Here is a 55,299-nt window from a genome sequence, read left to right as displayed (position 1 = left end):
GCCGGTGAGCTGATTGGCCTGCAAATGGGCCTCTCTTTCGCCACGTTTGTCGATCCCACCAGCCACTTAAACATGCCGGTGCTGGCGCGCATCCTCGATATGCTGGCGCTGCTGTTGTTCCTCACGTTCAACGGACATTTGTGGTTGATCTCGATGCTGGTCGATACTTTCCACACCTTGCCGATTGGCGGTAATCCGGTAAACAGCAATGCGTACCTGGCGCTGACGCGTGCGGCGGGCATGATTTTCCTCAATGGGTTGATGCTGGCGTTACCGGTTATTACCTTGCTGCTGACCATTAACCTTTCCCTGGGTTTACTGAACCGCATGGCACCGCAATTGTCGGTGTTCGTGATTGGTTTTCCCGTTACGCTAAGCGTTGGGATTTTACTGATGGCGGCAATGATGCCGTTAATCGCCCCTTATTGTGAGCGATTATTCAGTGAGATTTTCAACCTGTTAGCTGATATTGTTAGCGAACTTCCACAGAATAGTAATCCCTGACTTTAGTAATGCCTTTCTGAGGATATTCCTAAAGTTAAATTTGCAAAACATCCCCCACCATATATCTGGCGCGGCTTATTTGTTTTTAGCCTTCTCACAGAACGCAACATTTACTTTACTTTAAGATGATTCCTGGCAAATTATACCTAACTTTACGGGATAGTGGGTTCGCCTGAAGTTTCGCGTCGTACTTCAGTAATATAAGTTTTTCCTGTATGGCTTCTGAAGCTTCTGGCGGGTGGTGAATTATCGTTACGCATTGAGTGAGGGTATGCCATGTCAACGATTATTATGGATTTATGCAGTTATACCCGGTTGGGATTAACAGGGTATCTGACAAGCCGGGGGGTTAAAAAGCGAGATATCAACGACATCCAGACAGTTGATGAACTCGAATCAGCTTGCGCCACACTCCAGCCAACCGTGGTGTTTATTAATGAGGACTGCTTTATTCATGACCCAAGCAGCAGTCAACACATTAAGCAAGTCATTAATCAGCATCCCCGTACACTTTTTATTGTGTTTATGGCTATCGCCAATATCCACTTTGACGAATATCTTTTGGTTCGCAAAAACTTATTGATTAGTTCTAAATCAATCAAGCCTGAGTCGCTGGATAATATTCTGGGAGATTGTCTCAACAAAGAGAAAAAAAGCGTTGGGACCATTAACTTACCAACACTTTCACTAAGTCGTACCGAGTCAAGCATGTTGAAAATGTGGATGTCCGGGCAGGATACGATTCAAATCTCCGATCAGATGAATATTAAAGCGAAAACGGTATCATCACATAAGGGTAATATTAAAAGAAAAATTAAAACACATAATAAGCAGGTTATATATCATGTAGTGCGGCTAACAGATAATGTTACCACTGGTATATTTGTTAATATGCGTTGAAGGTATTTTTTCTATTCACCCTCCAGGCGGAGGGCGAAATATTAATCTGCACGTTCTACAAATACGCCGTCCGGGTGGTCTTTTTCATTAAAGAACCAAATCCCGAGCGGGTAATCTTCCAGTGAGACCAGGTACATCGTACCTTCATTAAACGCTTCGACAGCCAATACCACCCCCGGACGGCGTGGACCCCCGTCCGTTTTGACCGTAACCCGATCGTTAACCTTCATAAGTACCCTCCTCTCGCATTTACGCCAGTGTAGAACAAAACCGTTGCCCTGACAGCGTGCCTGCGTTTAGCTGGCGATTTTTTCTACCGACTATACTTAACACTGCATTTATGAAGGAGGTGACGGCGTGAAAACAGTCAAAGAGTATAGCGAGACCGCAAAGCGGGACGTGCATATCGATGTCGATGCCCTGCTGGCTGCGATTAACGAAATCAGCGAGAGTGAAGTGCATCGCGTCGATGACGAAGATGGCCAGCGCGTGAGCGTGGATGGTCGGGAATATCATACCTGGCGGGAACTGGCGGAAGCATTTGAACTGGACGTGCATGACTTCAGTATTACGGAGGCGAATCGCTGAAGAAAACATCCCGGCCGCCGAAACGGCCGGGACAAACTTGCTCTCGCAAGAAGCACTTAAAATTCGTACACCAGGGAATCTGATGTGGGAATAACTCTATAGATAAAACATACTTAAGACAAGAAATATCTATAAATCAATGAATTAGCACATACAACTGTATTCTACTGCATACAATGCGCGACAAAAGTCTCCCGACTCATACTGCCAAAGGAGCTCACTATGCCGAGCCTGGACGACCCATTACTGATCTTTACGGACATAGAAGGAACACTGCTGGATAGCCACACGGGTGAATGGCAACCCGCTGCCGAGTGGCTTGCGCGCCTGCGCCAGCGGCAGATACCGGTGATCCTCTGTAGCAGCAAAACGGCGGCAGAAATGGTAGCTGTGCAAAACCTGTTGCAACTGCAAGGCCTGCCCTTCATCGCCGAAAACGGCGCGGTGATTCAGTTAGATGAGCACTGGCAAGATCACGACGACTACCCAAGGATTATTACCGGTTCCCCCCATGCCGAAATCGCCCGCGTGCTGACCCAATTACGCCTGAGCAATGGCTGGAAATTCACCACTTTTACAGAGCTGGATGAACATGTGCTGGCAGAGTTAACGGGTCTTACGCCTGCGCAGGCTAGTCTCGCTAAGTTGCAGGAAGCCTCTGAAACGCTGATCTGGCGCGACAGCGATGAGCGCATGAACGCCTTTGATGATGCGCTGGCGCAACTGGGCTTGCGTGTTGTTCAGGGGGCACGATTCTGGCATGTGCTGGATGAGCGCGACGGAAAAGATCAGGCCGTAAACTGGCTGACGCGGCAATATCGCCATTACCAGGGTAAACGCGCCGTCACGGTCGGGCTGGGTGATGGACCAAACGATGCGCCGCTACTTGATAACGTTGATTACGCCGTGGTGGTAAAAGGTCTTAATCGCGAGGGGATAAGGTTGCGCCAGGATAGCCCGCCACGGGTTTATCATACGCAACAAGAGGGAGCGGCGGGCTGGCGCGAAGGCCTCGATCACCTGTTTGGGATCACATCTACTGAACAGACTTGATTGCGACCACTGTTTTTTGCCAGGTATAAGCGGCTATCGGCAATGGATTGCAGGTATTCAAAATCGTAATTGCCGCTTTCCTGCGCAGCGCTGACGCCGAGCGAGACAGTAATGCGCAACGTCGTACGCTTGTGGATCAGGATCTCTTTACTTTCAATGCGCGAACGGATGTGTTCGGCAACCTGTACCGCCTGCTCAAGCGTGCTGTCCGGCAATAAAATACAGAACTCTTCGCCGCCGACGCGACCAGCGACATCCTGCTCTCTGATGGAACTGCTGATAAGCCCGGCGGCGTGGGATAACACCAAATCACCGGCCTGATGACCGAACTGGTCGTTGACGCCCTTAAAATGGTCAATATCAAGCTGAATGATCGCAAAGGGTCGCCCCTGTACCCGCGCCTCTTCTGATAACACTTTCGCCTGCTCAAAGAACGATCCCCGATTATAGAGACGCGTCAGCGGGTCAAACCACGCCTGCCATTGCAGCGTGTGTTGCATGCTATACAAATTGGTCACCATTCTGCGGATCACTACCCAGGAAAAGAGCAGCATGCCGGTAAACAGCACCCACAGCAGCGAGAGCGCAATGCTGATACGCCCGAAATCCCCGGAGAGTCCTTCTCGCAATGAGTGAACACGCAGCAAGACGCCACCAAAATGTTTAAGCTTTTGCCAGCTCACATAACGGGTACCCAGATGCAGGCCACCGACGGTATCGTGCGCCATGTCGGCTTGTAGCTTAGCGATCTCATCCTGATTAAACTCGCCGCTGGCATTCTGTTGTGGTTGCGTACTGATAAGCAGGCGAAAATGATTATCGTAAAGCTGATATTCCCCACCATCTTGCTGGAGTTGTTCATCAATCAGCAACGGCTTAATTGCATTCAGCGGAAAGCTCATTACCAGCACGCCGTACCAGTAATGCTGGTAATCGAGCGGCACGCTGGCGGCGACAAAACTGTTATTTTCCGGGTTGGTTAAAAGCGTGAACCAGCGAACGCCACGCGCACGATTTTCCTGTTGCTGTTGGCCGCTAAACCATGGGCGTGTTAATAAGCGGTAATAGGTAGAAATAATGTCCTGCTCGCGATCCACAGCGCGTGTGGAGAGAAAAAAACCGGCGCGCGAGAAATAATAAGCCTGACGCGGCAACATGGCGGCCTCAGAGGAGAGGCGAAACAGATAGCCAAGCTCCATCGCCGCCATGAGTTCGTCGTGTAAACGTTCCTCGTCGCGACGCAGTAGCCCACTCTGTTCAACTAAAGAATCAGAAACGCCGTAAATAGGCAGCGTCCGGATGTTATCCAGGCCAATCTGCCAGTACGGTAAGGCGCGTTTACGATCAAACTCGCCCTGCACGGAATTTAATGCCTCAAATCCCAACGGCTTTTGCAGTGCGGCCTGCATACCATTTCGGAAAAAAAGTAACCGGTCTACGCCGACCTGAATCTGCATATCCAGAGCATTACTGACGTTTTCCAGTGCGCTACGCTGGCTGGCGACATAAGCCCCCTGCAGCACAATGACTTCGCGCCACGTCAGGAGCGTTGAACACACCATCACGATCACAAAGCAAAGGTTTACCACCTGAGCCGGAACAAAATAGCGCTGCAGTTGTTTAAACGACCTGGGCTGTTTTACGACACGGTTCTGCCGCACACGGGCTCCCTGAGATGTCTGTGAATGCTCTTTCGCCCCGCTCGCGTGTAATCCGGCAATAAAAACGCCCAGCAATGCCGGGCGTTTTTGTGGTTACGCTTCTTCGTGGATCCGCCGCCTGTTGCCAGGCATTAGCTCATCTTCACGAAAGGCTTCCCGTTTGACGCCGTAGCCGTCATACCAGCGGCACTCAACCATACCGCTGGCATAACCGGTAACAATCATGAGCGGACCACCCTTTTTACTCTGCACTTCATCGCTGACCAAAAAGACCATTCTTGCCTCCGGTATCAGGGCGAAACTTTTTCACCTTAGACGAAGTTGCTTAAATTTGCGTAATCCTTGCCGCGAGATTTTATTTTTCATTGCCACGTAAACGTTCCACACCTTTCATCACCGCGACCACCACCGCACCAATCACAAAGCCCAGCACCAGGTTGGCCACCATCGGTACCAGTACTTGCAGCACTGCAGGCTGGCTGGCGGCGAATTGCTCGATAGCATGATGTAACGGCGCAATGCCGTGAACCACAATCCCGCCACCGACAAGAAACATTGCCAGCGTACCGACAACAGACAGGATCTTCATGAGCCAGGGCGCGGTGAATAGCAATCCTTTCCCCAGCCCCTGTGCCAGAACACCCGGTTTCTCTACCAGCCAGTAGCCCATATCATCGAGCTTAACAATGATGCCCACCAGCCCATAAACACCAATGGTAACCAGCACCGCGATGCCCGACAGGATCAGCACCTGGTTCAGCAAAGGCGCGTCGGCAACGATGCCAAGCGTGATGGCGACAATCTCGGCAGAGAGAATAAAATCGGTGCGCACCGCGCCTTTGATTTTATCTTTCTCGAACTGCTGCGGATCTTGCGCTGCCAGCGCCTCCAGACGCTGCTGGCGCGCCTCCGGGCTCTCTTTATGTTTACGCGCCTCAAACGTGTGCAGCACTTTCTCCACACCTTCAAAGCATAAAAACGCGCCGCCAAGCATCAACAGCGGTGTAATAGCCCACGGGATAAAGGCGCTAATCAGTAACGCCAGCGGCACGAGAATCACCTTATTCAGCAATGATCCACGCGCGACGCTCCACACCACCGGCAATTCGCGGTTGGCGCGCACGCCGGTGACCTGCTGCGCGTTAAGCGAAAGATCGTCGCCCAGCACACCGGCAGTCTTTTTTGCCGCCAGTTTGCCCATCACTGAAATATCATCCAGCAACGTCGCAATATCATCGAGTAATGTTAATAAACTACTTCCTGCCAAAATATCTTCCTTTTGAATTTATGATGTCACGCTTCTCAGTATGATGGAAAAAGTCGGGGACGAAAATCGCCTCTTATAGTCAACAAAAATTTAACACTTCTTACGCAATTAACCACTCGCCAGGCCGATAGTTTTAACGTTTACTATAAGCCTCTTATCTTTTGCCGTGGTGGGTTATGCGTTTCAGGCAAGTTTTACCGCTTATTGGCGCGCTTTTCGCGCTCTATATTATTTGGGGTTCCACGTACTTTGTTATTCGCATTGGCGTTGAAAGCTGGCCGCCGTTTATGCTGGCCGGTACACGCTTTTTATCTGCGGGCGTCATTCTGACCAGCGTCTTATTGCTGACCGGCCATAAATTGCCGCCACTTCGTCCGATGCTTAATGCCGCGCTGATTGGCGTGCTGCTACTGGCGGTGGGCAATGGGTTTGTGACCGTCGCCGAACACCAAAATGTGCCATCAGGAATTGCCGCTGTTGTTGTGGCGACCGTTCCGCTATTTACCTTGTGTTTCAGCCACTTTTTCGGCATTAAGACACGAAAACTTGAGTGGTTTGGCATTGCCATTGGCCTGGTAGGCATTGTTTTGCTTAATAGTGGCGGGAATTTAAGCGGTAATCCGTGGGGTGCCGTGTTGATTCTGGTCGGTTCGCTAAGCTGGGCATTTGGCTCGGTATACGGTTCGCGCATTGAACTGCCGAGCGGCATGATGGCGGGCGCAATCGAAATGCTGGCCGCAGGCATTGTGTTGTTAGCAGCTTCAGCATTAAGCGGCGAGCGCCTGAGCGCAGTACCGCCACTTTCCGGTTTCTTCGCCGTCGGTTATCTGGCGCTATTTGGCTCCATTATCGCTATCAACGCCTATATGTACCTGATCCGCAACGTCTCGCCTGCCGTTGCCACCAGCTATGCGTATGTCAATCCGGTTGTCGCCGTGCTGCTCGGCACAACTTTTGCCGGGGAACATCTCTCGTCTGTGGAATGGCTGGCGTTGGGCATCATTATTATGGCGGTGGTGCTGGTGACGTTGGGTAAATATCTCCTTCCGGCGCGCCCGGTAGTTACGCCTTGCGAGGCAGAGAAGTAACCGCCATCGCATGAATGCCCTGAGTGTCGATCTGCGCAGTCTGTTGCCCTTCGCAGATCCACTCTTCCAGCCGTTCACATAGCGCCGCATCGCCGAGTTTTAACCGCCCCCGCAGCGCACACTCCCAGACCACCAGCACTCGCCAGCCCTGCTCCAGCAACAATGCCGTATCGCGCGCATCACGTTCAACGTTTTTGCCAATCTTCTCCAGCCAGAAATCCGTGCGCGTGGCAGGCACTTTGAAAAGATAACAGGTGTGGTGATGCCAGAAACAACCGTGGGTAAAGATAACGCAGCGATAATCGTCGAGCACAAAATCAGGCCGCCCCGGCAAGGCGGCATCCTGGACACGAAAATCGAGCTCCAGTGAAGCAAGACTCGCGGCAAGCCGCTTTTCAATCGCCGTATCCTTTGTGCCGATGGCGCGCATATTTTTACTGCGCGTTGCTTTATCATGCACATCCGCCATCACGCGTCTCCGTCAGGTCAGATGAAAACCAAAGCGGCGCAGCACCTCTTCATCAACGCGCTGGTGATCACCTTGCAGTTCGGCGCTGAGTTTTGCCATAAAGTGCACCAAAAAATCCGCGTTGTGTTCGGCGAGTTTACGCCCTTGTTCAGTCTGCATGGTGGCGGGTAATTTCAGCAGCTTGCAACGAAAATGATCGAGGGCGAAGGCTTTATCATCCAGTTCACGTTCGGCGGCAAATGGATCTTCGCCATCGAATAAGGCTGCGCCCATCGAGCCGGAAACGGCAAAGACGCGCGCCAGGCCAATCGCTCCAAGCGATTCCAGCCGATCGGCATCCTGAACAATTTTCGCCTCCAGCGTTTGCGGCGCAATGTCGGCGCTGAAGCTGTGCGCTTCAATGGCATGGCGCACGCCAGCCACGGCGTTTTGCGGGAAATCAGGAAACTCGCTTTCGAGAATAGCCGCCGTTTTTTCTGCCGCCATGACTGAAGACTGGTGACGCTGCGGGTGATTTTTGGCAAAGCTCACGATGTCATGGAAATAACAGGCGGTCAGCACCACCAGCGCATCAACCTGTTGGCCTTGCATTAGCGTTTGTGCTGTTTTCCAGACCCGGCGAAAGTGTGAGACGTCATGCGCGGCGTCGCCGTGATTAAAATGCTGAGAAATCCATTGGTCAAAACGGTGCTGCCAGTCGATTACATTCATTCTTGTTCCCGTTAATGAAAGCCCTTACCTGCTGTTTCAGGCATCCGGATCCTGCGGACGTGTGTACCAGGCAATAGCACCCAGTATCGCACCCACGACGGCTAAAACCAGCACGCCAAAAAACGAGTTCAGCCAGTTCCCGGTAGCGGTTCCCACCGTGCCAGTATTAAACCCGGCTGGCAAATTCGTCTGGCTGACTGGCCAGATATCGTTAAGCACAGACCAGATAAAATAGACGCAGAAAATCCAGAACACCCAGAGTGCCAGTTTGCCACCGAGGCTACGCACCGCTTTATCGTCCATAATGATTTTTTCCGCATGGGTTAAGGGATGAAAGAAATGAAATTGTCCCGACATAAATGTGACATCTCTCTCATCATATCTTCAGTTGATGAATTTTAAAGATATATCAGCGAGACTGATGAGTCCCCTCACCCACAACGGCCGCAGACCGCGAATGAGTGTGCCATGTGTAAATGACAAACAGACGTAACGGGATAAAATTAATAAGAAAAAGTGTAATTAATGCACTTAGAGTGACATTTTCAGACCGCGCGGAAACGCTGCAAATATTAATGATAAAAGCGGCATTCATTTCTATCAATTATGTTAAGAAAAGGTTATAAAATGTGCAAATGCAAGAGTGGAAAAACAACTGTGACGGGAGTCGTTGAAAGCGAAGCGCGTAACTGTTTGAATAATGGCGGAGAGAGGGGGATTTGAACCCCCGGTTGAGTTGCCCCAACTACGGTTTTCGAGACCGTCCCGTTCAGCCGCTCCGGCATCTCTCCGTTCAGATGGTTGCCATGATGCCAGGTAATTTGGCATTTTAACAGACCCTGTCCCGTTAATTTGGTTCAAGTGGCGAGTTTGCGAGCAAAACGATGATTAAGTGGCCCTGGAAGACAAGGGAATCTGCCGAAGGCGCAGAATACCCCTGGGAAGAAGCGTTAAATGCCCCTGTGTTAGCAAATTTGTCGCCGGAGGAACAGGAGAAACTTGTTCATCTGGCTGACCGCTTTTTGCAGCAAAAACGCCTGGTTCCGTTGCAAGGATTCGATCTGGATGCGCTGAAAAGCGCGCGTATCGGCTTACTGTTTTGCCTGCCGGTGCTGGAGCTTGGCCTTGAATGGCTGGATGGCTTCCACGAAGTGCTGATCTACCCGGCGCCGTTTGTTGTCGATGACGAGTGGGAAGACGACATTGGTCTGGTGCACAATCAGCGCGTGGTTCAGTCCGGACAGAGCTGGCAACAAGGCCCCATCATCCTGAACTGGCTGGATATTCAGGATTCGTTCGACGCTTCCGGCTTCAATCTCATTATTCATGAAGTGGCGCATAAACTGGATACGCGCAACGGCGATCGCGCCAGCGGCATTCCACTGATTCCGCTGCGTGAAGTGGCAGGCTGGGAACACGATCTGCGCGCTGCAATGGACAACATTCAGGATGAGATCGATCTGGTTGGCGAAAGCGCGGCCAGCATTGACGCCTACGCGGCAACCGATCCGGCAGAGTGTTTCGCCGTGCTTTCCGAGTATTTCTTTAGCGCGCCAGAGCTGTTTGCTCCCCGCTTCCCGGCGCTGTGGCAGCGCTTCTGCCATTTCTATGGCCAGGATCCCCTAAGCCGTCTGCGCGGGCAGGCGGACCGCGATAACGAAAGTGCCCGGCAGGTACATTAAAACGCCCCTGTGTTTTAATTCGCCAATTGAATCAGTGCGTTAAATTTAGTGTTGACACTCAAGTACGGGGCCAGTAGTATGCGCCCCGTTCACACGATTCCTCTGTAGTTCAGTCGGTAGAACGGCGGACTGTTAATCCGTATGTCACTGGTTCGAGTCCAGTCAGAGGAGCCAAATTTATGTTTTCATGCATCTTCACGAATCTTTATACGATTTAGATTCAACGAGTTAGTGTGAAAAGTCTTCCCGATGCATTTTTAGTTTTCCCTCCGCATCGGGAGAATTTGGTGGTCAGATTTGGGGTCATGTTGGTTCGATGACGGAGTGACCCCCAAATGTCTCTTAACGACACAAAAATCCGCAGCTTAAAGCCATCCGCTAAACCTTTCAAAGTTTCCGATTCTCATGGCCTGTACCTTTTAGTCAATCCAGCCGGTTCACGTCTCTGGTATCTCAAATATCGTATCAATGGTAAAGAATCCCGCCTCGGCCTAGGTGCCTATCCCGACGTATCTTTGGCTGATGCCCGTCAACAACGTGACGGTATCCGTAAACTCCTCGCGCAAAATATCAATCCAGCACAACAGCGCTCCGCTGAAAGAGCCACTTCCACACCAGAAAAAACTTTCAAGTATGTGGCACTGGACTGGCATAAAAGCAACCGAACTTGGTCAGAGAACCACGCAACCCGCCTGCTTGCCAGCATGAACAACCATATCTTCCCGATAATTGGACACCTGCCGGTCACAGAACTGAAAACCCGCCATTTTATCGACCTGCTGAAAGGGATTGAGAAAAAAGGTCTGCTGGAAGTCGCAGCACGTACCCGGCAGCATATGTGCAACATCATGCGTCATGCCGTACATCAGGAGTTGATAGAGCACAATCCGGCAGCAAATCTGGACGGTATCATCGCCCCTCCCGTTAAACGCCACTACCCTGCCCTTCCGCTGGAGCGACTGCCGGAGCTTTTGATTCGTATTGAGGACTACCAGCAAGGACGAGAGTTAACCCGCCTGGCAGTATCACTTACTCTGCACCTGTTCATCCGTTCCAGCGAACTGCGTTTCGCCCGTTGGTCTGAGATCGATTTCAAAAATAGAATCTGGACCATTCCTGCCACTCGCGAGGCCATTCCCGGTGTCCGCTACTCCGGGCGTGGTGCAAAAATGCGCACTCCACATATCGTTCCACTCTCCCGTCAGTCCATTGCTATTCTGAAACAGATACGGGAAATATCCGGGCATCAGGTACTGGTATTCCCCGGCGATCATAATCCGTATAAACCGATGTGCGAAAACACGGTCAATAAGGCGCTACGCCTGATGGGTTATGACACAAAAGATGAAATCTGCGGCCACGGGTTTCGGGCAATGGCCTGTAGTGCCCTGATGGAGTCTGGCCTGTGGGCACAGGATGCGGTTGAACGGCAGATGAGTCACCAGGAACGCAATAGCGTTCGAGCAGCCTACATCCATAAAGCAGAATATCTCGATGCCCGTAAAGCGATGATGCAGTGGTGGTCGGATTATCTGGATATGTGCCGGAAAGCGTATGCCCCACCTTATATTTGTGGGAAGGAAATCAGTTGCACAATGGGATAACCACTCTGACAAAATAAACCACAAAAATAACCGTATCAGTCTGTACTGGTACGGCATTTTTCTAGTTTCAGTTCGGATAAATTGTTAAGCCGTTTATGAGCATCGTCAGCCAGACTGTCCAGCGTGAATCGAAAGTGTGAAGTCCGCTTCTCATACAGAACTATCCACGGAAACGTATTAGGCCTGTTATGAGCGAGGAGCAGACCTTGGCACATATGATTAATATTCATATGATTAATATTCATAGCAACTAATTTAAAAGATAACTACCGACGCTGTAGCTATTCAGCGGTTTCAATAGCTTGACTTGTCCACTACATTTACAATGTGTCATCACGACTTGAGCTCAACAGTTTAATCAGTCATCTTAAGGAATCGTCTCAACTGTTTATTTTTGATAGTACGGGTACAACACTTTTTTACTGTAAGACTTAATACACACACTTCAAAAGGATTGGCTATGCGTTTGAGTAAAGTTCGAGTGCAAAACTATCGGAGCATCATTGATACCGGTGAGTTTGATGTTGAAAGGCTTAAAACAATTCTAGTTGGCCCAAATGAAGCAGGTAAAACAGCCATTCTTCAAGCTATTCAACAAATTAACCCACCAGTAGGCACTAAAAAATTCAAACCCTTACGCGACTACCCAAGAGCTCAATATACCAAAATCAGCCGAGGGGACCTGGATCCGAATGAGGTGGAAGTAGTCACTGCAGTCTTTGAACTTGAAGAGTTTGATTTAGAGCATGCACCAGAGCAAATCAAGGGCAGTCCAATCAGTTACACCTTCACTCGGTATTTAAACAATAATGCGAGTCATGGTTTAATAGGTTTCACATCTCCAACTTACAATGACGTCAAAAATGACCTGATAAGACTGACTGCTCATTTAGATCGGTCGTCTGCTGCAGGTGAAGCAAAACCGCATTCAGAAAGCCTTAGTAAAATAACGAATGGCTGGGCACAAAATAAATCTTTATATACTGATTCTGCGATTTTAAAAAAGTGGCTGGAAGATAAGCTTCCATTTGTTGATGAAGAAGATGAGAAAGAGGTTACGCGTTGGGAAGTAATTGATTCAAAATTGAATTTATCAATTGCTATCTGCAGTTTTCTTGAATATCTAGACAAGAACAAGCCTGTATTTGTACTTTACAGCAATTACTTCCGAGTTAAGCCTATCATCCATTTAGGAAATCTTGCTAAACGGCTTGAATCTAACAGCCTTGATGATGATGCCTATGATTACGGCAACAGTTGTCTGCTCAGATTGCTTGGTTTTACTGCACAGGAACTTTCTGAACTCGGAAAAGCATCCGATCCAAGCCACACTTCGACTGATCTTGAAAGCTTCAGAGAAAGACTCGACCAGCGTAGCTATGAGCTCAATGCGGCCAGTGTTGAATTGACTCAGCAAATAATCAAAGTATGGAACCCTGATGATAACAAAGCAGAGGCAAGCAGGCTTAAGCTGACTGCCGACGGACAATATCTAAAAGTAGTTGTCGAAGACAACATAGGCGTTGAGGTTGAACTCGATCAGCGCTCCGAAGGTTTTCAGTGGCTAGTGTCGTTCTTCATAGTGTTCTTTGCTGAGGCTAAAGGTAAACATAAGAACACAGTTCTCCTATTAGATGAGCCAGGAGTTAGCCTCCATGCCCTGAAGCAAAGAGAGTTTAGAAAAACTATCTCATTACTTGCCGATAACAATCAGACTTTATACTCAACTCATTCACCATTTCTAGTTGGCCCGGATGAACTCGATATTGTGAGAGTTGTGGAACTGACCGATAGGACTGTTGGTACGAAAGTACACACAACAGTCTCCTCCAGTGATCCTGCAGCGCTGTTACCGCTACAGGAAGCGCTTGGATATGATTTAGCTCAGAGTCTATTTGCCAACCAGCGTAATTTGATTTTAGAAGGTTTGACAGATTATTGGTATGTCGAAGCCATATCCGGCCTGCTTAAGGATGGCGGAAAAACATTTTTGCACGAAAAGATCGCGCTTGTACCAGCCAACACAGCAAGCAAGGTCGTCTATTTCGCGACAATTCTTACTTCACACAACCTAAAGGTCGCGGCTTTACTTGACTCAGATAATGCTGGTGATCAAGCAGCAAATCAGGAAATTCTGGTTCACCGTCTCAGCAATAAAAGAATCCTTCGAACATCAGATTTTACAGTTCCTAAAATTGAAAAAGCAGAAATCGAAGACCTGCTCAGAGATACATTAATCGGAATAGCCAAATCTGAACTAAATTGGGATTTAACCACGGCGATGGCAAGCGCTGGGGATAAGCCTATTATCAATTTGTTCCAAAGTGAAATTGGCAAAGATTTTTCCAAATATAAGTTAGCTAAGGCTTTCTTAAGATGGTCTCGAGATCATTCGTTCACTGATCTATCTGCTAATGAGATCCAAGGCTGCACGAATCTCATAAATGCGATAAACGCTGCACTGAAGTGATCATTTTCAACTGGCTCATTCGCTTGGTATGAGCCAGTTTTTTATAGATTCCTTTGTGTGGATATGAGCTGCAACCCTAAATTAACATAGAACGACGTCAGCACAGTCCGCTTCTGGCACACACCAGACAAACACGTGACGCTGAAGGTCTGCTGAGAGTGAACAGCGGACGCTGGGGTTCTTTATAAAAATTCGGTTTGTGTTGTTTTGCATTAGTTTAGAGACGAAAAATATTGCGTCGGTGATTTACCCAGCGCTTTTCTGAACATCGTAATAAATGCGCTGACCGAATCATATCCCAGCGTTCCGGCTACGCGCTGCACGGACTGACCTTCAGCCAGATGGCTCAGGGCAATCATCAAATGCAGTTGCTGACGCCAGCGACCAAAGCTCATTCCTGTCGCCTCTTTTATCAGCCTGGCCAGCGATCGTTCGCTGGTGACCAGATGTGCAGCCCACTGCTTTAACGTTCGCCGATCATCAGGCTCATTAAAAAGTGCCTCCGCCATATTCCGGATTTTAGGATGATCGGATACGGGAAGATGGAGCGCTTCAACCGGCACATCCGGAATATGCTCCAGCAGCACCGCTGCGAGCCTGGCAGTTTTACTGTCAGGAGAATAAGCCTGTCCCTGTTCTGCCAGATACAGAACAAGCTCGCGGACCAGAGAAGTCATCGCCAGGGTACAACAGATTTCCGGCATCGCTGCCGCGCCGGGTTCGATAAACAGAAAGCAGGTATCTGCATTCTTCGTGACCCGGCAACTGTGGGGGATTTCACCCGGAACCCAGACAGCATGTCCGGGTGGAACAAGCCACAGCGCATCCTCAACCTCACAGCTCACTGCACCGCGCAAAGAGATAATAAGTTGTCCCTTACGGTGAGCGTGCGGACTCTGACCTGCATACTCGCCTGACGATGATACATGCAGCGCGATAGCAGCCTGACTGAAAGCATCGGAATTAAACTCATCCGGTGAGGTCACCGGTTTTTTATTAAGTGGCATGATTTAGTTATATGTTGTCAGGTTATCTATATTCTGTAACTCATGCGTCCTTTAAAGTCTTTCTTTTTACCAGAGAAAGCAAAATTTATGTCCCACACTACGAACAAGTGGTCTTCAATCATACTTGTGACCGGCATCCTTTTTATAGCTATCAACCTGCGTGTTCCTTTTACCGCTATCGCACCCGTTTTAGAGTCTATTCGCCATGATTTTGGGCTAAGTATTACTGCCGTTGGGTTGCTTAACTCGCTGCCTTTACTGGCATTTGCCGCCTTTTCACCGCTGAGCGCATCCATCTCACACAAGTACGGTCTTGAACGCACCCTTTTTGGTGCCCTGGCCGTGATTTCAGCTGGCATCCTGCTTCGCTCCACAGGCAGTGTCTGGGCGCTTTATGGCGGAACCATATTGATAGGTATCGGGATTGCCCTCGGCAATGTCCTGTTGCCTGGCCTTATCAAACGCGACTTTTCTGGCAACGTGGCTTCCGTGACGGGGGCATATTCCATCACCATGGGCGCGGCTGGTGCTATTGGTTCAGCCGTTGTCATTCCTCTGACGCAGAACTGGGGCTGGAACATCGCGTTAGCCATGTTGGTTATTGCACCGCTGCTTGCGTTGCTTTTATGGTTGCCCCAGTTAAAGATGAAGCATCAGTTGCCAGCAGCGGGTGAGAAAACAACGGCGACCGTCGCGGTCTGGCGCTCGCCTCTGGCATGGCAGGTCACCTTGTTTATGGGCCTGAATGCGATGCCGTTTTATGTTGCTGTCGGCTGGCTGCCCGCCATTCTAACGGACAGTGGACTCTCCTCAGCCCAGGCCGGTGAAGTACACGGCATTCTTCAGCTGACCACCGCCATTCCCGGCCTGATTCTGGCCGCCACGCTGCGTCGCCTCAACGATCAGAAAGCAGCCGCTGCCGGCGTCAGCCTGTTAACCGCTGCGTCCTTTATCGGCATCATGTACCTGCCGAATCTGGCGATGCTGTGGGCTGCTCTTCTCGGCTTCAGCTCGGGTGCCAGTATGATGCTGGGCCTGACCTTCATCGGACTTCGTACCAAAAATGCCGGTGACGCCGCCGCGCTGTCAGGCATGGCGCAGAGCGTCGGTTATCTGATGGCGGCGATGGGTCCGCTGCTGCTGGGCAAAGTACAGGAGTTGTCCGGAGGCTGGACATTGCCATTACTGATGACCGCAGCAATCGCGGTCGCAGGTGCCTGCACCGGAATGGCTGCCGGACGAAATGCGCATCTGGAACCTGTACAGCAGACGGGCTGAATTGGCTGGCACCACAGGGGAACGATCGGTTCCTCTGCTGTGGATGCTGTCCATTATCGTTCTGAAGCGTACTCTTGCTCTCAAGACCATCTCTTACCGGGAAGGCCGTTTCTCACCTGCGACATCGTTGAAAAGTTCGCCGACCCAGTCAGCAAAAGCACGCACGGCGGGAGAGAGAAAACGCTGATGCGGATAGAGCATCGTCACCGGCACGGAAGGTGGCTGCCAGTCCGCCAGAACCTCGACCAGTTTGCCTTGCCGCAGATTCTCCGAAATCACATTCTCAGCAAGCTGCGCCAGCCCAAAACCCTCAAGGCACAGTCTGATATAGAGTCCCGTTTCGTTAACGGCTGCATCCCCCTCAACCGGCACAGAGAAGGCCTCAGTGCCTCGTGTGAAACGCAGTTCATTAGTGCGTCTTCCCGAACCGGAAAAGTAATGAATCGCCCGATGCAGCGACAACGCTTCCGGCGTCTCAGGCACACCGTATTGCCTGAGATAGTCAGGCGAGGCGCAGGTCACCCAGCGAAACCGGCCAAGTGGCCGCGCAACCAGCGTGGAGTCGGTTAATTCTCCGGTTCGGATCACGCAATCTATCCCTTCCTGAACAAGATCGACCTGCCGGTCGCTGACGCCAATCATCAGGTAAATATCCGGATAGAGCCGGTAAAATTCTTTCAGATTGGGCATGACGACGAAGTGGGCGATACCCCCTGGCATATCAACCCGCAGCCGTCCCTGGGGTCGCCTGACGGAATCACTCAGGCTGGATTCACTAAGTTCAATTAGCGACAGGATCTCCCGGCACTGCACCAGATACTGCAGTCCTTCAGGTGTGAGGCTGACCCGTCTTGTTGTCCGGTTAAGCAGACGTACCTGCAGGTATTTCTCCAGATTTTTAATCGTGCTGGTGACGGTGGAAGCTGGCAGTGACAGTGTCTCTGCCGCGCGCACAAAGCTTCCGGCTTCAGCAACCCTTATAAAAACCTGCATAGCCTGAATCCGATCCATCGTCCTGCTCCTGGGTAAAAGTGAGTCTGATTATTCGCGAATTATGAATTATGAAAACGCTTTAAGCATCTTATTCAGGCTAATAACGTGGTGTATCGTTTCCCCATTAATCAGGAAAGAGGCAGGTTTAATGACCAAATACATCCGAAATATTGTTAACAATCAGAATGTCACTTCACAGGCTACGTTGATTCGTGGCGCGACGATACTGAGCATGGACGGGAACGTCGGTAACATTGAGCGCGGCGATATTCTCATCAACGGCTCAACGATTACCGCCGTCGGCCAGAACCTTGATGTGCCGGGTGCGCATGTCATTGATGCCACCAACATGATCGCCATGCCGGGAATGGTCGATTCTCATCGTCACGCATGGGAAGGACAGTTGCGCCGCATTAACCCAAACGCCACCTGCCTGGACGACTACAGCAACGCCACGCACTTCTCCTTCGCTAAATATTACCGTCCTGCCGATATCTATGTTGGCAACCTGCTGACGGCGCTGGGCGCTATTGACGCGGGCATCACCACAATGATCGATAACTCGCACAACAGCCGAACCGCAGCGCATTCCGATGCCGCCGTCGAGGCCCTGCTTGATACCGGCATTCGTGCCATTCATGCTTCCGGCGCACCGGTAGCTGGCGAATGGGATAAAGCGCACTGGCCGGGAAACTGGCAGCGTCTGCAGGATAAGTATTTCACCGACAACCCTGAAAGCCTGGTCTCTCTCGCCGTCATGGCCCAGCTGGAGCCGGAGTTGTGGGCCGAAGCCCGCCGGCTGGGACTGTCGATTGTCACTGAGTTCTTTGGCGCTGAGATGGGGTCTGAACTTGAGTCGCTGCATCAGCAGGGGCTTCTGGGTCCGGACAATATTTTCAATCACTGCACGGCGCTGCCCGACAGGGGATGGGAAATTCTGCGGGAGGCCGGTGTCCGGGTGAACGTCTGCCCGCGCTCAGATTCGCACTATGGCATCGAAAGCGGGATGTTCGCCATTGAGGCCGCGCAGCGTCATGGCATCAACCCTGGCCTGAGCGTAGACAATGAAACGTCGTACAGCACCGATATGTTTATGGAGATGCGCGTCGCCTTTTACCTGCAGCGCGTGATGGGCATGCATCAGCAGCAGTGCTGCGATTCTGAACATGCGCTGAAAACGCTTCCGGCGGCGCAACTCCTTAAAGCCGCGACTCTTGATGGCGCTGCCTGTGCAGGGCTGCAGGACAAAGTTGGCAGCCTGACGCCAGGCAAACAAGCCGACCTGGTGCTGATTAGCGTCAGTGATCTCAATCTTTACCCGTCCGGCAATGCCTTTGGCACGGTGGTTCATGCCGCCGAGCGCAGCAACATCGACACCGTCATGATCGGCGGACGCATCGTTAAACAGAACGGTAAGGTGCTGGGCGTAGACAGCGCGCGACTACGTGCGGCGATTGATGAGTCGCGTGAGCACCTTTTTGCAGCCTCTGGCTACCAGCCTGACATTTTTGCTGACACCTTCCTGCCGCTGGTGCAGGCCGACTGACCAGGATGAAAAGCATGGGCATGACCTATTACGTAATCGCTTTTGCCGCAGGTCTGGGGATCACCCTGCAGACGACCCTGAACAGCCAGCTGGCAAAGGGACTGGGCGGCGACCCGGTCACTGCGGCGCTGTTTTCATTTACGGCGGGCGCGTTCAGTCTAGGGATTTACGCGCTGCTGCGGGGTGGGTTGATGACATCGCTAGCGGCGATCCCGTCGCAACCCCTCTGGAGTCTGGCGGGCGGAATGATAGGTGCATGTGCACTGTTCAGCTATGTCGTGCTTGCGCCGAAAATTGGGTTTTCAGCTCTGCTCGGGCTGGCGATTGTCGGACAGTTACTTTCCTCGCAGATGATTGATCATTTTGGCTTGTTGGGCGCTGTGCGGCGTCCGGTTTCGTTACTCAGGCTGGGGGGAATGCTGGTTATGCTGATCGGACTTGCCGTCATGCTTTTCAGCGATCGACTTTCTGCGCGTTATCTGCAGTAACTGCGTTTACCCACGTTTACCACAGCGCAGACGCGGGTGAGTCACGCTCAATGTGCAGTACGACCTTTATTTATCCGGAGGATTAACATGTTTTCAATTGCAGCTGATGTCAGGAATACGCTGGGAGAGTGCCCCCTGTGGTGTGAAAGAACATGCAGACTCTATTGGACTGACATTGAATGCAGTGAACTACTCGCCTTAGAAGAAGGCGATGACGCTGTGATGCGCTGGTCGCTGCCAGAACGCCTTGGATCCTTTGCCCTGACCGAAAAGAGTCACATTCTGCTGATGGGACTCGCGTCCAGGCTGGCTTTCTATGATCTCAACACCGGTATTCTTACAACGGTGGCAGCCTCACCGGGAGAAACAGGCACCCGCACAGGTGACGGACGGTGCGACCGTGCCGGTAATTTTGTCTTTGGGACTATGGATGAAGGTTATCCCGTAAAAGTCATCGGTAAGTTTCACCGACTAAATGCTGCAACGCTGACTGTTGAAACGCTTGCGCTGCCCGAGGTCGCCATCCCGAACAGCATCTGTTTCAGCCCCGATGGCTGCACGATCTATTACAGCGACTCGATGCAGGGCAAAATATTCTGCTGCGATTATCCATCTCTGGAGAACCCGCGCGTGTTCACCGAAACAGCAGGCAATGGTGCACCTGACGGCTCCTGCGTGGATGCGATGGGCTATTTATGGAATGCTGAATGGGGAGGGAATCGTATTGTTCGTTACAGTCCGGATGGGACCACAGACACTATCCTGCCATCCCCTGGTATCCAGAGCACCTGTCCGATACTGGCCGGTGAGGGCTTCACCAACCTCTACTGCACCACTGCTTCTGTGGGGCTTTCTGCGCCATCAATTTATGACGGTGCTTTACTGAAGGCCGAATCTGCAGTCTTTGCCGGTTTACCAGAAAGCCGGTTTGCAGCATAAACAATGTGAGAGCTCTAATTGCCGCATGCGGGCAGGACTTTATCTGCTTCAGTCTGCCAGTAATGTCCGCTTCTGGCACCAAACTGCTGTAGGTGAAGCCCATCAGGCTGCTTCGAGCGAGCAGCGGATCTTTGACACTGAGATATTCAGCTTCTACTGGCATTTATTTTGTACCAGCCCTTTTCGGCCTAAATACGAACCGGACATCCCATATATATTTTATTTCAGACGGGTGACTCGCCCAGCACCCAACTGGGTCCGGTATCGGTAAAGCCCGCAGGGAAACGACTCGCGGCATTATATGACTGTATCCAGCCCGGATAACGAATCCCTGGATGACTGACCTCATCGAGCATTCCTTTTTCTTCTTCACTGAGCTCAACAGACAGTGCGCAGAGGTTGCCCCTGAGTTGCTCCACATTACGCACGCCCGCTATAACGCTGGTCACCTGCGGTGACGAAAGCAGCCAGGCGAGCGCAATGCAGGCTGGTGTGGTGTTGTGTTTTTCAGAAACTGCTCTGAGCACATCCACGATATCCCATGCCTGGTTCTTGTCGACGGGTGGAAATTCGATCTTCGCGCGCCTGCCCGAAGCGTCATGATTGCCGCTGCGATCAAACTTGCCTGAAAGCAGCCCGCCTGCCAGTGGACTCCAGCACAGAAGTCCGCTGTGGCTGTCCTTGATTGCCGGCAGGAGTTCATGCTCAATGTCGCGGCAGGCCAGCGAATAAAAAGACTGTACGCTGACAAATTTCTCAAGCTTATGTTCAGCCGAGACACCCAGGGCTTTGGCAAGCTGCCAGCCCGCATAATTCGAACAGCCGATATACCTGACCTTACCCTGTCGCACCATATCATCCAGTGTCCGTAAAACCTCTTCAGGCGGCGTTGCAGCATCAAAGTTGTGAACCTGATATAAGTCAATGTGATCGGTTTTAAGCCGCCGCAGGCTGGCTTCAAGCGCCTGCATCAAGTGATAGCGCGACTGGCCTGCATCATTTGGGCCCGCATTCATTCTGCTGTGCGCTTTTGTTGCAAGGAAAACCTGACCGCGGCGCTGCGCCAGCACTTCGCCCAGCACGCTTTCAGAGCCCCCCGAACCATAGACATCGGCGGTATCAATAAAATTGATGCCGGCGTCCAGCGCCTCACCAACGATAATATCCGCCTCTTTGCCCGTCAGACGGCCGATGGCATTACCGGCGGCATTATCCGCCCCGCCAAATGTCATCGTCCCGAGACAAATGCGTGAAACATAAACCCCTGTTTTACCCAGTTCTGCGTATTTCATTTGGTTTTCTCCGTTAAGCTCCAAATGATAATGACGCAGATAAAAGCTTTCTTTTATTATAGAAATCCCTTTTTTATTATTCATTCGTCCAGGATGTTATGGATCCGCTGTCTGATATTCTTTCACTCCTGAAGGTAGAGGCCATTCTTACGGCCCGTATGGAAGCACGTGGCCCCTGGGCAATGCGGTTTCCCTCTTATAAACACATTAAGTTCGGCACTGTGCTTGAGGGGAACTTCTGGCTCTGGATGGTCGGAATGCAGCCTCTGCTGCTTGAAAAAGGGGACTTCTATCTTCTGACCTCGGGTGACGCTTACTGCTGTGGCTCAAGTCCGGCATTGATGGTGAGTGACGGACGGCAGATATTCTCTTCTCACCGTGAAGCGGATGGCGTGGTCCGCTACGGCCAGGGAGAACTTATCAGTGAGGGGATTGGGGGAAGATTCGTATTTGAGGAGGCTTCCAGCCCGCTGCTTTTAAAACATCTGCCTCCGGTTCTGGTTTCACGACGAGAGGAAAGTTCTTCTCCTGCACTCACCGCCCTTATCACTTTGCTTTCGCATGAAACATCAGCGCTTCGTCCCGGACACGACATTGTGGCCAGTAGCATGGCAATACTTGTTCTGGTGCAGATGCTGAGGGAATACTTAGAGGGTAATCAGAAAGGGACATCCTGGCTGAAAGCGCTCGGTGACAGGAAAATAGGAACCGCACTGTCACTGATACATTCTTCTCCATCTGCAGACTGGACGCTGGCAAGTCTGTCTGCTAAATCAGCCATGTCCCGCAGTGCGTTCGCTAGTCGGTTTCACCAGCTTACCGGTTCAACGCCCGGGAATTATCTGACGTCATGGCGAATGGAGCTGGCATGCGCTGAACTCAGGAAACATCACTTAAGTATTAGTGAGATAGCAAGATTAACCGGATATAAATCTGTTCCCTCTTTTTCGCTGGCATTCAAACGTCATACCGGAAGAACGCCAGGAGGCTACCGCAATCTGCATAAGAACACTTAAGAGGCCACTCTGATAATTGTCTTTTTAATGCGTTTGCAAAATTATCAAAAAGTTATCGCAGCGTGCAAAGATACAACGTCCGCTTCTGGCACACAACGGCCAAACAGGAACAGGGCACCTATGAGCGAAATGCAGACCTGCAATTACTGTCTGCGTTTCCACTCATCGACTACATCACCTAAATTTTTTGGAACATCATTACGTATCCAGGCCATAAATTCTCGATTAAATCGAAAGTCGTCCCCACACTCCTTAATCATGAAACGACGGACGTTTTGAGTGTTTTTGTAGTTTTTATCAACATTCGTAGCACGTGTAAGCAATGAGCTATGCCAATCTATTTTCAATTTACAATCCCCCTGTAATGACTCATTTTTTAGCATTCGTTTCATACCCGAAATTGTCTAAACGTCGAATTCATTGCTTGTTAAGAGCGAGGAGCGGACATCGCTATTCATACTTGAATCCACATCAATGGTAGATCTGTGGTTTTGAGAACATCAAAGCATTTTTACAGTGTAATCTAACCAAGCGGGAAGATTTTCTTTGTACCAGTTGAGATATAAATGAAAATCACTTTTCTGCCGTTCATTAAGCAGTACCACTACCTCGGTAACAATCCATGCTTTGGCAATTGCAATTTCTTTAGCCAAATCATTAGGCTTAGAATGGCGAGATATACAGTTATAGCGTTCTGAAAAATCGGTAAATTTTTGTATAGAGCCCATTCCCTTTATTAGGGGGGCAAGGTCAATTGCTGGGCTTCCAATGCTGAACCTCTCCCAGTCGAAAAGAACTAAATCACCGTCATCCCTTTTTCCCCAATTACCGGCATTACTATCACCTGAAATTAAGCACTGACCACTAAACAGAGCATCACTTGCCTGCTGGAAATGCCGTAACTGTTGTGCTGATCTGCCAGGTAATGCCAAAAGATTGAGCGATTTTTCGAGCGCTGATTCTGACCAAGTGTGATTGTGATAAACCCACGAAGGGTCAGATGGATAGCAATGCAAGCGAGACAGAAATGACAAAACTTCATCTCCTGCAACTTCGTCCTGACCAACTTTATGTGGGATATATTCCAGTCTCAGCTTGCTTAAGGATGGATCGGCGTACAAGAGCTTTGGGGTGGCAATGTCTACCTTAGCGAGGCTCTTTGCTGCATGTTGATAAAAACTATACTCAACATTACTGACAGGACATTTCTCGACTACCTGATGACCTGATTCATCCATCAAAAGTGCCACTTTGGCGATACCCATTCTGGATATATTATCAACAGCCATGCTGACATGTTCCCCAATAATTAATGCAGTGTAGAGCTAGCAATGTCTGCTTTGGCACAGAGCGGGCATTTCAGCTTTGCCCTACCCCTGACATCTGAACTTAGCCTTGATACCAGAACCCAGTAATTAGCCCAGCGCACTCATACTGGTCAAACGCGCCTCATGGCTTCATAACGATGCGGCCAAGCGGTTTCGCTGTCTCGGCGAATTCGTGGGCCGCAGCAGCGCTGGCCAGGGGGAAGATGCGGTCAATGACAACCCTGATGCGCCCTGCGGCTAGAGCCTGCAACATGTCGTCCACACTTGCCCGAACTCCGGGCTTTTCAAAAAGGGGTCCCATAAATACCCCCATGAGTGTCTGGTTAGACTGCATTGGCGGCCACAAGTCGACAGTCAGGCTGCCACCGCCCGCATTACCGACGAAGACGAGACGTCCTTGCGGAGCGAGTGCAGCAAGCGAAGCAGGTAACGTCGTCCCCACCGGATCGACGACGAGGTCAACACCGGTGCCATGGGTGTACTGTCGGACACTGTCCACGACGTTATTCTCTGCACGATCCACGACATGATGGGCACCAAGTTCAAGCAACCGGCTTCTTCGCTGCGTCCCGCTTGCCACGGCGATGACCGTCGCGCCTGCTTGTGAGGCAAGCTGAACGGCCGCGAGCCCCACGCCACCCGCTGCTGCCTGAATAAGGACGGTTTCCCCGTGCCGGAGCATGCCTCGTGTGAAAAGGCAATGATGCGCGGTTCCAAAAGAAATCGGTAACACCGCCGCTTCTGCCGTATCCACCCCGTCGGGTATCAGCCAGGTTCGTTCCGCAGGCACAGCCCAACGTTCCGCATGTGATCCCTGTATGTTAAAAGCGGCGACTCTGTCCCCAACCTTACGGCTACTGACTTTCGATCCGACTGCAATAACTGTGCCCGCGGCCGCGTAGCCGACGATCCATAAAGGATGAGGCGGCGGAGTTGAACGGCGGTTGATCAGATCCCCACCTTCAATCGAGATAGCCTCGACAGAAATCAGGATGTCGTCAGGCCCTGTGACCGGATCCGGGATATCGACATATTTCAGGACGCCGGGAGCGCCTTCCACATCATAAACCGCTGCTTTCATAAATTTTCCTCTGCCTCATCAGTCAATCCGGACCGGTCCGGCAAACCATCCCGGTCCGGCCTATAGCACGTCAGAAATCTCTCTGTTGCCTCTGCAGGCTGCGCGGGCTGCCCTGTTGAATTTTCGACGGGCGGAAAGACCCGTAACGCTCAGGGCAGCCTGGCAATCACCTTAATCTCGAACTTGAATCCGTAAAGCCACGTCACGCCGATCCCGGTCAACGTAGGGTAAGGCGCTTCCCCCCAATATTCTGGCAGGATACTCCAGATAGCGTCGAGGTTTGACTCGGGATCGACGACAAAGAGGGTAACGTCAACCACGTCTCCGAACGTGCAGCCCGCAGCCGTGAGAACAGCATTAAGGTTATCGAATGCCAGCCTGATCTGCTCTTTAAGATCCTGTTCAGGCGAACCGTCCTCCCGGCTACCCACCTGCCCCGAAACAAACAAGAAGCCGTTAGATTTGATGGCCGGTGAATACCGGTTGCGCTCATAGAGCGCCTGTCGCCCGAAGGGAAAAACTGCTTCACGTGTTGTCATGTTTGTACCTTTGCAATGGGGCGAAATCTGCCCAATGAATATAAAGACACTTTACAGGTGCCAGATCGGGTGGATAAACAAGCGACTTTGTTCATCATTGTTTGTAAAATCCAAACAATCGGTGAAAAGAGAGGGTAAGGAATGGATCGTTTCGATGCGATGCGCGCCTTTGCTCGTGTGGTGGAGGCAGGTAGCTTCACAAAGGCTGCCCAAACACTTCATATGAGCAAAACCACGGTGACACAACTCATTCAGCAGCTGGAAGCGCGGCTGCGCGTCAGGTTACTCCATCGCACCACCCGCAAGCTTGGTGTCACTCCTGATGGAGCGGCGTACTACGAGCGCGTCCTTCGCCTGCTGGCGGACATGGATGATGCTGAAAACAGCCTGTCAAGGACGGCGATTACGCCCGGAGGACGGCTACGGGTGGATGTGCCCAGTCCGCTGGCCCGCCTTGTGCTGGTGCCGGCGTTACCGGCTTTCCACGCGCGCTACCCTGATATCCAGTTCGACATGGGCGTGAGTGACCGGGTGGTGGATCTGATCGGCGACAATGTGGATTGCGTCCTGCGCGGTGGCGAAATCAACGACCAGTCCCTGATCGCCCGTCATGTCGGCGATTTGCAAATCGGCGTCTACGTCGCCCCCAGTTATGTGGAACGCCTTGGCGCCCCTGCGCACCCGCAAGAGCTGGAAAACACTGACCATCGCATAGTGGGATTCTTGTCCTCACGCACCGGCAAGATTGATTCTCTGGTACTGCACTGTGAGAGTGAACGTATTGAAATCAAGAGCAGTTATGTGCTTGCAGTGGATGATGGCAATGCTTACCTCGAAGCTGGGCTGGCCGGGTTAGGCGTGATTGCGCTGCCAGTCTATATGGCGGCAGCACATCAGGCTTGTGGCTCCCTGATCCCGCTATTTGAACACTGGCGTATTAATCCAATGCCCCTGTACCTGGCATTTCCGCCAAACCGCCATGTCAGCGCCAGACTGCGAGTTTTTATTGATTGGATCGTTGAATTGATGCAGCAGCATGTTCCCAACTCCAACAATAAGTAAGTACGTGCCAGCCCCCTGATTCGCTCATCAGCGTCGATTGGTGCTCAGACCGGGTGGCATTTGCGGTTCGATGATGGCGTGACTACCCAATGTCTCCGGATGATAAATAAATGAGCAGTCTCAGGCCTTCTGATAAACCCTTTAAAGTCTCCGAGATTAACCGTCTCTTCAACATTGAGACGATTTATTATGAGCTTTCTGTACCACATCCCCGGCACGTTCATCTCACCTGATTATTTGCAAATAAAACCTCTTCACATCACTGCCCTCGCCAAAATAAACAATCTTAAACACCGAACAGAAGATGACTCTCAGCGCTAATTTCTACCCTACTGCAAAAAATTAAGGTTTTTCCACTGATCAAATGAACAAACCGTCAGAGCTGTCAGGTGAAACTAAAAGTGAGAGCTGTGTAACGTTCCCTTAACACGACAATTGACGAATGTTTTGCCGTGGGTATTGTCTATATCTTACAAACGAGCAAACAAAACTGATCATATGAGCAAAAAGCTGAGTATCTAAAACCATAAACCCGTTTGTTTGTCGTTCAGTTATCACTTTCAGCTCTGTCATTTCTTAACGATAGTTCAGAGGTAGTTCTATGAAACAGGACCTTGTAGCGGGTATAGATTCCTCCACCCAGTCTTGCACCGTCATGCTGCGTAGTCTTGAAAATGGCAAGGTGATCGCACAGGCTCGTAAGTTGCACCCACCGACCACGCCGCCGTGTAGCGAGCAGGATCCGCAAGCCTGGTGGGATGCTTTAGTCTCCGCGCTCACTGAATTAAAACAATGGTGGCCACGTATTGCAGGTCTGGCTGTCGGTGGCCAGGGGCACGGCCTCGTCATGCTTGATAATCACGATCGCCCGCTGCGTCCTGCGAAGCTGTGGAATGACACGGAGTCTGCGCCGCAGGCGCGTGAATTGTGCGAGAAGATTGCTCCGGAAGAATGGGCACGCCTGACGGGTTCCGTTCCGGGGCCGGCAATGACCATTTCTAAACTGGCCTGGACAGAACAAAATTATCCGGGGCTGCTGGAAAAAGCCCACCGCATCATGCTGCCGTTTGATTATCTGGTTTACCGTCTGAGCGGTAGCTTTGTGTGCGAGCGCGGCGGGGCATCCGGTACGGGTTACTTCAACCCCTTCACCAATAGCTGGGAACCACAGCTGGCAGCGGTGGTTAACAGTCAAATTGACTGGATTTCCCGCTGGCCCACTATCATCCCGTCGCATCAACCTGCAGGCGTGGTGAAGTTGATGCCTGAGCTGGAGGAACTGGCGGGTGCAATCGTGGGTGTCGGGACCGGCGATAACATGTCCGCCGCGTTAGGGATGAACCTGAAAACCGGTGATACCGGTATCTCTATCGGGACCAGCGGTACGTTGTATGGCATCACCAATAAGGGGATTACCGACAGCACCGGCACCATCAACGGTTATGCCGATGCGGCCGATCGCTTTATCCCCATGATTACTACACTGAACTCCGCCAAAGTCACCGATATGTTTCGCAAAATGCTGCGCGTTACCCCTGACGAATTCGACGAGCTCGCGCTGAGTTCACCACCCGGCGCCAACGGTCTTCAGCTTGTTCCGTGGTTGGACGGCGAGCGCACGCCCAACCTTCCTGACGCCACGGGACACATGCGCGGATTACGTACCACCACAACGATGCAGGATATGGCACGCGCCACCGTGGAAGGCGTGCTGTGCGGCCTGCTGGCGGGCGGTCTGGTACTGAAACAACACGGTTTCACTGACGACGGTCGCATTGTTGTCACCGGCGGTGGCGCAAAGTCGCGCGCCTATCGTCAGATTCTGGCTGACCTGACGGGCAGGCCCGTATGGATTTCTCCGGTGGGTGAAACGGCAGCCGCGGGTGCAGCCATTCAGGCTGCCGCTGCCGTGCTGGGATGCACAAATATTGAAATGGCCGATCGCTGGAGTGTGCCGCTTGAGAAAGTGGCCGGGCCACAACAAGATGCGCGCCATGTCCTGGACGCTTACGTTACCTATGCCAATGCATTATCAGGAGAGCTGCAATGAGTTCAATGACTACCCCTGCCAAAATCAAACCGCCTAAGCAGCCGCTCAAAGTCCCTGCAGAAGCGGGTATCGCCGTGGTTTTCTTACTGGTCATGCTGGGCGGGTTTATCGCCACGCCTAACTTCCTGACTGTTTCGAACATGATGGTGCTGCTTCTGAACGGCGCGGTCATCGGCTTCCTTTGCCTGGGACAATCCTTTGTCCTGCTGACCGGGGGTATCGACCTTTCCTGCGGCTCCATCGTGGCGATGACCTGCGTGGTTGCGGCGTTGCTGATGGAGAAATTTGGCATTCCGTGGCAGCTTGCCGTACCCATCGTGTTGGCGGTGGGTGCGCTGAGTGGTCTGGTAAATGGTCTGATAATCGAACGCACCGGCGTGCCGCCATTCATTGTCACTTTTGCGATGATGGGGGTTGCGGCATCCATACCACAAATTATCACCGGCGCCGAATCGATACGCGTGACGCAAATTGGTTACAGCCTCATCGGTCAGTCAAAACCGCTGGGTATTCCGTTCCCTGTCATAGCGCTGCTGCTGGCCATTGTTATTGGTGTCATCTTCCTGCGCCGCACCATCACCGGGACTCACATCTATGCGGTAGGCGGTAACGCAGATGCTGCACGCTTATCGGGGATCAGCATTCCACGCATCACCCTGTTGGTGTATGCCATTTCCGGGCTTTGTGCGGCATGCGGCGGCCTGATTTATGGATCGCGTCTGATGACAGGCTATCCGACGGCGGGCCGTGGTGACGAACTGTTCTTCTCAATCGCGGGTGCGGTGGTCGGTGGCGTCAGTCTGTTTGGCGGCACCGGCAGCCTTATCGGCGCGATGATTGGCGCCATGCTTATTGCCTCAATATCGAATCTGATGAACGTACTGAACGTCAGTGCCTACTGGCAGCCGCTGGTCATCGGCCTGATCATCCTGTTCGGCGTCACCTTCGATACCTTACGTACCTCGAAAAAAATCGTGATCCCCTGGCTCAAAGTCAGGAAGTCACGCAAAACACAACAATAACGCTTCTTAAACCCTGACCTACATATATCCAGGAGATAAACATGAAACTCCGTACCACAATCACCGCAGGTGCAGCGATAGTCGCACTGTCCTGCATGCTCGCCGGCTGTAACCGTGAGGATACTGAAAGCACCGTGGGTGCCGGCAAAAAAACATTGGGCGTTACGCTGCCGAACCTCACCAACCCTTATTACGTTGCCATGAAAAAAAGCTTTGAAGACAATGCAGCGGCACAGGGCCTGAACGTAAAAATTTCGATTGCTGATAATGACGACGCCAAGCAACTTTCGCAGGTGCAGAACTTCATTGAACAGAAGGTGGATGCGGTCGCAGTGAACTGCGTCTCCTCAGGCCCGTGCGTGTCGATCATAAACCAGCTTAATCAGGCAAAAATTCCGGCGTTTGCCATCAACATCCTTCCGGATACCGAGGGGATGAAGCAGCAAAACGTCACGCTGGTTCAAGGTGTTCAGACCGATCAGCGTGAAGGCGGCAAGCTCATTGGCCAGCAGCTGTTGAAAGACATTGGTGAAAATGGCACGGCGACAGTGGGTATCGTGGGAGAACCAACATCCATTGCCGCAAATGCACGTGATGAAGGCTTCAGGGAAGCCGTGGCATCCAACAAAAACATTAAGTTCGTCGCGCTGGTCAATGGCAAAGTAGAAGAAACAACCTCCCTGAAAGTCACCACTGAAATGCTGCAGGGCAGGCCAGAAATTAACGTCGTGTACTCAGACACCGAACCTTCCGCGCTCGGGTCACTGGCGGCAATCCAGCAACTGGGTGTCAGTGACAAAGTGAAGCTGTATGCGTTTGTGGATAAAGAAGGCGTCAAAGCCGTTCAGAACAACAGCATATTGAAAGCCGGTGCGATTCAGGAGCCGGTTAAACTGGCTCAGTTGCTGGTTGAAAATGCCAGGAAGAGTCTGAACGGTGAACAGGTTCCCGCCATGATCAACAACCCACCGCTGCTGGTCACCAAAGACAACGCAGCATCGGTAATGGGTTCAGCATACTGACTTAAGTGAAAGGCGAAGAATGATGAATTATGTGGCGAAGCAGGTCAAAATCGGTTTTTCGGGTGTGCAGGTTCTCCACGGTGTGGATTTCAGCGTAAAGCCTGGCGAGATCCACGGCCTCTTTGGCCATAATGGAGCGGGTAAATCAACGCTACTGAAAATCCTGGCGGGCGTTAACACGCAGGATAGTGGAGAGCTGATGATCGGCGAAACGCCGGTGCACCTTGCTTCGCCACGGGATGCACTCAACAAAGGTATTGCTTGTGTGTATCAGGAACTCCGTCTCATTCCCGGCATGAGCGTCTGGCAAAACCTTTTTCTCGGACGTGAATGTCGTAAAGGCAGTGGCTTTATAGATGATGCAAGTATGATCGCGCATACCGAGAAAGTACTGAATGATTACCATCTGAGTTTCAGCGCTACCGCGCTGGTCAAAAATCTGTCACATCCTGAAAAGCAGATGCTGGAAGTGGTTTCTAACCTTGATCGCGACGCCCGTTTTCTTTTCCTCGATGAACCGACGACCGCGCTGGAAGGTGCGCAGGCAGAAGAACTGCTGCAGGCAGTACAACGTATCGCACGCGAAAAGCAGATTGGCGTGGTGCTGGTTTCTCATAAATTAGATGAAGTGTTGGGTGTTTGTGATGAAGCGACCGTCATGTGCGGCGGCCGGGTGATTTACAACGAAGGCAAAAAGACGCTGAGCAAAAGCGCCATCATTGACGCTATTGTGGGCGATGCAAATGCCTATCAGGCGCCGTCTAACAGCCGTAGTCTGATACGCGGCGCGATGGGCAAACCCTGGCTCTCGGTCACCAACCTGCAGACTGATCGCCTGAAAGGCATCAACCTTGAGGCATATCGCGGGGAAATTTTGGGTATATACGGGCTGGCCGGCGCAGGGCGAACGCGCTTGTGCCAGACGCTGTTTGGGTTGGAAACCGTTACCGGTGGTGACATCCGGCTGGGTCACAAAGAATACCATCCTTCTTCACCGGCAAAAGCCATTGATAAGGGGATTGCTTACCTGACAGAAGAACGTAAAAAAGATGGCTTCATTCCTCAGATGTCGAGCTATGCCAACGCCATGCTGCCGGTTCTGAAAAAATTCCGTTCTGGCGGATTTGTCAGTCACAGCGCGGCGCGGCAGGCCGCCGCTGAGTTGCTGAGCAAGATGAATACGCTGGGAACGCTGAGCGGACCGATTAAATCGCTTTCCGGCGGCAATCAGCAAAAAGTTCTGCTCGCCAGGGTCATTGCGCAAAACGCCAATCTGGTATTGCTGGATGAGCCGACCAAAGGCGTCGACATTGGGGCAAAAGCGGATATTTATCGCATCATCCATCAGCTGGCGGATAAAGGCTGCTGCGTCATCGTGGTATCGAGTGAGGAAGAGGAATTGCTGGACGTGGCAGATACCATTACGGTGTTCCGACAGGGTAAATGCGATGGTGTGATCATTCCTGCACGCGACCTTAAACCCGCAGATCTCCGCAAAGCCGCATGGGAGCATGCTGAAGCCCAGGCTTAGGGCACTCGTTCCCCGGAACTGAACGCATCCAACGGCCAGCTTAGCTGGCCGTTTTTGTTTCAGCGTTTAATTAACGTGCCAGCGGCGAGAGGGCAAAAAAATGGCAGACTTTTACATCTCGGGTATGCGCAGAGACAATGCAGGGCAACACATTCAGCACGTTAATTTTAATGATGCGATGTTATAAGCGAATGAGCGCTTCCGGCGAAGCGCTCAGTGTCATTACTCAAAATCAGCGTGTCGTTTGAACATGGTTTCACTGGTTTCACGCAGTTGTTCCATGAGTTCCAGCACGATGGCATCATAGGTGATAAAGCAGAGTTGCTCGAAAGAGGAACCCATTGGCTGCGAAAACTGGCCCGGTGTGCGATCGTTTTCAGTTTTGACCGTTCCCGGTAATACCAGCACGCAGTTGGCCAACTGGCCAATCGCAGAGTCTTTCTTCATGGTAACCAGCGCCACGTCGACACCACACTCAACGGCTTTCTGCGCCAGGCTCTTGAGACTGCCTGTTTCGCCACTGCCTGAACCAATAATTAACAAATCACCCGCTTTCGTATGAGGTGATGAAATTTCCCCGACTACGCTGACCGAGAAGCCTAAATGCAATAAACGGTTAGCGAACGCGCGGATGGCAATACCGCTGCGCCCCGCCCCTTGCAGGAAAATATGCTTCGCATTTCTAATCTGCCCGATAAAATGCTGCGCCTGATCATTGTCGATATTGAGCGCGTTTTGCTCCAGTTCCCTGAGAATACTGACTGTATTTTCCTGAACACCCATTTTCTTTCCCTCCGGTCAGGCAATTGTACGGCCACCATCCATGAGGATCGTCTGTCCCTGGATGTAGGAATTCGACTTATCAGCAAGGAAAATGGCCAGGTTTGCGACATCATTGATGGTGCCCAGACGACGGACCGGAATTTTCTCCAGTACTGCATCTAAATCTGCCTGCGTCGGGTAATTAACACGCATCATTTCGCCGGTGTCGATAAGACGCGGCGCGATAGCGTTGACGTTAACACCTTTTGGCCCCAATTCCTTCGCCAGACCACGAATAAGGCCTTCCCCCCCCGCTTTACTGGCCGGATAGCTCACCCCCCCGCCAGTACCTGACAGCGCAGAACCGGAGGAGATGTAAACGATTGAACCCTGGTTAGTTAAGAAGTCATCGTAGAATGCTTTGACCGTATTGAATAAACCCGTCAGGTTGATTGAGAGTGTTTTGTTCCACTCTTCGAAAGTAATGTCTTTGACTTTATTAGCAAAAGCGACACCTGCGTTCAAAACCAGAATGTCGATACGGCCATAAGCCTCGATAACTTTTCTGCGCACTTCAGCCAGTGCCTGCGGATCAGAGACGTCCGTTTTGACAAAGAGCGATTTAACATTGCCAAAGGTCAGTTCTTGCGCAGTTTTGATGCCATTAGCCTCGTTATAATCGACAATGACGGTATGCGCACCGCGTTCGGCGAATTGTTTTGCAATTCCTTTACCAATCCCATGCGCACCACCGGTAATTAGCGCAACTTTACCTTCAAAATGACTCATCGGTTGTTCTCCTGAATCTTTGTACTTAACGTGAGAGAAATCCCCCACGTCTGCGGTCTACATAATGATTACGCGCTCAATTAAGAGCGCGTGAATATATGTTGGATACTTAATGCATGACAGACTTTAATGCCTGATAGCTTGCTTTAGGGTTGTCATTAAATAACGCGCCACCGACAACAATTAAATCAGCACCCGCCTCCTGTACTTTTTTCGCTATTTCCAGATTAACGCCACCGTCGACTTCAATTTGAATGTGCCGGTCAGCAATCATTTCTCTGGTTTTCCTGATTTTCTCCAGGCTTTTCTCGATGAAAGTCTGCCCGGGTTGCCCCGGGTTAATGGTCATAATCAGGATGTAATCAATATCGCCCAACAAATATTCCAGAACACTTTCAGGCGTACCCGGATTGATGACCACACCGGCTTTTCGCCCGGCCTTTTTTATTTTCTGTAAAATAAAATGCACATGCGGCGTTGATTCATAATGCACTGAGATCATTTCTGCGCCGGTATTAATAACATCATCAATATGTCTTTCAGGATTAGCCAGCATCATGTGTACGTCGAAAGTCATTTTGCTGGCTTTTTTCATTGCAGAAATTTGATTCGGCCCAAAGGCAATATTATTTACGAAGGTTCCATCCATTAAATCAACATGCAATATTTCAGTGTTCTCTTCTTCTAAAAAACGCAGCTCATCTTGCAGACTTAAGATATTCGCGCCAAAAATTGATGGTAAAATCTGTGCCATGGTAAGCAAACCTCATTTTTAAAATCAATGGAATACAGTGCTCAACCAATACGTCAATACTTCCCACGGGCCAGTCAGTACAAAGTCAGTACCCTGCCCCTGCAAGCCGACGCCTGCGCCATGCAGGAATTGGGTTGCACCCGGAGCCACATACCCTCCTAAATACATCACGACAATACTGAACAGTAAGGTTGAAATAATTGAGCGGATGACGTTTCCGTTGCTGGCCATTACGGTCATGGTTGTCATATAGATGATTGACATCAGAACGCCGATGGGGAAAATCATGATCCCCGGTAAAATCAGTGCGCAAAGCATGGTCAACGGAATGGTGATAACGGTGACGGTGATGGTCGCTGGGTCGCCCAATGCCAGGGCACAGTCCATACCGATGTTCAGTTCGGCGTCTTTACCCATCTGCTTTTGCATAATATCTTTGGCACTTTTCCCAATTGGAGACAGTCCTTCCATCAGGACACCCACCACTTTAGGCAGGAGCACCATTACCGCAGCCACCCCCATTGCCATCGGGACAATAGTGGTCACAGGCTGTTTCGTCAGCAGTCCAAGCAGACAACCTACAATGACACCGATGATAGCGGGTTCACCAAACACACCCAGACGTTTCTGTACGCTCTCCAAATCAACGTCGAGCTTGTTCAGGCCGGGGATCAGGTCGATAATTTTATTGACCAGCAGTGCAAAAGGTAATGTCCAGCCTATATGGATCATGGTGGTACAGGTCGTCCCTTCCAGGCCATAATATTTCTGCCAACGGGGAGCAATTAAATCGCCAATAAACAGAGCGATAACGCTAAGTGCGACTGCCACGCCAAAACCGATAAAGAAGCTGTCAAACACGAAATAGGCCAGCGCGCCGGGAACCAGGAAGTGCATATAATTCCAGATATCAACGTTCAGCGTTTTGGTTAATTTAAGACGAACAAGTAGCAAATTAAGAATAATACCCACTGGAACAACTAAAGCGGCAAAGGGTGCCACCCATGCAGCCGCGCCCACCGCAGGCCATCCGATATCAGCCACAGTGAATCCGCTTCCCAGTTTTGAATAGTAGGCAATTGCCGGCTGCAGGGATGTACTCAACAGATTAACAACCAAACCTAAACCAATAAAACCGATACCCACGGTGATACCAGACTTAATGGCAGCACCGACTTTCATGCGGAAAACCAAACCCAAAATGAAGATGACAAGTGGTAGGATTGCCGTTGCCCCCATGCTTGTTATCGTTAGCATTATGTTTTTTAACATGTCCATCTTGTCATCCCCTGTGTTTTCTTATTAGTTTTTAGCCAGCTCTGTTAATAAATCCCCTAGTTTTTTTCGTAACACAGCTTCATTAATCCCGGTGATAAACCCGGCCACACTCATATGCGGTTTTCCGATATCACCTTTGTAGTTATTCGTGGTTAAAATCACATCAGCATTCTGTAATTCAGAAGGAAGTTCTGACATGCTGCATTTATTTATTTTGAACTGAGTAATGCCATATTCTGTACACACGGATTTCACTTCATCAGCAGCGATAGTTGACGTTGCGACACCGCTCCCGCAGGCTACGAGGATATTAATCATCATTATGCTCCTGAACTCTTATTGCATGACGGTGGAAATAAAAAGTGCCTGCGCTTTCTCGGAAGGAAGCTCAAGTAAATTTTGATAAAAGTCTTCCATTTGAAGATTACTAAAAAGGGCCTTCAGCAGTTGCAGCTGATTAGCCGGATCGGTAACGACCAAATTGATAATGAGTTTGACCCACAATTTATCGTCGCCATCAGCCTGATCAACCTGAACCGGTTCAGGTAAGCGAATAATATAAATCGACGGGCTGTTGGCCTGGTTGCTGTCGCAATGTGGGATCGCCACAGAATAACCATCAAGCAAAATACCGGTTGGATACATGGCTTCGCGTTCGCGCAGTGCTGCCAGATAGGTCTTTTTCACTATCCCTTCTGAATACAGCTTTTCATGGATGTGCTGCAGCACCTCATCGTAATTTTTGAATGCTGCACCATCTGCAACATTAATAGTGACTGTACTCACCTTTTCACCTCGCCTTTTTGCTCATTAGAGCAAATATAATCGATCACATGAGCAGTTATAGCATGCCAATTTTCCGCGCAAACAGAAAACATGCAAAAGTTATAAGCTGATCACAAAATAAATGCATAAGTGCACGCAAATAATTGCTCATATGAGCAATATCGAGTAATTCATCGTTTAGATCAATCAAGTCAACCGGAGAGGGAAAGTGAAATTTTTATTATAAATCAGACGGATAGTAGATTTTTTGAAGGTTTATATATGCGAACTGACCTATGTCAGAGGATTTGGCAATGCTCTGATCTAAGTCATGAGGGTTTACAGAATGACTGATAGCAGTGCCTGATGCATGCCTGAGAGGAAGGTGATCAAGGGCGCGGGCTACGCCCCTGTTGCTGATGTTCCGGGATCTATTTCAATCAGGAATTGACAAGCTTCACCGCAGTATCGAAGTCAGTGATTAACACATCTAAAAGGCCTGACTTCAGTGAAGCGACGATGCCTTCATACTTCTGTTCTCCCCCCGCCACACCAATCACGGTTTTCGTGTTACGCAATTGTTCGGTTGAAATACCAAACCCAAGACGGCTCATCGGGCTATCAAGGATCTCGCCTTTACTGTTAACGAGAGTAATGCAGACATCCGCAGCGATATCTTTCTCAAACAGATTTTTTTGCCACGACTCGGGAAAAATATCACACAAACTGGATGAGCCCGTTTTCCAGGCGCCAATACCGGTGATGACAACATCCAGCTGAGAATAATATTGTTGGGTATCCACCACAGCCGGATCACTGGCCAGTTTTTGGGCCAGGCTTTCATCATCCACCCACATCGGCACATACATAGGATGTGCCTTGCCCTGAGAGATAGTCGACAGTCTGTGGATAAGGTCGATCGGGCCCTGGCTAAATTCAATGCCCGGATGAACGCCAGATAGCTGAACAACATCTAATGCCGGCAAGCTGGTGAGTTGACTCACTGTGCTGGATAAAACGCGTCCCCAGGCAATACCAACCTTCATTCCCTCAGCGAGATTATTGTTGAGATAACTTGCAGTGATACCCCCCAGCTTCTCATTCAGTTCTTCCTGATTGGACCAGGATTCTGACACGGAAAGCACGATTGCCTTCTGCAGACCATACTTTCCGCAGAGATTAAGTGCGATCTCTTCGTCAAGCAGTTGCTGCTTTGGAAAGAGAAACTTCACATACTCTTCCTTTATTGCCTCATCGATAAGACGCGCCGCTTTAAATCTCGAAATCTCGAGTTCTTCAGCAATCTCAGTTTTGGTCTTCATCTCAACAAAGTAACGTCGGACGACGAGAGAATAGATATAGCGGGGATCGTAACCTGACCAGCGGCTGTTTTTTATACGTTTAGGCATAGAGCATTCCATCTTCATCCAAAGACAATATCAGCTGAGTTAAACTGTTACCCCTGCAATTTACTCATAAGAGTACACTTTTACCTGCTCTTTTGACATGAGCAAATGAGTCTTATCTTTTGGCGGTGTGATAGCTGACACATCTGATGATAATGGGTGAAGAGACCAGAGTTTTTTAGACGGTGGCAAGGCTTTACATTATGTGCTCTCAATCAGTGACGCTGTGGCCTGTGATTTCTGTTTTTTGGCGTGAAACGGGTTACATTGCTCATGTGTTCCTCGCAGATAAAAATGCCCATCGGGTGCGGCCTGAGTTCCACCGGGACAACCATTCATCCCAGATTTTCCGTTTTTTCCATTAAGACCAGCCCCACCGTTTTGATTACCGATTACCACGGATCCCCCTTTTCCTCCAGTTCCGCCTTTCCCGCCTTCACCTCCCTGACAGGCAAACGCTATAACGGAAAATCCCGTTAAAAAAAGATAAGAAAACAATTGAGCTCTGTTCATGTCTTTTCTCCAGGTTGCATCGGGTTTCGTTAGTTAGGGTAGCTGATTTACATTTCAATCCGTTCACTTTGCGCTGCGCCATTCTAAATCAGTACAAAACACATAGCGAAAAGATCTGATAGCCACTTAGGTGCAAGATAAAACATAGAATTTTAAGGGATGCACTTATGAAATTCTCACTTCCATGTGTGAATTTACCCATTTCGTAGCCAGTGACTCAGAAACTATTTACACGCTATAAGATTGGCCATCTGTTCCTGGTCCGGCAGACCGACGATCTGTTGAAGCATGTTGGCGTGGTTAAGATAATAAATTGCTGGCGTACCGCTTGCCCCCACATCTTCCATCAATTTCTGGTTGTATTGGATCTGCGAGAAAATCGGCTGCGGCGTTTTCTCCAAAAGTGCAGGCTTGTTTTTGCCACCCGACAACTCGAAATCCTGCCAGACCTTCGCGGGGTTTTCAGAAGACAATATCGCAGCCGCGTAACGGCCACTGTCGGGCTGCATGACACCCACTAACTGCGTTTTCAAAGCGATTTTATTGTCCTTAATATAGGGCTGCACGTCCTGTCTGAATTTTGTACAGTAAGGACAGAAGGGATCGGCAAACACGACAATCTGGCAATTTGCATTATTACTGCCTTCCGTGATACCGGCAGCTTTGGACAGTGTTTTCCACATCTCGCGGCCAGCAGGGATGTAAATCTCCTCTTTTATGACCTGTTCGCTGAGGTTACTTCCATTCTCATCGTACATATAACCTGATATGGCATGTTTTTTATCGGGGGTCAGATAAATTGTCACCCCCGTTCCCTGATATTTTCCCAACCAGCCCTGGACCCCGCCTGGAGCCGTGAAGGGTTTGATTATTTCTATACCTTGTTTTTCCAACTGCTTGACCGGTGCGGGAAGCGCTGCGGGCGTTGCTGCCTGAACCTGCGAGCCGATAAGTGCAGCAGATAACGCGAGGATGTATTTGTTCATTCTTATCTCAATATAATACGTACTCATTACGGGCCGTTGTTTAACAAACCTCCGGCCCTCCCGTCACGTGCTAAATGGCACTACTCACCCTTATCTCATCGTGACAAATTCTTCTGCCGCAGTTGGGTGAATTGCCACGGTATTGTCGAAGTCTCTCTTCGTTGCTCCCATTTTCAGCGCAACAGCAAAGCCTTGCAGTATTTCATCCATGCCTAAACCGATACCGTGGATACCGACGATTTTCTCTTCCAACCCCACACATACCAGCTTCATGCGGGATGGCTGGCGATGACGCGTCACGCCGGTGTACATGGCGGTAAAAGATGACTGATAAACTTTCACCTGATCATCACCATATTCCTCACGCGCCTGGGGTTCAGTCAGGCCAACGGTACCTATTGTTGGGTGGCTAAAGACGACTGTGGGGATATTGTTGTAATCCAGATACTCATCCGGCTTGTTGTTAAACAAGCGTTCTGAAAGGCGACGGCCCGCAGCAACAGCTGCCGGTGTTAACTCAACCGCACCGGTATTATCACCCACCGCGTAAACACCCGGCACGTTGGTATTCTGATATTTATCAACTTTGACGTACCCTTTTTCATCGAGTTCAACACCCGCCATCTCAACGTTCAACTTGTCATTGGCTGGCTCACGGCCAATCGCCCAGATCAAACAGTCAACCGTTTGTTCACGACCATCTTCCAGCTTCAGTGTCAGGCTGCCGTCCTGGTTTTTGACCACTGCAGTGGGGATCGCTTGGGTGTGCAACGTTGGGCCTTCGACGTTCATGACTTCAACCAGTGTTTCTGTGAGCAACGGGTCAAAACTGCGCAAAGGCGCATGCTTACGTACGAACAAATGGGTTTTTGACCCCAATGCATTGAGAACACCTGCCAGTTCAACAGCAATGTAGCCTGCACCAACAACTGCAGTGCGCTCCGGTAGCGCCTCAAGCGCAAAAAAACCATCTGAATCAATTCCGTATTCCGCCCCCGGAATAGAGGGATGGCTAGGGCGACCACCGGTGGCTATCAATATATGGTCAGCGGTAATCGTTTCCCCGTTGACCTCCACCGTATGTCCGTCCACAAACCGGGCAAAACCTTTGATGACATCTACCTTGTTTTTACCTAACACATTTTCGTATGAAGTATGAATACGATCGATATAGGCACTGCGGTTTTTTAGCAAGTTAGTCCAGTCGAGGCGGTTTAATGTGGTATCGAAGCCATAGTCTGGGCCATAAAGATGAATGGCCTCTGCGATTTGCGCAGCGTGCCACATTATTTTTTTCGGTACACACCCCACATTGACGCAAGTCCCGCCCAACTCCCGCGCTTCTATCAAAGCGCATTTCTGCCCATACATCGCCGCACGGTTGATTGAGGCGATACCACCGCTACCACCACCAATCGCGATATAGTCATAGTGTTTCGTCATTTTGTTCTCCAGGCAGCATCGCTGCGGTCATCGTTCAGGTAGCATCGCCAGAACTCGCACTCAATGCCTTGCTTATACGGTTGAGCCCCTCAGCAAGCATAGCGCGTGGACAAGCCAGATTAAGGCGGATGTGCCCGTCGCCGTTACTGACAAACATTTGCCCCCCTTCAAGCAATACACCCGCATGTCTGGCAAAAAAGAGGGTTACTTCTTCCTGATTACTGTCATCTACCAGACGAGAGATATCAATCCAGGCAAGATAAGTCCCTTCCGGAATGATAAAACGGGCCAGCGGATGATATGTCCCTAGGTAGTCCTGCAGAAAACGGAAGTTCTCGTCAATGTAGTGCCTGACCTGAGTCAACCACTCATCGCACTCGGACCAGGCGGCCTTGTTAGCCACCAGGCTCAGCGGAGAGATAAAATCATCATGCAGGCGAAGCCATTCGGCTCTCACTGAGGCATCAGGGATCATGATGTTTGCAAGCAGGTTACCCGCCAGGTTGAACGTTTTGCTGGTCGACATGCAGGTGATAATTTTATGATTTTCAGGAAAAATTGACGCGGCGGGGATATGCGTGACGCCCGAGCGGGATAAATCACAGTGGATTTCATCAGAAATAACCCACACATCATGTTTAAGGCATAACGCTATCATTTTCTGCAACTCATCACGTCGCCAAACTCGCCCGGTGGGATTATGTGGGTTACAGAGAAAGAAGGCTTTAATTCGCTGCTGGTCATCGCTCAGGGCTTGTTCCATTGCCTCAGAATCTACCGCCCAGTGGCCTTCGTTATTTCTAAGCGGGCAATCGACGACGCGACGACCGCTATAGTCCCCGGCTTTTTTAAACGGTGCGTAAGAAGGGGTCAGGATGAGGATGCTATCTTCTTCGTGGGTGAGTAACGGCACCAATCGGTTAAGCGCAGGGATAATACCGGGGGAGAAAACAATGCTTTCTTCCTGAAACCGGTATCCGTAATGCCTTTCACACCAGGCCCCAAAAATCTCATAGTAGTCCCTGTCATAAACGCGGGTGTAGCCAAGAATTTTTTTATCTAACCGGGAACGTATGGCTTCAAGCACCGGCTCGGGTGTGGAAAAAGCCATATCTGCTACCCAGAGGTTTATAAAACCATTCGCCGGTACTTCCGGCGCGGGGCCTTCATGGGCACCAAACATATATTCACGCCAGCCGTCGACGGTTAAGCTGTCTGTCCCTGCTCTGTCCACTGCTTCATCAAAATCGTATTTCATAGAGGTTACCCGATTAGTTTATCCAAAGAGGTCACAGCGTCACTGATTTTGCTAACGATTAGATATTCCTTTGCTTTAAAACCTAAAAAACCATTTGCAGAGTGATCAAGTCATCACTGGCACGTTGATATCAGTGTCGTATTTTCTGACCCGGTGCCTTGATCACCAACAGAATGCCCGCAAGGACTGCCAGCGTTGAAAATGCCATTCTGAGGCTCAGTGACTCGCCCAAAAATGTTACGCCTCCCAGCATCGCCAGACAGGGCACACTCAACTGAACCGTACTGGCTGCAACAGACTCAAGACGAGGTAAAAGTGAATACCAGAGTACATAGGCTCCGGCAGAAGCACCGGCACCAGAGAGTATTGCCAGGACAATTCCGATACCGTCGAAGTGCGCTCCCTGGCTAATGAACGGCGACAACACCAGGGCAAAAGGTACAGCAAGGATGAAATTTGCCGCAGTGGCCTGCGCTGCGCTGGGAGAGCGCTTTCCGCAAAGGGTATAAGCCGCCCAGGCAAGGCCTGAAAGCGCCATCAGAACAGCGCTGCCCAAGGGGGGCGCTTTGGCACCAGGTAAGAGAAGAGCAGCCATGCCGGCTACAGCCAGCCCAAGCCCCGTTGCTCTGGAAAAAGACAGCCTTTCCCCATGGAAAAGGCCATGAGCCACCATCGCCAGTTGCACAACGCCAAACAAGAGCAAAGCACCTGTTCCTGTATCCAAATGGATATAGGCAAGGGAGAAACACAGGGCGTAGGTCATAAGAAAGAACCCGCTTTTCAAGCTCCAGACGCCCTGCTTTTTCCCCTCACGTCTCAACAACAGTGGTAACAAGACCACCGCCCCGCTCATCAGGCGAAGGTCACTGAACGTCACCGGGTCAATATGTTCGCCTTTCAACGCAATCCGACAGAGCACAGAATTGGCTGCGAATGCCATCATTGCTATCACTATCTTGAATCCAACAGACCGCCCCATCAGCGTGACGCCTCAAAATTAATAAATTACGTGGCAATCTATCAATTAGTAGGTAGGATGGCAATATCTACTTATGGCAGCCAGACTAAAATGGTACGCCTTTTCAGGTCATGCCTGGAGCATTGGCCTTTATCATTGCCAGATTTATGTGAAGCCGTAGACCTGTTACTAACAAAGGAGAACATATGCAAGATTTCAACGTACTGCTCGAAGCAGCATCAGATTATAACGAATTTGTTGGCAGCGGAGCAGAAGAAGACCGCAACGCATTGCGGCATTTTGAGGGGCTTGCCAACGAGGCATTACCTGACGATGTCATTAGTAAGCTCTCGCAACTTCCGGGTTCGTACAGCATTCTGGTAGCTGCTGAAATGTGGTGCCCCGACTGCCATAAAAACTTGCCTGTAATCCATGCCATTGCCGCGTCAGCGCCGGCAATACGTCTGGGTATTATCACCCGCAACAAGGCTGAAGCCGTCTTTAAGGCACACTTTGGTGTCGATAAAGTCAAAATTCCGTTTGCCGTGGTACTGGATGAGAACGCGACTCCGCTGGGGCAGTTTATTGAACGACCTGAAAATGCTACCGGCAACAATGGAGAAGTGAGCGAGAGGTACAAAAACGGTGAGCTTCTGGTCGATACCGCCCGCGAAGTGACTTCAATTTTTCCAGGAAAATAAGAGAGCGTTAAAGTTAAATTAATTGAATCTCAACTTGAAGGTAATAAACCTGGAAGTTGAGCAATGCCAGGGAAATAATAAAAATAAACCATAGCAACAATGCCCTTAGCCCTGCATCTAAGCAGGGCTTTTTTCGCGTAAAGAAAGCATGCTACGCAGTTTTGTATGTGCAATCAAAATGCTACGCCCGTTTATTCAGTGGCCAACGACATCACCAGCAGCTTCGCGAAGCTTTACACTCCCTCTAAATGTAAGCAGAACTCCAGGCAACGATAATCCCGGCAACATATTCCGCATCCTGAGGATGCGTCAGAAGATGATCTGCTTCACCCAGTGAGATAAAGCTTTTCGGGTGTCTGGCGGCTTTAAAAATTTTCTCTGCCTGTTCAATCAGCACGGTATCATCATTGGGAGCATGAAAAATCAGCAGCGGCTTATTCATGGTAAATACCTTTTCCGCTATTTTATGCTCCTGAATGTTATCCAGCATTTGCTTTTTGAGCGTGAATACCCGGCCTGCAAGCTCTACCGGGAAAGCGCCATGGTTCCTAATATCTTCGATATTGTCTTTGAACAACCGCTGTACATGCGTCAATTCGCCTGGCGAACCTATGGTTACGACCGCTCTGGCCTCAGGCACTTTGCCTGCAATAGAGAGGATTGCCGAACCGCCAAGGCTGTGACCAATCAGCAGCGAAGGAGCCTCGTATTCCCGACGAAGATAATCGACCGCGCACAGCAGGTCAGAAATATTCGAGGAAAAATTAGTATTGGAAAAATCGCCTTCGCTGTTGCCTAACCCCGTGAAATCAAAGCGAAGCACCGCAATTGAATTTTCTGTCAGTTTCCTGGCAATGCGTGCAGCACCTTTCAGATCCTTCCCGCAGGTAAAGCAGTGCGCCAACAGGGCAAAGGCTTTTGGATTTTCTGGCAATTCAAGCAACCCGGCAAGTTCCTCACCTTCTGCATTTTTGAAGGTAAATTTCAATTTTTTCATTATGTTAACTTTCAGAATGGTTGAATTACAAGCAAGATACCTATCAGCCGCCCCATCATGGGGCGGCTTTGCGAGGTTACGACGAGCTTATCTGCGAACGGCCATGATACCGGCATCGACATCCCAGATTGCGCCAGTCACCCAGGAGGCTTTGTCGGACAACAGGAAGAAGATGGTATTGGCCACATCTTCCGGCGTGCCGACACGCCCCAGCGGATGAAAAGCGTTCAGCGATTGCATTGCGCCGGCAATGTCTTCTTTCGCCATGAAGCCTTCATAAATCGGGGTATGCACGATCCCTGGCGAGACCGCGTTCACGCGGATACCCGCACTGGCCAGCTCAATGGCCAGGTTGCGTGTCAAGGCGTGGAGACCGGCTTTGGCCATGGAGTACGCGGAAGCCGGTGAGTCGCCGAGTGCGGCTTGCGCGCCAATGGAGCCCACGTTCACAATCGCCCCTTCACGGCCGTCGGCCAGCATGTTCTTCACCACGTCCTGTGTGATGAAGAAGGTTGCCCGGTTCAACATCAGGTACATGTCGTAATCGGCTTCCAAATGCTCGGTAAAGCCTTTCGGCATGAAGATCCCGGCCGCATTGACCATCAGGCTAATATCGCGATGATTAGCATTAATCTCCTGACGAATGGCGTTCATGCCCTCTTCGGTCATCAGGTTTGCCGCAATCACGGACACGGAACCCAGTGGGCTCAGCTCTTTCTGTACCGCTTCTGCCTTGTCTTTTTTATTGCCCGTCAGTACCACGCTGCCACCGGCTTTCAGCACCATACGCGCCGTTTCCAGACCCATGCCGCTGGTGCCACCCACGACAAGCAGTTTTTTGCCTTTAAAGTCATCGCTCATTTTGAACTCCGTTATTTGCAGGGTAGATTTGCCGGCAGTCATGCAGCCGGCTCGTTCAGGTTTCAGATGCTGCAACCGTCAGCGCCGCAGGTCTGGCCGTCGGTTTTTGCCAATTCAGCCGCTTTTTCTTCCCAGACTTGCTTCAACGCGTTCAGGAAGTTGTCCGCAGATTGCGCGCCGCTGATGGCATATTTTTCATTGAGCAGGAACAGCGGGACACCGCTGACCCCGATCGACCGGGCATGGGCTTCATCTTCAGCCACCGATGCACGGAAGGCCTCATTGGCAAGGGCACTTTCAGCGTCGGCTCTGGACATGCCCACTTCTGTAGCTAACGCAATGAGCTCCTGCGGATCGAAAATGGAACGCCCCTCAGTCACACTGGCCCGATAAAACCGTTCTGCCATGGCGTCGCCCATATTGGCGTGACGTGCAGCCGCGAGCAGCGTATGGGCATCTTCGGTATCGCCAAAGAGCATGGTGTCAAAGTTATACTGGAGCCCTTCTGCCTTCCCGGCCGTGCCCACCTGATTCATCATCAGTTCCGCCCCATGTTCCCCGCCAAACTTCTTGTAAAGGGCTTTGCGGAACGGCACGGCAGGCCGGTCGCCGGAAATACGGAAACTGTGGTGGCGGACCACGACCTGCTCCTTGTGTTCAAAGGCGGCAAGGCCCTGTTCGAAACGCTTTTTGGCAATCCAACACCAGGGGCAGACCAGATCTGACCAGATATCTATCGTAATAATCGGCTTAAGGGTTTGCATATTGGCTCCTGAATACCCCATTAATGTCGTCTGGCGGTGCCTCTTTATGTGGGCACCGCAAATACCACCAGCTACGTGGCGTTAGTTGGCTTCCCAGGCGGGATAATCGGTGTAGCCTTTTTCCGGCGACCCCGTCACGCCGTAATACGTCGTGCGATCGCTTTCAGCCAGCGGCCAGCCGTTCTGCATTCTTTCGACCAGATCAGGGTTGGCGATGTACGGCACGCCAAACGCAACAAGATCCAGTTCGTCTGCCTCAAGTGCGGTTTCGGCAATCTCGCGGGTGAAACCGCCGGCGGCAATAACGGTGCCCCTCAGGGTTTTACGGAACGCGGCTTTGAAACCGGCAGGTACCGGTGCCTGGGTATAAACAGGTTGATAATAGAGGTGCACATAAGCCAGCTCACGTTGGCCGAGGGCCGCAGCGATACTTGCCCAAATCTCTTCTTCACCTTCATAAGGCGCCAGGTCGTAAATCCGCCCGAACGGTGAAATGCGCAAGCCCACCTTATTGCTACCAATAGCCGCAGAGATGGCATCAACCGTTTCCAGCAGGAACCGCTGACGGTTTTCCACAGAGCCACCGTATTCATCAGTGCGAGGGTTCAGTTCACTGCTGAGGAACTGGTCGAAAATGAAGCCGTTAGCCGCCATGATTTCCACGCCGTCAAACCCGGCCTCCATTGCCAGACGCGCTGAATGGACAAAGTCAGCGGTAACGCGTCGAACTTCTGCGGTTTCCAGCGCACGCGGCTGGCTTGGAACGACAGGCCCCGGTTCGCCAGACTCGGTCAGTGCAAAGACGGTGGTGTTAACCGCTTGTACGGTACCGGCGGAAACTGGCGCGATGTTGCCCGGCTGAATTGAGGTATGAGACATCCGGCCCACATGCCACAACTGAGCAAAAATACGACCGCCCTTCGCATGTACCGCATCGGTCACTTTGCGCCAGCCCTGAACGTGTGCAGCGTTGTAGATCCCCGGGGTATACAGATAGCCGCGCCCTTCTTCAGAAACAGGCATGCCTTCGGTGATAAGCAGCCCCGCAGAGGCGCGCTGGGCGTAGTAAAGTGCAACGACGTCATCCGGCACGTCGTTCATTGTGCGGGTGCGGGTCATCGGGGCCATGACCACGCGGTTTTTTAACTGCATGCCTGACAGATTGTAGGGGGTGAACAACTTACTCATCGTATACCTCGCAAGGCGAAAGTGAGAAAAGCCCCGCTGGGGCCGGAGTTAATACTTAGCGGGCCGGGGAGCTGACGATCACTTCCTGATGCCGGTTAAGCGTATGGCTGCACTATACCTACCTACTAGTTGATTGGTCAATAGGTAAAAGAACAAATCATGCTGTCCTTTTGTCACCGGAGACAGGCACAGGGAATGCTGTGTAAGGTGAGCTCCCGTCGGTGAGATGGTTGTCATCCTGTGAAATCAGGGAATTACAAATATCATTATTGGGCGTTATGGAGCTAAGACTGGCCGGTTCAGGGCGGCGAGGAGTCTTTCTCTCCCCTTATCATTGGGATATTAATCACCCCGATGGAGAAGAGTAAATGTCCAAACTTCACCTTACTGTTATCAGTACATTATGCCTGGCGTTGTCGAGCCAGGTCGCTTTTTCAGCCAGTTTTACGCTGACAAGTCATGAGCTTGAAAAAAACCATTTCCCCGCAGCTCAGACCCTGAGTTCACCTTATGGATTTGGGTGCAGTGGTGGAAACCTTGCCCCCTCTTTTAACTGGAGTGGCGCGCCGGCAGGAACTCAAAGCTTCGCTCTCAAAATTTATGATAGGGATGCGCCGACAGGCCTCGGTTGGATCCACTGGCAGGTGGTGAATATTCCCTCATCTCTTCACTCGTTACCGGCTGGGATAACGGCGGATAACAAAAATCTCCCGCAAGGGGCTCTTCAGACCCGGACTGATTTCGGTATCCCGGGTTATGGCGGCCCTTGCCCGCCGAAGGGTGAAACGCACCGTTATGAGATCACGCTGACGGCACTTCGTGTCGACAAACTTCCGGGAATAACGGCGGACTCGACGCCCGCCCTGGTCGGCTTTATGGCAAAAGCGAACTCACTGGGCGAAGCGCATCTTCAGATTACGCAGGGCCGCTAACCGCAGCCAGGTTGCCGATAGCCTGGCCGGAAACCCGGACCAGGCTGGGGCTGAATCCGAAGCGAGTTCGAAATCTGGCGGCGAACTTAGACGGATTTTCATAGCCGACTTCCAGGGATATGCGGGTGACTGAAAGATCGGTCACCTGCAAAAGTGTCAGGGCGCGGCACATGCGAATGTCAGTCACCAGATGGGTGAATGACGTATTTTCGGCATGCAGATGGCGTCTCAGGGTGGTGGCCGACATACCCAATTCAGCCGCCACCTGCGCAGTATTCCAGTCTTGTGATATGTCTGCTGCAACGAGTTTGCGGATTTTTATCGCCAGTCCGGTATGTTGTTTCAGCGCGAAGAAAATTCGGTATTCATCCAGCCAACTCAGCATCTCTTCCATACGCCTGGCCACGATACTTTCAGGTATGTTTTCAGTATCTGTAATGGCCTCCGCAGTGTGATAAAAGGCCTGGCGAAAACTGTTGCCTGGCTCTGCCATTTTATTTGCTTCGTTCATGCTCATACGTGGGGCATGCATGAAGCAGTAGTTTTGGACGAAATCGGCACAAAAACTCAGCCATGATGCTTCGTACGTACCCGTTAAAGGTGATGGTGTATTGATGATATCAAAAGAGTGCCCCTCCCCGATGACCACCGCGTCCCCCGCTTCCAGCGTTATCTCCTCTTGCGCCCAGCGGATTATTTTCCTGCCATGGCGGACCAGGATGATTGTGGGTTCATCTATAGTGATATGGCGCATCATCAGGGGCTGCGTATGCAGCACATGCGCTGTACTCCCCACATTAATACGACTGGATAATGTTCTTTCCATCATCGCCTTACGAAAAGGAATAGGCCTGCCCTGTAGGCCGACACTTTATGGATGGGCTTGCTTTTTTATAAAGTAATCCCGATTTTGCAATACGTCAGTTTTCTCATTCAGATGGAGTGAAATATCATAATCCTCAGCACGCCGTCCACATAAGATGACGCTTAGCCCTTGATAAAACATGGCATTGTCTTCGCTTAAGCACCTTTCTATCGATGATAGCTTTTTATGTTAATCAAATCTACCAACTGGTAGGTAGCATTACTATTAAGTTACATCCTGCAGGAGTGAATGATGCGTGAATTACCCCTTTACAATGAAGATAATTTTAGAGAAATCGAGAGGCATGAAGGGGTTGCGGTGGTGCGCTTCTCTGCCCCCTGGTGCCCACCTTGTCAGATGAGCGAAGACATTTTTAACCATTTTGCCGAGCAGATAGAAAGCGACGTCAAAGTCGGCAAAGTGAATGTGGATCTGGCACCGGTACTGACCACCAAATATGAAATTTGGGGACTGCCGTCCGTACTGATGTTCAAGGATGGGCAGTTGGTCCAGCGTATACCGGGTGTTAAATCGGCAGGGTTTTATCAGCAAGCATTGTCAGAGCTGAAAAAAGGGCAGTGATGCCATTTTATCTATGTTTAAAAAAGTCTCTTAGCGGTCTGATGCATCATCGGCAAGCGGTTACCCCTCGTTCAGAGTGATAACCGCTTTGTTATAAAATAACCGACCAGTCTGCTTAGCGTTATTTATTGCGTTGGAAGGCCGGCATCAACGCTTTGTTATGTTCGATCACTTCATCCAATGCATTTTCAAGCAGTTGACCGCTTTTGACTAGGGGATTAATAACCAAGGCACGCCATGCCGTATACCGATTACCACTGATGGCTGCCTCAATGGTCAATTGCTCAAAGCTTTTCATCAGTTGAATCAGACGAAGTACATCTTCCGGGAAAGGTTCGACATTCAGTGGTATCGGTCCAGAACGGGTGATCATTGAACTGACCTCAACCGCACAGTCATCCGGCAGGCCCGCAATCGCACCATCGTTTCGCGTATTGACATGCATGATGATGCGTTTGTCGTTATATATTGCGCTCATCAATTCACATGCCGCATCCGAATAGTACTGCCCTCCCCGACCTTCCAGCGCTTTCGGTTTCTCGGCGAGTTCCGGGTTTCGATAAATTTCGAATAGTTCTCTTTCGAGCTCCTTTACGATCTCACCACGAGTCCCTTCCCCTTGTGCTTCGCCAAGCTCCTGACGGTACATGTCGTCGCTCATGTAGTAATAACGCAGGTAGGGGCAAGGTATCATTCCCATATTCGCCAACAACCGATCCGGCCATTTGAAAGGAGGAATATTTTTAGGCACCAACGGATCATTCCCCTCTGAAATCAGCTCAATGACCTGAGGAAGCTTATCCTTACCCTCATGATAAATATGGCGCGCAAAAATGAAGTGATTAAGTCCCGCGACCTGCATGATAAATTCATTGATATCGCTGACACCTAAAGCACTGGCAATACCCTTTTGCATAATAACAGGCACGTTGCACAGCCCTACGGTTTTGACTGTGCTGTGTTTCAGTATCGCTTCAGTGACCATTCCCGACGGGTTGGTGAAGTTCAGCAACCAGGCATCCGGGCACAGTTGTTCCATTTCTTTCGCTATAGCCAATGCAATCGGGATAGTGCGGCATGCATTGGCAAATCCACCCAGACCATTGGTCTCCTGACCGATCATGTCGTATTTCAGCGATATCCTTTCGTCGCTGATCCGTGCGTCCAGGCAGCCGGCCCTGAACTGAGAACAAACAAAATCGGCACCGAGCAGTGCTTCTGTGCGGTCAAGGGTTTCATAAACCGGTATATCCAGCCCATTTTTTTCCAGCATCCGTCGGGTGAGGCCCGCGATAATCGCCATTTTTTCACGGCCATCCTCAATATCAACCAGCCATAACTCGCGGATCGGAAATTCATTTTGACGCTTGATAATGCCTTCCATCAGTTCAGGTGTGTAGCTTGAACCCGCTCCAATAACCACTAACTTAAGACCCTTCATTAGATATTCCCCTCATCGTTGTTGTCAGGACGTCTGTTGGGCCAATTAAAGAGGACAAGGGGCTTAGTGGACAAACGATCAATTCCGGGGTATGCATTACTGTAAATAATGCATAAGAGAAAATTAAGAAGGAAAATGATGAATGCTCGCTCAACAGAACATACTGGCACTATTGCATACGTTTGAAACGGCAGCACTGCATATGAGCTTTACTAAGGCGGCGACTACTCTCAATCTGACGCAAGGGGCCGTTAGCCAACGCATTCGTTCTCTTGAATCCATGCTCGGATTCAGACTGTTTATTAGAATGACCAGAAAGCTTCAGTTGACCGATGAAGGGGAGCGTTTACTTGGCGTACTCGCGTTTTCACTTAAACGCATCAGTGATGAAATAGAAGATATTCGCGTGCAGGGGCTGAGAGGAACCTTGTCTGTCGGCCTTCCACCTACCTTCGCTTTTCTCTGGCTGATGCCGCGCTTACCGGTATTTACCGAACGGTGGCCGGGGCTGAATATCAATTTCAGAGTGAGAGCCGGTCTGGTAGATTTTAATCTCGAACGAGTAGATGTCGCTATATACTACAGTAATCTGAAACACCCCGATCTCTACTGCGAACGGTTATCTGAAGAGACGCTGGTTCCCGTCTGTATTCCATCTCTTGCAAAAAAAATCAGGCAAGCAAACCATTGGTTAGCTGAAGTCCCATTCATTCATACGTCTGAATCCGTTGACTCCCAGAATGTTTTTTCCGAATGGCGAGAATGGTGCAGGGAGTCTGGCAAAAACCTGCCTGTTGAAGATAATTTTTTGAGCTTCAACAATTGTCAGATGTCTATTGAAGCGGCACTCAATGGCGGCGGTATCATCATGGGCAGAAAACGACTCATTCGACATTACCTCGATGAGGGCCGACTGATTGCCCCTTTTGAAATAGAAATACCCGCCGGGCGAGGATATGACCTCATTATGCCACGAGAAAACCTTAACCGACCGGGCGTTCAGGCTTTGGCCGAATGGGTAAGAAATGTGTTTAACGAGGAATAAAGTCTGTTTTCGTTCTGATAAAGGGCAATGTAAGCCATATCAGACCTAATGCCAGAGAGCATGATGAAAATGTATGTCAGAAGTGAAAAAAGGGCAGTCATGCCCTTTTATATTTTCAACGCGATAACTATTGCGCTTTCAGTTGCTTAATCGCATCCAGCGTACGTGCGGAATAGACAACGGCAGCGCCTGCATTTAGGTTGATTGCCACACCCAGGGCTTCAGCAATTTCTTCTTCTGTGGCGCCAGCTTTAACGGCAGCTTCGGCATGGACGGCGATGCAACCATCACAGCGAGTCGTCACCGCACAAGCCAGTGCAATCAGTTCACGCACTTTCGCGCCCAGGAGGTTGGTCTTATTGCCGGCGTTGCCCAAAGCCATGACGCCTTTTAGTGTTTCCGGGGTCAACTTACCCAGATCACCAACACGTTGCATCACTTCTGAGCGGTATTCATTCCAATCTAACATGGGGTCATCTCCAGAATTATTTTCTTTTAACAATCATTAGGATCTGTTCAAGCGTATCGTTGAAAAGCTCAGGCTTATTAATCGCCCGGGAAACAACGCTGGCGCCCTCGCATAAATTCAAAATAAGCAGAGCCATTTTTGATGGCAGCAGGTCAGCAGTCAGCTCCCCTGCATCAACGCCACGGCTGACAATCCTGGTCAGCCAGGCAATCTGCATATCGAAATATTCGGTCGCCCGAACTCTGATATTCGGTGGCAGATTGGCCATTTCCGAAGACAAAGCACAGCACAGCGGCATACGCGACGTGCGATAGCTTTCGATGAAAAGCTCCACGTAGGCGGTAAGCATCTGCGCAACCGTATTCTCCGTCGCTTCAATCTGTTCAAATCGGTTTTTGGTATCGGTATGGGCCTGAATCACCACTTGTTCGCCCAAAACATCTTTGGTTGGGAAGTGGTGATGAATACTGGCCTTAGTGATACCAATGCTCTTTGACAAATCAGCATAGCTGAATGCAGAGTAACCCCGTTCGCGCATCAGATGGTCCGCTTCATTCAGAAGCCTTTCTCGTGTCATGACTGACATATAATCCTCACAATTATAATCTACTAGTTGGTAGATATTATCTGCGCCTGTTGTTCCCTGCAAGGGGACATCAGTTCACAACAGTAATTTAACCTTCTCTGATAACGCGTTTTGGTCGGAGTTAATAGCCATCAGGCAGTAGGGAAATGACAGTGTTCAGTCATTTCCCTCTCTGAGCTTTACCTACGCCAACCGAGTATCAATATTGACCGGGTTCGCCAACGTATCGTGGATCGGCGAGCTTTCTGGCAGTGCACGAACCATTTCTTCAAGCTGTTCACGGCTGGCGGTCGGACTGGAGAGCTTAACGCCAACACGGATCGCTTTCGCCCCGTTGCGAACTTTTTCGTCAAGACCCAGGAAACCGTTCAGATTAATGTCGAAGTTCAGGTCAAGTTCAATACCATCAAGCTCAATGCCCTTTTCTGCCGCCATCACAGTCAGAGTCGCGGTATAACAGCCGGCAAGTGCCTGCAAAATGTACTCAGCTGGGCCCATACCGCTATCAGTACCCGATAAATCAGCAGGTTCATCGCCAACATTAGCAAATTTTCCGGCGCGACTGGTATCAACCTGGCCGTTCTGGATAGTCGCATGAGTTTCCACCCGGACGGATACCCCACCGTTGGATTTACTCTTCATGTTAAAGGTGAGATTGCCCAGCTCTGGCTGCTGGCGAATAGCTTCTCGTGTACCGCGAATAACATTAGCGTCAGCAAAAGGTTTTTTTGAATTAGTCATGACAACTCCTGAAGTGTCGAGTGATCTCAAAGATAAGGTTGGTGCCAAACGCAATCAACCTACTAGATGGTAGATTACTTTAAGATTGAGGTGTTGTCTACCACTATGGGGGCAACTTCTTAAGATAGAGCTACAAACAGGGACGTAAACGCTGCGATATCTACATTATGCGATGTATCGTGCTGACGTCCGAGTTCGGCATCTTGCTAAGCATCTTAATCGCTTGTGAGCTATGACCTCCTGACGGCATAGAATCTATGCATCTTTAACAGTACCCAAGTATAGAAGCATAGTTTTCAGTAATTATTGAGTATGAAGGACTGATCAAAAGAAACAATATAGGCAATCATCATAAAAGTTATTTCTCTCGTACTAAATAACCGTTATAGACTGAAATCACAGAACGATTGACCGAAGTGAAATCAACATTCAGCAATTCAATTAGCGGGGGAGCGACCATATGGAAATCCACAACCGGACTCCAAATGTATATGACTTGCTTGAAATAAACAAAATCCTACTTTCAACTTCAAATAATGGTGAGTCATTTGAGAAAGACTTACATCTCAATGGATTCATAGAAAAACCATGGGGATATGAGTATAGAGTTTATTGTGATTCTATTTTTGATGTATGGCGCCTTCATATATCAAAGAATCAATCCACTTCAATGCATTGTCATATACTCAAAGACACCGTCCTTATATGCCTACATGGTGATGGCGAGACCAGATTTCTTGATGGTACACATCAGGCGTTAAAATCTGGGGACAGCATATATATTGCAAAAGGTGTATTCCATCAGACTATTTCGGGAAAATCAGGCATCGAATTAATCGAAGTTGAAAATCCAAGAAACAAATTCGACTTACTCAGACTTAAAGATAATTATGGCCGGCAAAATATGGCATATGAAAAGAAATCACAGGAACATGATCTTTTACCTCTGACCTGCTCCCCGTTGATTAATACACCACGATGTTAGTAATGTCTTCATAAGCCACATGAGGACATCCCCATGAAG

At 50.3% G+C, this 55,299-nt stretch carries 58 protein-coding genes and 2 tRNA genes (1 of these 60 only partly in view); 24 read left to right on the top strand and 36 right to left on the bottom strand.

The features are described 5' to 3' along the window. Window positions 1–504, top strand: partial view of a flagellar biosynthetic protein FliR gene (gene fliR, locus ACFX4U_RS22680; RefSeq protein WP_017458380.1) — the 3' portion only. It extends 294 nt beyond the left edge of the window; 504 of the gene's 798 nt are visible here — the last part of the coding sequence; its start codon lies beyond the left edge, outside the window; its stop codon occupies window positions 502–504. Between the two features lie 276 nt (window positions 505–780). Further along, window positions 781–1,404 carry a transcriptional regulator RcsA gene (gene rcsA / locus ACFX4U_RS22675; RefSeq protein WP_017458381.1) on the top strand — a complete coding sequence of 208 codons (624 nt, stop codon included), beginning with the start codon at window positions 781–783 and terminating at the stop codon, window positions 1,402–1,404. A gap of 41 nt (window positions 1,405–1,445) precedes the next feature. Here rcsA and dsrB read toward each other — a convergent pair whose 3' ends face one another. After that, on the bottom strand, window positions 1,446–1,634 hold the full coding sequence (dsrB, locus tag ACFX4U_RS22670; protein ID WP_017458382.1) for a protein DsrB: 189 nt from the start codon (window positions 1,632–1,634) through the stop codon (window positions 1,446–1,448). Between the two features lie 127 nt (window positions 1,635–1,761). Between dsrB and yodD the strand changes: the two genes are divergently transcribed. Further along, window positions 1,762–1,992 (top strand): YodD family peroxide/acid resistance protein, encoded by a 231-nt coding sequence (gene yodD, locus ACFX4U_RS22665; protein ID WP_017458383.1) that lies wholly within the window; start codon window positions 1,762–1,764, stop codon window positions 1,990–1,992. 222 nt (window positions 1,993–2,214) lie between these two features. Beyond that, complete coding sequence (locus tag ACFX4U_RS22660; protein ID WP_313506885.1) at window positions 2,215–3,045, top strand: mannosyl-3-phosphoglycerate phosphatase-related protein; 831 nt, start codon at window positions 2,215–2,217, stop codon at window positions 3,043–3,045. Here the strand turns inward: ACFX4U_RS22660 and dgcQ are convergent. From dgcQ to ACFX4U_RS22645, 3 genes are all read right to left on the bottom strand, one after another. Then, complete coding sequence (gene dgcQ, locus ACFX4U_RS22655; RefSeq protein ID WP_313506883.1) at window positions 3,009–4,706, bottom strand: cellulose biosynthesis regulator diguanylate cyclase DgcQ; 1,698 nt, start codon at window positions 4,704–4,706, stop codon at window positions 3,009–3,011. The genes ACFX4U_RS22660 and dgcQ overlap by 37 nt on opposite strands. Before the next feature lie 93 nt (window positions 4,707–4,799). Beyond that, window positions 4,800–4,982 (bottom strand): YodC family protein, encoded by a 183-nt coding sequence (locus ACFX4U_RS22650; RefSeq protein ID WP_017458386.1) that lies wholly within the window; start codon window positions 4,980–4,982, stop codon window positions 4,800–4,802. A gap of 79 nt (window positions 4,983–5,061) precedes the next feature. After that, window positions 5,062–5,973, bottom strand: a complete 912-nt coding sequence (locus tag ACFX4U_RS22645; protein WP_313506882.1) for a DUF808 domain-containing protein — start codon at window positions 5,971–5,973, stop codon at window positions 5,062–5,064. 176 nt (window positions 5,974–6,149) lie between these two features. On the opposite strand from ACFX4U_RS22645, the gene yedA reads away from it, so the two are divergent. After that, window positions 6,150–7,061, top strand: coding sequence for a drug/metabolite exporter YedA (yedA, locus tag ACFX4U_RS22640; protein WP_313506881.1), 912 nt, complete (start codon window positions 6,150–6,152; stop codon window positions 7,059–7,061). Here yedA and ACFX4U_RS22635 read toward each other — a convergent pair. The 4 genes from ACFX4U_RS22635 to ACFX4U_RS22620 form a co-directional block, all read right to left on the bottom strand. Further along, the gene (locus ACFX4U_RS22635) at window positions 7,036–7,530 is read right to left on the bottom strand and encodes a very short patch repair endonuclease (protein ID WP_313506880.1); all 495 of its coding nucleotides are present in this window, start codon (window positions 7,528–7,530) and stop codon (window positions 7,036–7,038) included. The genes yedA and ACFX4U_RS22635 overlap by 26 nt on opposite strands. A gap of 12 nt (window positions 7,531–7,542) precedes the next feature. After that, window positions 7,543–8,241 (bottom strand): phosphohydrolase, encoded by a 699-nt coding sequence (locus ACFX4U_RS22630; RefSeq protein WP_313506879.1) that lies wholly within the window; start codon window positions 8,239–8,241, stop codon window positions 7,543–7,545. 36 nt (window positions 8,242–8,277) lie between these two features. Beyond that, on the bottom strand, window positions 8,278–8,544 hold the full coding sequence (drpB, locus tag ACFX4U_RS22625; protein ID WP_305737578.1) for a cell division protein DrpB: 267 nt from the start codon (window positions 8,542–8,544) through the stop codon (window positions 8,278–8,280). 398 nt (window positions 8,545–8,942) lie between these two features. Further along, a tRNA-Ser gene (locus ACFX4U_RS22620) sits at window positions 8,943–9,032 on the bottom strand. Between the two features lie 93 nt (window positions 9,033–9,125). Here ACFX4U_RS22620 and mtfA point away from each other — a divergent pair. From mtfA to ACFX4U_RS22600, 4 genes are all read left to right on the top strand, one after another. Beyond that, window positions 9,126–9,923 (top strand): DgsA anti-repressor MtfA, encoded by a 798-nt coding sequence (mtfA, locus tag ACFX4U_RS22615; RefSeq protein ID WP_305735648.1) that lies wholly within the window; start codon window positions 9,126–9,128, stop codon window positions 9,921–9,923. A 98-nt stretch (window positions 9,924–10,021) separates the two neighbouring features. Next, window positions 10,022–10,097, top strand: a tRNA-Asn gene (locus ACFX4U_RS22610). A 161-nt stretch (window positions 10,098–10,258) separates the two neighbouring features. Then, window positions 10,259–11,527: an integrase arm-type DNA-binding domain-containing protein gene (locus tag ACFX4U_RS22605; protein WP_129991912.1), complete on the top strand. Its 1,269-nt coding sequence runs from the start codon at window positions 10,259–10,261 to the stop codon at window positions 11,525–11,527. Between the two features lie 460 nt (window positions 11,528–11,987). Then, window positions 11,988–13,997, top strand: a complete 2,010-nt coding sequence (locus tag ACFX4U_RS22600) for an AAA family ATPase (RefSeq protein WP_209635782.1) — start codon at window positions 11,988–11,990, stop codon at window positions 13,995–13,997. 212 nt (window positions 13,998–14,209) lie between these two features. Here the strand turns inward: ACFX4U_RS22600 and ACFX4U_RS22595 are convergent, their stop codons facing one another. Next, a complete protein-coding gene (locus ACFX4U_RS22595; protein ID WP_015697047.1) occupies window positions 14,210–15,004 on the bottom strand; it encodes a helix-turn-helix domain-containing protein in 795 nt (264 codons plus the stop codon). Between the two features lie 87 nt (window positions 15,005–15,091). On the opposite strand from ACFX4U_RS22595, the gene ACFX4U_RS22590 reads away from it, so the two are divergent. Next, window positions 15,092–16,282, top strand: coding sequence for an MFS transporter (locus ACFX4U_RS22590; RefSeq protein ID WP_119261557.1), 1,191 nt, complete (start codon window positions 15,092–15,094; stop codon window positions 16,280–16,282). Between the two features lie 93 nt (window positions 16,283–16,375). Here the strand turns inward: ACFX4U_RS22590 and ACFX4U_RS22585 are convergent, their stop codons facing one another. Continuing rightward, the gene (locus ACFX4U_RS22585) at window positions 16,376–17,293 is read right to left on the bottom strand and encodes a LysR family transcriptional regulator (RefSeq protein WP_015697045.1); all 918 of its coding nucleotides are present in this window, start codon (window positions 17,291–17,293) and stop codon (window positions 16,376–16,378) included. Between the two features lie 130 nt (window positions 17,294–17,423). Between ACFX4U_RS22585 and ACFX4U_RS22580 the strand changes: the two genes are divergently transcribed. The 3 genes from ACFX4U_RS22580 (at window position 17,424) to ACFX4U_RS22570 (ending at window position 20,248) form a co-directional block, all read left to right on the top strand. Further along, a complete protein-coding gene (locus tag ACFX4U_RS22580) occupies window positions 17,424–18,821 on the top strand; it encodes an amidohydrolase family protein (protein ID WP_129991134.1) in 1,398 nt (465 codons plus the stop codon). A 14-nt stretch (window positions 18,822–18,835) separates the two neighbouring features. After that, window positions 18,836–19,309 carry a DMT family transporter gene (locus tag ACFX4U_RS22575; protein WP_015697043.1) on the top strand — a complete coding sequence of 158 codons (474 nt, stop codon included), beginning with the start codon at window positions 18,836–18,838 and terminating at the stop codon, window positions 19,307–19,309. A gap of 87 nt (window positions 19,310–19,396) precedes the next feature. After that, window positions 19,397–20,248 carry an SMP-30/gluconolactonase/LRE family protein gene (locus ACFX4U_RS22570; protein WP_015697042.1) on the top strand — a complete coding sequence of 284 codons (852 nt, stop codon included), beginning with the start codon at window positions 19,397–19,399 and terminating at the stop codon, window positions 20,246–20,248. Window positions 20,249–20,472: 224 nt separating this feature from the next. On the opposite strand, the gene ACFX4U_RS22565 is transcribed toward ACFX4U_RS22570, so the two are convergent. Next, window positions 20,473–21,540, bottom strand: coding sequence for an aldo/keto reductase (locus ACFX4U_RS22565; protein ID WP_013578385.1), 1,068 nt, complete (start codon window positions 21,538–21,540; stop codon window positions 20,473–20,475). Between the two features lie 98 nt (window positions 21,541–21,638). Between ACFX4U_RS22565 and ACFX4U_RS22560 the strand changes: the two genes are divergently transcribed. Beyond that, window positions 21,639–22,556 carry an AraC family transcriptional regulator gene (locus tag ACFX4U_RS22560; RefSeq protein ID WP_013199736.1) on the top strand — a complete coding sequence of 306 codons (918 nt, stop codon included), beginning with the start codon at window positions 21,639–21,641 and terminating at the stop codon, window positions 22,554–22,556. Window positions 22,557–22,699: 143 nt separating this feature from the next. Here the strand turns inward: ACFX4U_RS22560 and ACFX4U_RS22555 are convergent, their stop codons facing one another. The 4 genes from ACFX4U_RS22555 to ACFX4U_RS22540 all read right to left on the bottom strand — a co-directional run bounded on the left by ACFX4U_RS22555 (window position 22,700) and on the right by ACFX4U_RS22540 (window position 25,504). Beyond that, the gene (locus ACFX4U_RS22555; RefSeq protein WP_112198305.1) at window positions 22,700–22,903 is read right to left on the bottom strand and encodes a DUF6434 domain-containing protein; all 204 of its coding nucleotides are present in this window, start codon (window positions 22,901–22,903) and stop codon (window positions 22,700–22,702) included. A gap of 153 nt (window positions 22,904–23,056) precedes the next feature. Then, on the bottom strand, window positions 23,057–23,845 hold the full coding sequence (locus ACFX4U_RS22550; protein ID WP_112198283.1) for a phosphotransferase: 789 nt from the start codon (window positions 23,843–23,845) through the stop codon (window positions 23,057–23,059). A 160-nt stretch (window positions 23,846–24,005) separates the two neighbouring features. Continuing rightward, window positions 24,006–24,965 (bottom strand): zinc-binding alcohol dehydrogenase family protein, encoded by a 960-nt coding sequence (locus ACFX4U_RS22545; RefSeq protein WP_129991135.1) that lies wholly within the window; start codon window positions 24,963–24,965, stop codon window positions 24,006–24,008. Between the two features lie 149 nt (window positions 24,966–25,114). After that, a complete protein-coding gene (locus tag ACFX4U_RS22540) occupies window positions 25,115–25,504 on the bottom strand; it encodes a RidA family protein (protein WP_015697037.1) in 390 nt (129 codons plus the stop codon). Window positions 25,505–25,645: 141 nt separating this feature from the next. On the opposite strand from ACFX4U_RS22540, the gene ACFX4U_RS22535 reads away from it, so the two are divergent. The 5 genes from ACFX4U_RS22535 (at window position 25,646) to ACFX4U_RS22515 (ending at window position 32,191) form a co-directional block, all read left to right on the top strand. After that, a complete protein-coding gene (locus ACFX4U_RS22535) occupies window positions 25,646–26,566 on the top strand; it encodes a LysR family transcriptional regulator (RefSeq protein WP_129991136.1) in 921 nt (306 codons plus the stop codon). A 601-nt stretch (window positions 26,567–27,167) separates the two neighbouring features. Continuing rightward, a complete protein-coding gene (gene xylB / locus ACFX4U_RS22530; protein WP_129991137.1) occupies window positions 27,168–28,616 on the top strand; it encodes a xylulokinase in 1,449 nt (482 codons plus the stop codon). Then, entirely contained in the window at window positions 28,613–29,638 is a 1,026-nt protein-coding gene (locus tag ACFX4U_RS22525) for an ABC transporter permease (protein WP_047611322.1), read from the top strand. Before xylB ends, ACFX4U_RS22525 begins: the two co-directional genes overlap by 4 nt. 41 nt (window positions 29,639–29,679) lie before the next feature. After that, complete coding sequence (locus tag ACFX4U_RS22520) at window positions 29,680–30,660, top strand: substrate-binding domain-containing protein (protein ID WP_047607858.1); 981 nt, start codon at window positions 29,680–29,682, stop codon at window positions 30,658–30,660. 19 nt (window positions 30,661–30,679) lie between these two features. Further along, window positions 30,680–32,191: a sugar ABC transporter ATP-binding protein gene (locus ACFX4U_RS22515; RefSeq protein ID WP_223226851.1), complete on the top strand. Its 1,512-nt coding sequence runs from the start codon at window positions 30,680–30,682 to the stop codon at window positions 32,189–32,191. A gap of 222 nt (window positions 32,192–32,413) precedes the next feature. Here the strand turns inward: ACFX4U_RS22515 and hxlB are convergent, their stop codons facing one another. The 12 genes from hxlB to ACFX4U_RS22455 form a co-directional block, all read right to left on the bottom strand. Continuing rightward, window positions 32,414–32,974: a 6-phospho-3-hexuloisomerase gene (gene hxlB, locus ACFX4U_RS22510; RefSeq protein ID WP_047611324.1), complete on the bottom strand. Its 561-nt coding sequence runs from the start codon at window positions 32,972–32,974 to the stop codon at window positions 32,414–32,416. 15 nt (window positions 32,975–32,989) lie between these two features. After that, entirely contained in the window at window positions 32,990–33,742 is a 753-nt protein-coding gene (locus ACFX4U_RS22505) for an SDR family NAD(P)-dependent oxidoreductase (protein ID WP_129991138.1), read from the bottom strand. A gap of 109 nt (window positions 33,743–33,851) precedes the next feature. Further along, window positions 33,852–34,496, bottom strand: a complete 645-nt coding sequence (rpe, locus tag ACFX4U_RS22500) for a ribulose-phosphate 3-epimerase (protein WP_129991139.1) — start codon at window positions 34,494–34,496, stop codon at window positions 33,852–33,854. Window positions 34,497–34,520: 24 nt separating this feature from the next. Further along, complete coding sequence (locus tag ACFX4U_RS22495; protein WP_015697028.1) at window positions 34,521–35,774, bottom strand: PTS transporter subunit IIC; 1,254 nt, start codon at window positions 35,772–35,774, stop codon at window positions 34,521–34,523. A gap of 24 nt (window positions 35,775–35,798) precedes the next feature. Beyond that, window positions 35,799–36,092, bottom strand: a complete 294-nt coding sequence (locus ACFX4U_RS22490; RefSeq protein ID WP_024359913.1) for a PTS sugar transporter subunit IIB — start codon at window positions 36,090–36,092, stop codon at window positions 35,799–35,801. Between the two features lie 18 nt (window positions 36,093–36,110). Next, complete coding sequence (gene gatA, locus ACFX4U_RS22485; protein ID WP_020439342.1) at window positions 36,111–36,560, bottom strand: PTS galactitol transporter subunit IIA; 450 nt, start codon at window positions 36,558–36,560, stop codon at window positions 36,111–36,113. A gap of 419 nt (window positions 36,561–36,979) precedes the next feature. Further along, the gene (locus tag ACFX4U_RS22480) at window positions 36,980–37,948 is read right to left on the bottom strand and encodes a sugar-binding transcriptional regulator (RefSeq protein ID WP_015697025.1); all 969 of its coding nucleotides are present in this window, start codon (window positions 37,946–37,948) and stop codon (window positions 36,980–36,982) included. Between the two features lie 198 nt (window positions 37,949–38,146). Then, entirely contained in the window at window positions 38,147–38,458 is a 312-nt protein-coding gene (locus tag ACFX4U_RS22475) for a hypothetical protein (RefSeq protein ID WP_071825604.1), read from the bottom strand. Window positions 38,459–38,682: 224 nt separating this feature from the next. Further along, window positions 38,683–39,444, bottom strand: coding sequence for a thiol:disulfide interchange protein DsbG (dsbG, locus tag ACFX4U_RS22470; protein ID WP_032693652.1), 762 nt, complete (start codon window positions 39,442–39,444; stop codon window positions 38,683–38,685). A gap of 90 nt (window positions 39,445–39,534) precedes the next feature. Then, window positions 39,535–40,887 (bottom strand): glutathione-disulfide reductase, encoded by a 1,353-nt coding sequence (gene gorA, locus ACFX4U_RS22465; RefSeq protein ID WP_032693568.1) that lies wholly within the window; start codon window positions 40,885–40,887, stop codon window positions 39,535–39,537. Between the two features lie 34 nt (window positions 40,888–40,921). Next, on the bottom strand, window positions 40,922–42,145 hold the full coding sequence (locus ACFX4U_RS22460; RefSeq protein ID WP_094898030.1) for a MalY/PatB family protein: 1,224 nt from the start codon (window positions 42,143–42,145) through the stop codon (window positions 40,922–40,924). Between the two features lie 130 nt (window positions 42,146–42,275). Beyond that, a complete protein-coding gene (locus tag ACFX4U_RS22455; protein WP_049264873.1) occupies window positions 42,276–43,124 on the bottom strand; it encodes a DMT family transporter in 849 nt (282 codons plus the stop codon). Window positions 43,125–43,309: 185 nt separating this feature from the next. Between ACFX4U_RS22455 and ACFX4U_RS22450 the strand changes: the two genes are divergently transcribed. Then, window positions 43,310–43,804, top strand: coding sequence for a thioredoxin family protein (locus tag ACFX4U_RS22450; protein ID WP_049264871.1), 495 nt, complete (start codon window positions 43,310–43,312; stop codon window positions 43,802–43,804). Between the two features lie 244 nt (window positions 43,805–44,048). Here ACFX4U_RS22450 and ACFX4U_RS22445 read toward each other — a convergent pair whose 3' ends face one another. The 4 genes from ACFX4U_RS22445 to ACFX4U_RS22430 form a co-directional block, all read right to left on the bottom strand. Continuing rightward, on the bottom strand, window positions 44,049–44,801 hold the full coding sequence (locus ACFX4U_RS22445; RefSeq protein ID WP_049264868.1) for a S9 family peptidase: 753 nt from the start codon (window positions 44,799–44,801) through the stop codon (window positions 44,049–44,051). 87 nt (window positions 44,802–44,888) lie between these two features. Then, complete coding sequence (locus tag ACFX4U_RS22440; RefSeq protein ID WP_015697019.1) at window positions 44,889–45,662, bottom strand: SDR family NAD(P)-dependent oxidoreductase; 774 nt, start codon at window positions 45,660–45,662, stop codon at window positions 44,889–44,891. Between the two features lie 62 nt (window positions 45,663–45,724). Further along, window positions 45,725–46,426, bottom strand: coding sequence for a DsbA family oxidoreductase (locus ACFX4U_RS22435; RefSeq protein WP_032693563.1), 702 nt, complete (start codon window positions 46,424–46,426; stop codon window positions 45,725–45,727). Between the two features lie 81 nt (window positions 46,427–46,507). Continuing rightward, the gene (locus tag ACFX4U_RS22430; protein WP_049264864.1) at window positions 46,508–47,614 is read right to left on the bottom strand and encodes an alkene reductase; all 1,107 of its coding nucleotides are present in this window, start codon (window positions 47,612–47,614) and stop codon (window positions 46,508–46,510) included. Window positions 47,615–47,982: 368 nt separating this feature from the next. Here ACFX4U_RS22430 and ACFX4U_RS22425 point away from each other — a divergent pair, with 368 nt between their 5' ends. Then, the gene (locus ACFX4U_RS22425) at window positions 47,983–48,546 is read left to right on the top strand and encodes a YbhB/YbcL family Raf kinase inhibitor-like protein (protein ID WP_015697016.1); all 564 of its coding nucleotides are present in this window, start codon (window positions 47,983–47,985) and stop codon (window positions 48,544–48,546) included. Here the strand turns inward: ACFX4U_RS22425 and ACFX4U_RS22420 are convergent. Then, window positions 48,530–49,375, bottom strand: a complete 846-nt coding sequence (locus ACFX4U_RS22420) for a helix-turn-helix transcriptional regulator (RefSeq protein WP_049089937.1) — start codon at window positions 49,373–49,375, stop codon at window positions 48,530–48,532. The genes ACFX4U_RS22425 and ACFX4U_RS22420 overlap by 17 nt on opposite strands. Window positions 49,376–49,663: 288 nt before the next feature. On the opposite strand from ACFX4U_RS22420, the gene ACFX4U_RS22415 reads away from it, so the two are divergent. Then, entirely contained in the window at window positions 49,664–49,993 is a 330-nt protein-coding gene (locus tag ACFX4U_RS22415; RefSeq protein ID WP_094898028.1) for a co-chaperone YbbN, read from the top strand. Window positions 49,994–50,114: 121 nt separating this feature from the next. Here ACFX4U_RS22415 and ACFX4U_RS22410 read toward each other — a convergent pair whose 3' ends face one another. Beyond that, complete coding sequence (locus tag ACFX4U_RS22410; RefSeq protein ID WP_048284451.1) at window positions 50,115–51,434, bottom strand: 6-phospho-beta-glucosidase; 1,320 nt, start codon at window positions 51,432–51,434, stop codon at window positions 50,115–50,117. Between the two features lie 142 nt (window positions 51,435–51,576). Between ACFX4U_RS22410 and ACFX4U_RS22405 the strand changes: the two genes are divergently transcribed. Beyond that, on the top strand, window positions 51,577–52,479 hold the full coding sequence (locus tag ACFX4U_RS22405) for a LysR substrate-binding domain-containing protein (RefSeq protein WP_380218689.1): 903 nt from the start codon (window positions 51,577–51,579) through the stop codon (window positions 52,477–52,479). 127 nt (window positions 52,480–52,606) lie between these two features. On the opposite strand, the gene ACFX4U_RS22400 is transcribed toward ACFX4U_RS22405, so the two are convergent. The 3 genes from ACFX4U_RS22400 to ACFX4U_RS22390 form a co-directional block, all read right to left on the bottom strand. Then, window positions 52,607–52,948, bottom strand: a complete 342-nt coding sequence (locus ACFX4U_RS22400; RefSeq protein ID WP_032693558.1) for a carboxymuconolactone decarboxylase family protein — start codon at window positions 52,946–52,948, stop codon at window positions 52,607–52,609. Window positions 52,949–52,964: 16 nt separating this feature from the next. After that, the gene (locus tag ACFX4U_RS22395) at window positions 52,965–53,534 is read right to left on the bottom strand and encodes a TetR/AcrR family transcriptional regulator (RefSeq protein ID WP_094898027.1); all 570 of its coding nucleotides are present in this window, start codon (window positions 53,532–53,534) and stop codon (window positions 52,965–52,967) included. Window positions 53,535–53,717: 183 nt separating this feature from the next. Next, window positions 53,718–54,275 carry an OsmC family protein gene (locus ACFX4U_RS22390; protein ID WP_129991140.1) on the bottom strand — a complete coding sequence of 186 codons (558 nt, stop codon included), beginning with the start codon at window positions 54,273–54,275 and terminating at the stop codon, window positions 53,718–53,720. A 460-nt stretch (window positions 54,276–54,735) separates the two neighbouring features. Here ACFX4U_RS22390 and ACFX4U_RS22385 point away from each other — a divergent pair, with 460 nt between their 5' ends. Further along, window positions 54,736–55,260, top strand: a complete 525-nt coding sequence (locus ACFX4U_RS22385; RefSeq protein WP_380218690.1) for a hypothetical protein — start codon at window positions 54,736–54,738, stop codon at window positions 55,258–55,260. Window positions 55,261–55,299: the final 39 nt, after the last annotated feature.

The organism is Kosakonia sp. YIM B13588, assembly GCF_042788165.1.
Classification (GTDB): domain Bacteria; phylum Pseudomonadota; class Gammaproteobacteria; order Enterobacterales; family Enterobacteriaceae; genus Kosakonia; species Kosakonia sacchari.
Note: the sequence above shows the minus strand (reverse complement) of the source record. Positions and strands in the feature narration are given on the sequence as shown.

What these genes read in the sequence shown, in the direction of transcription:
- ACFX4U_RS22475 (WP_071825604.1), bottom strand. Translation starts at nt 38,458, where the DNA reads ATGAACAGAGCTCAATTGTTTTCTTATCTTTTTTTAACGGGATTTTCC.
- ACFX4U_RS22410 (WP_048284451.1), bottom strand. Translation starts at nt 51,434, where the DNA reads ATGAAGGGTCTTAAGTTAGTGGTTATTGGAGCGGGTTCAAGCTACACA.
- hxlB (WP_047611324.1), bottom strand. Translation starts at nt 32,974, where the DNA reads ATGGGTGTTCAGGAAAATACAGTCAGTATTCTCAGGGAACTGGAGCAA.
- ACFX4U_RS22405 (WP_380218689.1), top strand. Translation starts at nt 51,577, where the DNA reads ATGCTCGCTCAACAGAACATACTGGCACTATTGCATACGTTTGAAACG.
- ACFX4U_RS22515 (WP_223226851.1), top strand. Translation starts at nt 30,680, where the DNA reads ATGATGAATTATGTGGCGAAGCAGGTCAAAATCGGTTTTTCGGGTGTG.
- mtfA (WP_305735648.1), top strand. Translation starts at nt 9,126, where the DNA reads ATGATTAAGTGGCCCTGGAAGACAAGGGAATCTGCCGAAGGCGCAGAA.
- ACFX4U_RS22415 (WP_094898028.1), top strand. Translation starts at nt 49,664, where the DNA reads ATGCGTGAATTACCCCTTTACAATGAAGATAATTTTAGAGAAATCGAG.
- ACFX4U_RS22540 (WP_015697037.1), bottom strand. Translation starts at nt 25,504, where the DNA reads ATGACAACACGTGAAGCAGTTTTTCCCTTCGGGCGACAGGCGCTCTAT.
- xylB (WP_129991137.1), top strand. Translation starts at nt 27,168, where the DNA reads ATGAAACAGGACCTTGTAGCGGGTATAGATTCCTCCACCCAGTCTTGC.
- ACFX4U_RS22600 (WP_209635782.1), top strand. Translation starts at nt 11,988, where the DNA reads ATGCGTTTGAGTAAAGTTCGAGTGCAAAACTATCGGAGCATCATTGAT.
- rpe (WP_129991139.1), bottom strand. Translation starts at nt 34,496, where the DNA reads ATGGCACAGATTTTACCATCAATTTTTGGCGCGAATATCTTAAGTCTG.
- ACFX4U_RS22595 (WP_015697047.1), bottom strand. Translation starts at nt 15,004, where the DNA reads ATGCCACTTAATAAAAAACCGGTGACCTCACCGGATGAGTTTAATTCC.
- ACFX4U_RS22565 (WP_013578385.1), bottom strand. Translation starts at nt 21,540, where the DNA reads ATGAAATACGCAGAACTGGGTAAAACAGGGGTTTATGTTTCACGCATT.
- ACFX4U_RS22480 (WP_015697025.1), bottom strand. Translation starts at nt 37,948, where the DNA reads ATGCCTAAACGTATAAAAAACAGCCGCTGGTCAGGTTACGATCCCCGC.
- drpB (WP_305737578.1), bottom strand. Translation starts at nt 8,544, where the DNA reads ATGGACGATAAAGCGGTGCGTAGCCTCGGTGGCAAACTGGCACTCTGG.
- ACFX4U_RS22580 (WP_129991134.1), top strand. Translation starts at nt 17,424, where the DNA reads ATGACCAAATACATCCGAAATATTGTTAACAATCAGAATGTCACTTCA.
- ACFX4U_RS22445 (WP_049264868.1), bottom strand. Translation starts at nt 44,801, where the DNA reads ATGAAAAAATTGAAATTTACCTTCAAAAATGCAGAAGGTGAGGAACTT.
- dsrB (WP_017458382.1), bottom strand. Translation starts at nt 1,634, where the DNA reads ATGAAGGTTAACGATCGGGTTACGGTCAAAACGGACGGGGGTCCACGC.
- dsbG (WP_032693652.1), bottom strand. Translation starts at nt 39,444, where the DNA reads ATGAACAAATACATCCTCGCGTTATCTGCTGCACTTATCGGCTCGCAG.
- ACFX4U_RS22385 (WP_380218690.1), top strand. Translation starts at nt 54,736, where the DNA reads ATGGAAATCCACAACCGGACTCCAAATGTATATGACTTGCTTGAAATA.
- ACFX4U_RS22525 (WP_047611322.1), top strand. Translation starts at nt 28,613, where the DNA reads ATGAGTTCAATGACTACCCCTGCCAAAATCAAACCGCCTAAGCAGCCG.
- ACFX4U_RS22455 (WP_049264873.1), bottom strand. Translation starts at nt 43,124, where the DNA reads ATGGGGCGGTCTGTTGGATTCAAGATAGTGATAGCAATGATGGCATTC.
- ACFX4U_RS22560 (WP_013199736.1), top strand. Translation starts at nt 21,639, where the DNA reads ATGGATCCGCTGTCTGATATTCTTTCACTCCTGAAGGTAGAGGCCATT.
- ACFX4U_RS22535 (WP_129991136.1), top strand. Translation starts at nt 25,646, where the DNA reads ATGGATCGTTTCGATGCGATGCGCGCCTTTGCTCGTGTGGTGGAGGCA.
- ACFX4U_RS22585 (WP_015697045.1), bottom strand. Translation starts at nt 17,293, where the DNA reads ATGGATCGGATTCAGGCTATGCAGGTTTTTATAAGGGTTGCTGAAGCC.
- rcsA (WP_017458381.1), top strand. Translation starts at nt 781, where the DNA reads ATGTCAACGATTATTATGGATTTATGCAGTTATACCCGGTTGGGATTA.
- ACFX4U_RS22395 (WP_094898027.1), bottom strand. Translation starts at nt 53,534, where the DNA reads ATGTCAGTCATGACACGAGAAAGGCTTCTGAATGAAGCGGACCATCTG.
- ACFX4U_RS22430 (WP_049264864.1), bottom strand. Translation starts at nt 47,614, where the DNA reads ATGAGTAAGTTGTTCACCCCCTACAATCTGTCAGGCATGCAGTTAAAA.
- ACFX4U_RS22660 (WP_313506885.1), top strand. Translation starts at nt 2,215, where the DNA reads ATGCCGAGCCTGGACGACCCATTACTGATCTTTACGGACATAGAAGGA.
- ACFX4U_RS22550 (WP_112198283.1), bottom strand. Translation starts at nt 23,845, where the DNA reads ATGGCTGTTGATAATATATCCAGAATGGGTATCGCCAAAGTGGCACTT.
- ACFX4U_RS22490 (WP_024359913.1), bottom strand. Translation starts at nt 36,092, where the DNA reads ATGATTAATATCCTCGTAGCCTGCGGGAGCGGTGTCGCAACGTCAACT.
- ACFX4U_RS22635 (WP_313506880.1), bottom strand. Translation starts at nt 7,530, where the DNA reads ATGGCGGATGTGCATGATAAAGCAACGCGCAGTAAAAATATGCGCGCC.
- ACFX4U_RS22570 (WP_015697042.1), top strand. Translation starts at nt 19,397, where the DNA reads ATGTTTTCAATTGCAGCTGATGTCAGGAATACGCTGGGAGAGTGCCCC.
- ACFX4U_RS22505 (WP_129991138.1), bottom strand. Translation starts at nt 33,742, where the DNA reads ATGAGTCATTTTGAAGGTAAAGTTGCGCTAATTACCGGTGGTGCGCAT.
- ACFX4U_RS22400 (WP_032693558.1), bottom strand. Translation starts at nt 52,948, where the DNA reads ATGTTAGATTGGAATGAATACCGCTCAGAAGTGATGCAACGTGTTGGT.
- ACFX4U_RS22460 (WP_094898030.1), bottom strand. Translation starts at nt 42,145, where the DNA reads ATGAAATACGATTTTGATGAAGCAGTGGACAGAGCAGGGACAGACAGC.
- ACFX4U_RS22605 (WP_129991912.1), top strand. Translation starts at nt 10,259, where the DNA reads ATGTCTCTTAACGACACAAAAATCCGCAGCTTAAAGCCATCCGCTAAA.
- ACFX4U_RS22650 (WP_017458386.1), bottom strand. Translation starts at nt 4,982, where the DNA reads ATGGTCTTTTTGGTCAGCGATGAAGTGCAGAGTAAAAAGGGTGGTCCG.
- ACFX4U_RS22450 (WP_049264871.1), top strand. Translation starts at nt 43,310, where the DNA reads ATGCAAGATTTCAACGTACTGCTCGAAGCAGCATCAGATTATAACGAA.
- ACFX4U_RS22495 (WP_015697028.1), bottom strand. Translation starts at nt 35,774, where the DNA reads ATGGACATGTTAAAAAACATAATGCTAACGATAACAAGCATGGGGGCA.
- ACFX4U_RS22420 (WP_049089937.1), bottom strand. Translation starts at nt 49,375, where the DNA reads ATGATGGAAAGAACATTATCCAGTCGTATTAATGTGGGGAGTACAGCG.
- ACFX4U_RS22520 (WP_047607858.1), top strand. Translation starts at nt 29,680, where the DNA reads ATGAAACTCCGTACCACAATCACCGCAGGTGCAGCGATAGTCGCACTG.
- yedA (WP_313506881.1), top strand. Translation starts at nt 6,150, where the DNA reads ATGCGTTTCAGGCAAGTTTTACCGCTTATTGGCGCGCTTTTCGCGCTC.
- ACFX4U_RS22575 (WP_015697043.1), top strand. Translation starts at nt 18,836, where the DNA reads ATGGGCATGACCTATTACGTAATCGCTTTTGCCGCAGGTCTGGGGATC.
- ACFX4U_RS22545 (WP_129991135.1), bottom strand. Translation starts at nt 24,965, where the DNA reads ATGAAAGCAGCGGTTTATGATGTGGAAGGCGCTCCCGGCGTCCTGAAA.
- ACFX4U_RS22425 (WP_015697016.1), top strand. Translation starts at nt 47,983, where the DNA reads ATGTCCAAACTTCACCTTACTGTTATCAGTACATTATGCCTGGCGTTG.
- ACFX4U_RS22390 (WP_129991140.1), bottom strand. Translation starts at nt 54,275, where the DNA reads ATGACTAATTCAAAAAAACCTTTTGCTGACGCTAATGTTATTCGCGGT.
- gorA (WP_032693568.1), bottom strand. Translation starts at nt 40,887, where the DNA reads ATGACGAAACACTATGACTATATCGCGATTGGTGGTGGTAGCGGTGGT.
- ACFX4U_RS22440 (WP_015697019.1), bottom strand. Translation starts at nt 45,662, where the DNA reads ATGAGCGATGACTTTAAAGGCAAAAAACTGCTTGTCGTGGGTGGCACC.
- ACFX4U_RS22435 (WP_032693563.1), bottom strand. Translation starts at nt 46,426, where the DNA reads ATGCAAACCCTTAAGCCGATTATTACGATAGATATCTGGTCAGATCTG.
- ACFX4U_RS22590 (WP_119261557.1), top strand. Translation starts at nt 15,092, where the DNA reads ATGTCCCACACTACGAACAAGTGGTCTTCAATCATACTTGTGACCGGC.
- ACFX4U_RS22630 (WP_313506879.1), bottom strand. Translation starts at nt 8,241, where the DNA reads ATGAATGTAATCGACTGGCAGCACCGTTTTGACCAATGGATTTCTCAG.